We start from the raw sequence: 56,563 nt of genomic DNA, 5'->3' as shown, positions 1-56,563 counted from the left end.
CGGGGCGAAGCCGACCGAGTGGACGATGCAGTCCAGGCCGTCCCACTTCTTGCTCAGTGCTTCGAACACCGCGGCGATTTCCTCGTCGCTGGCTACATCGCAAGGGAAGCACAGGTCGGCGCTGGAGCCCCAGCCGGCAGCGAAGTCTTCCACGCGGCCCTTGAGCTTCTCGTTCTGGTAGGTGAAGGCCAGCTCGGCACCTTCGCGGTGCATGGCGGCGGCGATACCCGAGGCGATGGACAGTTTGCTGGCAACGCCAACGATGAGTACGCGCTTACCGGTTAGAAAACCCATTGTGCTATTCCTCTTCCTGTTTCAAGGATCAGTGAGCCGTTGCCGGGGCCAGAAAAGCGGCTTCCAGCAACTGCTGCGTATAAGGGTGTTGCGGTGCACTGAAGATCGACTCGGCAGACCCCTGTTCGACCACCTGGCCCTGCTTGACCACCATCAACTGGTGGCTCAGCGCTCTGACTACCGCCAGGTCATGGCTGATAAACAGATAGGTCAGGTTGTACTTGGCCTGCAAGCCGCGCAACAACTCCACCACCTGACGCTGCACCGTACGGTCGAGCGCCGAAGTGGGCTCGTCCAGCAGGATCAGCGCCGGTTTCAACACCAGTGCCCGGGCAATGGCAATCCGCTGCCGTTGCCCGCCAGAAAACTCGTGGGGGTAGCGATGCCGCGTCTGCGGGTCCAGCCCTACCTCCAAAAGCGCGTCGATGATCGCCTGTTCCTGCTCCGCCTCGTTCCCCATGCCATGAATGCGCAGACCTTCACCGACGATCTGGCTCACCGACATGCGCGGGCTCAGGCTGCCGAAGGGGTCCTGAAACACCACCTGCATCTGCCTGCGCAGCGGGCGTACTTCCTGCTGGCTCAGGCCCTGCAACTGCTGGCCCTGAAAACGGATATCACCGCGACTGGCGAGCAGCCGCAGAATGGCCATGCCCAGTGTGGACTTGCCGGAACCACTCTCGCCGACGATGCCCAGGGTATGGCCCTGGGGCAGGCTGAAGTTGATGCCGTCCACCGCTTTGACATGATCCACCGTCCGGCGCAGCAGCCCCTTTTTGATCGGGAACCACACACGCAGGTCGTCCACTTCCAGCAACGGCTGGCCCGCAGGATTGGCCGCAGGGTCGCCGCTGGGCTCGGCGCCGAGCAGTTCCTGGGTATAGGGATGCTGCGGAGCCTGGAACAATTCTTCACACGACGCCTGTTCGACGATGCGACCGCGCTGCATGACACATACGCGGTGGGCAATTCTACGAACCAGGTTGAGGTCGTGGCTGATCAACAGCAGCGACATGCCCAGGCGTGCCTGCAGATCCTTGAGCAATTCGAGGATTTTCAGCTGTACGGTGACGTCCAGAGCGGTGGTCGGCTCGTCGGCGATCAGCAGCTGTGGTTCATTGGCCAGGGCCATGGCGATCATCACACGCTGCCGTTGGCCGCCGGAGAGTTCGTGCGGGTAGGCCTTGAGGCGTTTCTTCGGTTCGGGAATACCGACCAGTTCCAGCAGCTCCAGGGTGCGCGCGCTGGCGGCCTTGCCGCGCAGGCCCTTATGCAGAGCGAGCACTTCGTTGATCTGCTTCTCGATACTGTGCAGCGGGTTGAGCGAGGTCATGGGCTCCTGGAAGACCATGGCGATGCGGTTGCCGCGGATGCCGCGCAGGCGGCCTTCGCTGAGCTTGAGCAGGTCTTCGCCGGCGTACTCGATGCTGCCGTGCGGGTGGCGCGCGAGCGGGTAGGGCAAGAGGCGCAGGATCGAGTGCGCCGTGACCGACTTGCCCGAGCCGCTCTCGCCAACCAGGGCCAGGGTCTCGCCCTGGCGGATGTCGAAGCTGACGCCTTCGACCACGCGCTGGCACTGCTCGCCCGTGACGAACTCGACGGCCAGGTCGCGCACTTGCAACAGGGTTTCGTTCTGGCTCATGTCATTTCCTCGGGTCGAAGGCATCGCGGGCGGCTTCGCCGATGAATACCAGCAGGCTCAGCATGATCGCCAATACGGCGAAGGCGCTGATGCCCAGCCAGGGCGCCTGCAGGTTGCTCTTGCCCTGGGCGACCAGTTCACCGAGCGAGGGTGCGCCGGGTGGCAGGCCGAAGCCGAGGAAGTCCAGCGCAGTGAGGGTGCCAATGGCGCCGGTGAGGATGAAGGGCATGAAGGTCATGGTCGAGACCATGGCGTTGGGCAGGATGTGGCGGAACATGATGGCGCCATTGCTCATTCCTAGGGCACGGGCGGCGCGTACGTACTCGAGGTTGCGCCCGCGCAGGAACTCGGCGCGTACCACGTCCACCAGGCTCATCCAGGAGAACAGCAGCATGATGCCCAGCAGCCACCAGAAGTTCGGCTGCACGAAGCTGGCGAGGATGATCAGCAGGTAGAGCACCGGCAGGCCCGACCAGATTTCCAGGAAGCGCTGGCCAAGCAGGTCGACCCAGCCGCCGTAGAAGCCCTGTAGCGCGCCGGCGATCACGCCGATTACCGAGCTGGCCAGGGTCAGGATCAGGGCGAACAGCACCGAGATGCGAAAGCCGTAGATCACCCGTGCCAGCACGTCACGGCCCTGATCGTCGGTGCCCAGCCAGTTCTGCGCCGAGGGCGGGGCGGGGGCGGGCACCTCCAGGTCGTAGTTGATGCTCGAATAGCTGAAGGGGATCGGCGGCCAGAGCATCCAGCCGTCCTTTGCCGCGATCAGTTCCTGGATGTAGGGGCTCTTGTAGTTGGCCTGCAGCGGGAATTCGCCGCCGAACACGGTCTCCGGGTAGCGCTTGAGCACCGGGAAGTACCACTGGCCGTCGTAGCGCACCGCCAGCGGCTTGTCGTTGGCGATCAGCTCGGCGCCCAGGCTCAGGCCGAACAGCACGAGGAACAGCCACAGCGACCACCAGCCGCGCTTGTGCGCCTTGAAACGGTCGAAGCGGCGTCGATTGAGAGGGGAGAGTTTCATACTCAACCCTCCCGGCTTTCGAAGTCGATACGCGGATCGACCAGGGTGTAGGTGATGTCACCGATCAATTTCACGATCAGCCCCAGCAAGGTGAAGATGAACAGGGTGCCGAACACCACCGGATAGTCGCGGTTGATCGCCGCCTCGAAGCTCATCAGGCCGAGGCCGTCGAGCGAGAAGATCACCTCGATCAGCAGGGAGCCGGTGAAGAAGATGCCGATGAAGGCGGCGGGGAAGCCCGCGATGATCAGCAGCATGGCGTTACGGAATACGTGGCCGTAGAGCACGCGATGGTTGGTCAGGCCCTTGGCGCGGGCGGTCACCACGTACTGTTTGTTGATCTCGTCGAGAAAACTGTTCTTGGTCAGCAGGGTCAGGGTGGCGAAGTTACCGATGACCAGGGCGGTAACTGGCAGCACCAGGTGCCAGAGGTAGTCGAGGATCTTGCCGCCGAGGCTGAGCTGCTCGAAGTTGTTCGAGGTCAGCCCGCGTAGCGGGAACCAGTCCCAGTAGCTGCCACCAGCGAACAGCACGATCAGCAGGATGGCGAAGAGGAAGGCCGGGATGGCGTAGCCGACGATGATCGCCGAGCTGGTCCAGACGTCGAAGGCGCTGCCGTGGCGCGTGGCCTTGGCGATGCCCAGCGGGATGGAGACCAGATACATGATCAGCGTGCTCCACAGGCCAAGCGAGATCGATACAGGCATCTTCTCGATGATCAGGTCGATGACCTGGGCGTCGCGGAAGAAGCTGGAGCCGAAGTCCAGCTGAGCGTAGTTCTTGAGCATGATCCAGAAACGCTCGGGCGCCGACTTGTCGAAGCCGTACATCTTCTCGATCTCAGCGATCAGTTGTGGGTCGAGGCCCTGGGCGCCGCGATAGTTGGAGCCGGCCACCGACACTTCGGCGCCGCCGCCACCGATGCGCCCCGTGGCGCCGCCGGCAGCCGCATCGAAACCCTCCAGCTTGGCGATCATCTGCTCGACCGGGCCGCCGGGCGCGGCCTGGATGATGATGAAGTTGATGACCAGAATGCCGAACAGGGTCGGGATGATCAGCAGCAGGCGACGAAAGATATAGGCCAGCATGTTATTGCTTCGCCTCTTCGGTCGCTTGTTCGGCGGCTTGCTGCTGAGCTTCGCTCGGCTGCTCCAGGCCTGGGCGCATCCACCAGGTGTGCAGGCCGATATCGTAGAGTGGCGTCACCTTTGGGTGCTCGAAACGGTTCCAGTAGGCGACACGCCAGGTCTTGATGTGCCAATTGGGGATCACGTAATAGCCCCACAGCAGCACGCGATCGAGGGCACGGGTATGGGCGATCAGGTTCTGCCGCGAGTCGGCGTTGATCAGACCTTCGACGATCTGATCGATGGCCGGGTCCTTGAGGCCGATGAAATTGCGGCTACCGGGATTGTCGGCGCTGGAGGAGTGCCAGTATTCGCGTTGCTCGTTGCCCGGCGAGTTGGACTGGCCGAAGCCGCCGACGATCATGTCGAAGTCACGCGAGCGCAGGCGGTTGATGTACTGCGAAACGTCGACGCGGCGAATCACCAGATCCATGCCAAGGTCAGCCAGATTGCGCTTGAATGGCAGCAGCACACGCTCGAATTCGGTTTGTGCGAGAAGGAACTCGAAGCTGACCGGCTGACCGTTGGCATCGAGCATGCGATCACCTTCGATGCGCCAGCCGGCCTGTTGCAGCAGTTGGTAGGCGCGGCGCTGTTGCTCGCGAATGATGCCGCTGCCGTCGGTGACCGGTACACGGAATTCCTCGCTGAACACCTCGGCCGGAATCTTGCCGCGCAGCGGTTCTAGAATCGCCAGTTCGTCTTCACCGGGTAGCCCCTGCGAGCCCAGTTCGGAATTGTCGAAATAGCTGCGAGTGCGGGAATAGGCGCCGTAGAACAGGCGTTTGTTGGCCCATTCGAAGTCGTACAGCAGGCCCAGCGCCTCACGTACGCGGCGATCCTGGAACTGCGGACGGCGGGTGTTGAAGATGAAACCCTGCATGCCGGTGGGGTTGCGGTTCTGGATTTCTTCCTTGATCAGCTGGCCGTTGGCTACCGCCGGGGTGTTGTAGGCCGTGGCCCAGTTCTTCGCGCTGGTTTCCAGCCAGTAGTCGAACTGGCCGGCCTTCAGCGCCTCCAGGGCCACGGTATTGTCGCGGTAGTAGTCGATCTGGATAGTGTCGAAATTATAGAAACCGCGGCTCACGGGCAGATCCTTGGCCCACCAGTCGTCGACACGCTCATAGCGGATGCTGCGGCCGGCCTGGACGCGGCCGACCTTGTACGGGCCGCTGCCCAGCGGTACCTCGAGATTGCCCTTGGCGAAGTCGCGCTCGGCCCACCAGTGCTTGGGTAGCACCGGCAACTGGCCGACGATCAGCGGCAGTTCGCGGTTGCCGGCGTGCTTGAACACGAAGCGCACGCTGTGCGGTGATTCCACTTCCACCTGCTCGACGTCGGCGTAGTAGCCGCGGTACATCGGCGCGCCTTTTTCCATCAGCGTATCGAAGGTGAACTTGACGTCTTCGGCGGTGATCGGCGTGCCGTCATGAAAGCGGGCTTCCTTGCGTAACAGGAAACGCACCCAGGCATTGTCGGGGGCTTTCTCGATCGTTTCCGCGACCAGGCCATAGGCGCTGAACGGCTCGTCCAGGCTCTGCACAGTGAGGGTGGCGTAGATCAGGCCGATGTTGTCGGCGGCGACCCCCTTGCTGATAAAGGGGTTGAGGCTATCGAAGCTACCGAAACCGGCTTCACGAAAGGTACCGCCTTTGGGGGCGTCGGGGTTGGTGTATTCGAAGTGGGTGAAGTCGGCGGGGTACTTGGGCGCCTCGTCATACAGGGTGACGGCATGCTTGGGGGTGGCGAAGGCGAGGCCGGCCAGACCGAGCAGGATGAGGCTGCTACCGTGGAGCAGGAAACTGCGCAGCGGGTGGGTCATCGAGCGTTCTCCGTAGGCTTCAGCCACCAGGTGCGCAGGCCCAGTGTGTAGGGCGGCGTGGTGACGAAGGCGAACCGATTGCGGTACGCCAGGCGGTGATAATTGATGTACCAGTTGGGAATGCTGTAGTGCTGCCAGAGCAGGACTCGGTCCAAGGCCCGCGTGGCGGCTACCTGTTCGTCTCGAGTCTGCGCCGAGAGCAGCTTGTCGATCATCTCGTCGACCACCGGATCGTTGACGCCGGCATAGTTCTTGCCGCCCTTGATGTTCACCTGGCTGGAATGGAAGTACAGCGATTGTTCCAGCCCCGGGCTGAGGGTTTGCGGCAGGGTCAGCAGGATCATGTCGTAGTCGAACTGGTCAAGGCGCTGCTTGTACTGGGCGCGATCGACAGTGCGCAGGTTGGCGCGTATGCCGATACTGGCGAGGTTGGCAGTATAGGGCTGGAGAATGCGTTCGAGGCTGGGGTTGACCAGCATGATCTCGAACTCGAGGCGTTGACCGCGAGCATTACGCAGCTCCTGGCCGGAGGGTTTCCAGCCGGCATCGGTCAATAGACCGAGGGCGCGGCGCAAGGTTTCCCGAGGGATGCCGCGACCGTCAGTTACCGGTTGTGTCGGTGGCTCGGTGAGCAGGCGTGCGGGTAGCTTGTCGCGATGCGGCGAGAGCAACAGCCACTCCGCGCCTTCGGGCTTGCCAGTGGCCGAGAATTCGCTGTTGGGGTAGTAGCTGGCGGCGCGCACGTAGGCGTTGTTGAACAGCGTGCGATTGGTCCACTCGAAATCGAACATCAGCCCCAGCGCCTCACGCACCCGGCGGTCGCTGAACAGATCGCGGCGCGTGTTCATGAACAGCGCCTGGGTCTGGGTCGGAATCTGGTGCGGTATCTCGGCACGAATCACCTCGCCGCGGGTAACGGCCGGAAAGCGGTAGCCGTTGCTCCAGTTCTTTGCCTGGTTCTCTATATAGAAGTCGAATTCGCCGGCCTTGAAGGCTTCGAAGGCGACATGGTTGTCGCGGTAGAACTCCACCTCGACGCGGTCGAAGTTGTATTTGCCGCGATTGACCGGCAGATCCTTGCCCCACCAGTCCTTCACCCGCTCGAATACCAGGCGCCGGCCAGGTACCACCTGGACGATGCGGTAGGGACCGCTGCCCAGCGGCGCCTCGAAGGTGGTGCTCTTGAAGTCGCGATCTTTCCAGTAGTGCTGCGGCAGGACCGGCAGTTCACCCAGGCGCAGGATCAACAGTGGGTTACCGGTGCGCTTGAAGACGAAACGGATGCGGTGGCGGCCGAGAATATCGACGCGTTTCACTTCCTGCAGGTTGGTGCGGTACTGCGGGTGGCCGTCATTGCGCAGCAGGCGATAGGAGAAGGCCACGTCGTAGGCCGTGATCGGCTTGCCATCGTGAAAACGCGCTTCCGGACGCAGGTTGAAGACCACCCAACTGCGGTCCTCGCTGTACTCGACGCTTCTGGCGATCAGGCCATAGCTGGAGGCAGGCTCATCCCCCGAGGGGTCGTAAGCGCCAGTGCCGACCATCAAGGGTTCGTTCAGCTCATTGGCGCCGTACTGCAGGAAATGTGCGGTCGAGATCGGGCTGCTGCCCTTGAACGTGTAGGGGTTGAGCGTATCGAAAGTACCCGACGCCATGATGCGCAACGTGCCGCCTTTGGGCGCATCGGGGTTGACCCAGTCAAAATGACTGAAGCTGGCAGGATACTTGAGTGTCCCGAACTGGGCGTAGCCGTGGCTCTCGCTGATAGTCGCAGAGGCGGGAAAGCTCAAGGCCAGGCTTAGGAACAGCAGTAGGAGGGGACGCATCGGGGGTGAGATCCGATCCATGGCGGCGTTTGGGCTTCTGGGTCGGTACAGTAACAGCTTGTATGGGCAGGAAAAAGAGTGCAGCGGTGGGCGCTCGCTTACGACGCTATGGCATACACTTCAGGGACACACCATGAGGGTACGAATTTGTCGGAACGAAGCCATGGTTTGCAGTCATGGATCGATCGCCTGAACCAAGCCGAACTGCCCGCGCTGGCTGCAGTGGTGCAGGATCTGCAGCGCCTTGCGCAGCAGGATTCTGCTTCAGTACAGCAGTTGGCCGATGTGTTGCTGCGTGATGCGGCGCTGACCAGCAAGGTGCTGCGGGTCGGCAACAGCGTCTACTACAACCCGTCCCAGGAAACCATAAAGACCATTTCGCGGGCCATCGTACTGATCGGCTTCGACAATGTACGCCTGATCAGTCTTTCGGTGAGCCTGATAGACGGGCTGCTTACCCGCGCGCCGCGTGAGCAGTTGCAGATGTTACTCGCGCGTTCTTTCCATGCCGCGGTGCAGGCGCGCAACCTGGCTGGCTATGTCATTTCCAGGCACAGCGAAGAAGTGTTCATCGCTGCGCTGCTCCATCATCTGGGCGAGCTGGCGTTCTGGGGCTGTGGTGGGGCGCAGGCTGACGAACTGGCCGATGCCCTTGAGCGCCCCGGTGTCGATGTCGATGAGGCAGTGCGTGAGATGCTCGGTGCCAGCTTTCGTCAACTTACCCAGGCGTTGCTGAAAAGCTGGAACCTCGGCGAAACCGCCATCCTCGCCCAGGCGGGCGCCAGCCAGCATGATCCGGCCGCCTACGCCGTACAGTTGGGCGTGCGCATCAGCGAGGCGGCGCTGGATGGTTGGGATTGTGCAGAAATGGAGGGCGTGCTGGGCAAGGTGGCAGCGTTTATCGAGCTGACACCGGAGGAAACCCTGCAGCAGGTGCTGGCCAGTGCTGATGAGGCGGTCAAGGTTGCCTCGACCTTCGGTGCCAGCAAGTTGTGCCGGCTGATTCCCAATACCGATCTCGAGCAGATTCGCCAGCAGCAGGAGGCGCGTCGTGCGTGTTTGCTGCAGCCGGATCTGTTGGTGATGCAGCAGGCATTGCAGGATCTTGGCCTGATGGTCAATGCCAGGGCCGATGTCGGGCTGGTGCTCGACACCTTGCTCAAAGGCCTGCATCGGGGCGTTGGCCTGGAGCGGGTGATGCTCGCGGTGCTGGCCGATGGGCAAAGCCGCTTCCGCGCCAAACGGGTGATCGGTGAAAAGTCTCAGCAATGGCTGGAGGACTTCGTGCTGCCTGCCGAGCAGGTGGAGCAGCCGCATATCTTCAGTTATGCGCTGCGCCATCGCGAGGCGATCTGGATGGGCGTGCCCGCCAGCTACAACCTGGCCGAGCTGGTGACCCAGCCGATTCGGCGCAGTCTTGGCGCCGGCATGTTCTTCATTGCACCGATCATCGCGGGTACCCGGGAAATCGGCGTGCTGTATGCCGACAGCAGGCTGTCCGGGCGGGCGCTGCGACACGAGCAATTCGTGGCGTTTCAGCGTTTCACGCAACTGGCGAGGCGTTGCCTGGAGGCGATCAGCAAGCGCTGATCACGGCAGATAGAGGGTCAGCTTTTCCCCTGGTTGCAGCTTGCTGCTGCGTGGATTCCAGGCCTGCAGGCGCTTGAGGTCTATATTGAAGCGCTTGGCGATCACATACAGTGAGTCGCCATGCTTTACGCGGTAGTAGGTAGCCTTGTCTCGTGAGGTGGCGGTGCTGCGATTGGCGCTGGCGGCGCGCGCGCCGCTGTCGGCGGCTGCCAGTGTGAGCACCTGGCCGACTTTCAACGCATTGCCTTGCAGCTTGTTCCAGCGCTTCAGGTCGTGCACCGCGACCTGGTTGGCGCGAGCGATCTGCCACAGGTTGTCGCCGTTCTTTACCTGATAGATCCGCGTGCTCGCGCTCTGCGCGACGCTGCGCTGCTGATACAGCGGTTCGCTCGGTTGAGCACCGGGCTTGGCGGGAATGGTCAGCACATGGCCAATGCTCAGGTTGTTGCCACTCAGACGATTGACGTCCTTGAGCATGTTGACCGACAGGTGGTGACGGTTGGCGATGGCGTGCAGGCTGTCGCCGGAGCGTACGGTATAGCTTTGCCAGTCGACCATTTCCTGCGGTTTCATCAGGGCCAGGTTGGCGCTGAGCATTTCTGCCTTATCGGTCGGCACCAGCAGGTGTTGCGGGCCGTCGAGGGTAATCCCGCGCTTGTAGGCGGGGTTGAGCTGCAGCAGCTCCTGTTCATCCAGGTCGGCCAGTTTGGCGACGCGCGACAGATCCATGTGCTGCTTGATTGCGATCTGTTCGAAGTAGGGTTCGTTGGCGATTGGCGAAAGGCTCACGCTGTAGGCTTCGGGCGTCAGGATCACCTGTGACAGCGCCAGTAGCTTGGGCACGTAGTCCTCGGTTTCCTTGGGCAGCGACAGGTTCCAGTAGTCGCTGGGCAGGCCGAGCTTTTCGTTGCGCTCGATGGCGCGGCTGATGCGACCTTCGCCAGCATTGTAGGCGGCCAGGGCGAGCAGCCAGTCGCCGTTGAACATTTCATGCAGGCGGCTGAGATAATTGAGCGCTGCCTCGGTCGATGCAGTGACGTCGCGGCGGCCGTCGTACCAGTTGGTCTGGCGCAGGTTGTAATGGCGGCCGGTCGAGGGAATGAACTGCCAGAGGCCGACCGCATGTGCCGAGGAGTAGGCCAGTGGATCGTAAGCACTTTCGATCACCGGCAGCAGCGCCAGCTCCATCGGCATGTCGCGCTCGGCAAGGCGCTCGACAATGTAGTGGATATAAGGCGCGCTGCGTTCGCTGACGGTATTGACGTGTTTTGGATTGCTGGCGTACCACAGGCGCACGCGTTCGATGCGCGGGTTGATGCCGATTTCATCCTGCAGCTTGAAGCCGTCGCGTACGCGTTCCCAGATATCGGCGTATTCACGCGGCTTGACCTGATTGTTGAGCCACTCCGGCTCGCGCTCCAGGCCCACGGCTCGAGAGGTATCAGCCGAACGGTCCGGAGTATCGCTGGGCAGGCTCTGACAGCCGGCCAGGATCATGCTGCACATCACCGCGAGCGCTCGGGAGTTTCGCGCTAACGCCTTTATATTCAATGGTTTGCGTGATGATAAAGGCATTGGGTGAGGTGTATGTCCCGGCGAAAAGGTCGGGCGATTCTAGGAATCGGGCCGGGGGTGGTCAAGTTTTCACCAGTCTTAATCTGGTCTTTTGCGGGCCTGTCGACCTTTTTCTCAGCGACTAAAACCTGTCTTTCCAGGCACGCAGACTAGCGAATACGGCGCTTGGCTCGCTTGACTGCCGGTCGTCGCGTCCGTTGGTCGCAGCGACGACCGCAGGCTCGCCAACACGCAGGAAAGGATTGGTAGCCAGTTCCAATTCGATGTTCGACGGCAGGCTGATGCGGCCCTCATCGCGCCAGCGGGCCACTTCGGCCAGGCGCGCACTGACGTCCGGATTGTGCGGCTCGACGGCGTGGGCGAAGCGCAGGTTGCTCAGGGTGTATTCGTGGGTGCAGTAGACCCGTGTTGCACCGGGGAGCGCTGCCAGGCGGCTCAGCGACTGGTGCATCTGTTGCGGCGTACCTTCGAAGAGGCGGCCACAGCCACCTGCGAACAGGGTGTCGCCACAGAACAACAGGTTCTGTTCGGCGTGGTAGTAGGCGATATGACCGAGGGTATGTCCAGGTACGGCCATGACCTCGAAGCGCAGGTCGAGTACGTCGATTGCGTCGTTATCCTTGAGGTCGATGTCACGGGCTGGAATCTTTTCCGCCGCCGGGCCGGCGACACGGGCGCCGGTAGCCGTCTTCAGTTGCTCGACACCGCCAACGTGATCGAAGTGATGGTGAGTGATCAGGATATCGCTGAGTGTCCAGTCAGGATGGGCCTCGAGCCAGGCCATGACCGGCGCCGCGTCACCGGGGTCGACCACGGCGCAGCGCTTGCTGCGGGCCTCCTGCAGCAGCCAGATATAGTTGTCATTGAAGGCGGGCAACGCGTCGATCTGAATCATTGCGGGTCGCTAAGCTGGTGATAAAGGTGCATCTTAGACAAGACATGCAGAACCTGTCATGCGGAGGCAGCGATGACTGATCAGGCATTCGCTCAGGCCGACCCTGAGTGGCTCAAACTCATCGGCGAGGCGCGCGACTGGCTTGCCGGCCCGCTCGGGCAACTGTTGCTGGAGCAGGAGCGGCGCTTGCTGGAAGAGGAGCTGGCGCGCTTTTTCGGGGGCTATCTGGTGAGCTACGGCCCCGGCGCCGAAGGCCCGCCCAAAGCGGGGCAGATCCAGTACAACGTGCGCCTTGGTGCGCCGATGCCTGGCGTGCAGATCGTCTGTGAGGAGCAATCCTGGCCCTTGGGGGAGCACGCCACCGATGTGGTGGTGCTGCAGCATGGTCTGGATTTCAGCCTGTCGCCTCATGGCCTGTTGCGCGAGGCGGCGCGCAGCGTCAGGCCCGGCGGGCATCTGTTGATTCTGGGTATTCACCCCTGGAGTACCTGGGGCGTGCGGCGCCTGTTTGCCCAGGATGGTTTGGCCAAGGCGCGTTGCATCGCCCCGAGCCGCGTCGGTGACTGGCTGAGCCTGCTGGGTTTTGCGTTGGAGAAACGCCGCTTCGGGTGCTATCGTCCGCCGCTCGCTTCGCTGGCCTGGCAAATGCGCCTGCGACGAATGGAGAGTTGGGGCGATGCCTGGCAGTTGCCGGGTGCCGGCTTCTACCTGTTGGTGGCGCGCAAACTGGTGGTCGGCTTGCGCCCCTTGCGGCAGTCGCGCCGTGAGTCAATGGGCAAGTTGCTGCCGATGCCGGTGGCCAAGATCAGTCGGCGAGACGTCGACAACTAAAGGCCATGCCCGGGCCCGTCAAATCTGTACAGAGCTTATGAATGTCCGAAACCGATGAAGTGGTGATTTACACCGATGGCGCCTGCAAGGGCAATCCTGGTCCCGGAGGTTGGGGTGCGCTGCTGGTCTATAAAGGCGCAGAAAAGGAATTGTGGGGCGGTGACCCGAATACCACCAACAATCGCATGGAGCTGATGGCGGCGATCGCCGGCCTGATCGCATTGACCCGGCCCTGTTCGGTCAAGCTGGTGACCGACTCGCAGTACGTGATGAAGGGTATTCAGGAATGGCTGCCGAACTGGAAGAAGCGCGGCTGGAAGACGGCTTCGAAAGAGCCGGTGAAAAATGCCGACCTCTGGCAGAAGCTGGACGAGGAGGTGAATCGTCATCAGGTGAGCTGGCAGTGGGTGCGTGGCCATACCGGCCACCCCGGCAACGAACGAGCGGACCAGTTGGCCAATCGTGGGGTCGACGAGGTGCGTTCGGCGCGTTAGCAGGCTGTTGAGTTGCCATTGCTGCGTTAAAAACAGGCTCAAAATGCTCATTTACAGCTCGTAAACTCCGCTTTTTCGCCTGTTTTCGCCTTGCACTGGCTGCCTCGCCAACGTTTTTCAACGGCCTGCTAGGCCACTTGAGTTAATATGCCGCGCTTGAATGTGCGACAACCCGAATAGATTGGAGAAGCAAGGCGTGACAACCGAGAATACCGTCAAGCGCTATGTAGTGCTGGATACCGAAACCACGGGTATGCCGGTCACTGACGGGCACCGCATCATCGAGATCGGTTGTGTCGAGTTGTTGGGGCGTCGCCTGACCGGGCGTCATTTCCATGTCTATCTCAACCCTGATCGCGAGATCGACGAAGGCGCCATCGCGGTTCACGGCATCACCAACGAATACGTGGCCGACAAGCCGCGCTTCCGGGAAGTCGCCGATGAATTCTACGAGTTCATCAAGGGCGCCCAACTGATCATTCACAACGCGGCGTTCGACGTTGGCTTCATCAACAACGAGTTCGCCCTGTTGGGGCAGAGCGAACGCGCCGACGTGAGCGATTACTGCTCGGTGCTCGATACCCTGATGATGGCGCGCGAGCGTCATCCGGGCCAGCGCAACAGCCTCGATGCGTTGTGCAAACGTTACGGCGTCGACAACTCCAACCGCGAACTGCACGGCGCCTTGCTCGACTCGGAGATCCTCGCCGACGTCTACCTGGCGATGACTGGCGGGCAGACCAATCTGTCCCTGGCCGGTGAAGGTTCCGACGGCGACGGCAGCGGGCGCCAGCAGCCCACACCGATCCGCCGTCTGGACGCCTCGCGTCCGCGCACGCGCGTCATCCGTGCCAGCGAAGAGGAGCTGGCAGCCCATCTCGCGCGCCTGGCCGTGATCGAGAAATCTGCGGGTGGCCCGTCGCTGTGGGCGCAGTTGGAAAAAGCGCCGGAATAACCGAACAGCGCAATTGCGACCTTTTCTTATAGCGTGATGCACAGGGGGTTCCGCCGATCAGAGCGAGCCTCTAACCTGAGGCGATGGGCAGGCCCAGCCTGCCAGCCTTCAGGACGTCACAATGTATAAAGATCTAAAATTCCCCGTCCTTATCGTGCATCGCGACATCAAGGCCGACACCGTGGCCGGTGATCGCGTGCGCGCCATCGCTCAGGAACTCACCCAGGACGGTTTCAGCATCCTGCCCACGGCCAGCGCTGCCGAGGGGCGCATCGTCGCCTCCACCCATCACGGTCTGGCCTGCATCCTGGTGGCGGCCGAGGGCGCTGGCGAGAACAGCCGCCTGCTGCAGGACATGGTCGAGCTGATTCGTGTGGCGCGGGTGCGGGCGCCGCAATTGCCGATCTTCGCCCTGGGCGAGCAGGTCACTATCGAGAATGCGCCGGCCGAAGCCATGGCCGATCTCAATCACCTGCGGGGCATCCTCTATCTCTACGAAGACACCGTGTCCTTCCTGGCCCGTCAGGTGGCGCGGGCGGCGCACAATTACCTCGACGGTCTGCTGCCGCCGTTCTTCAAGGCGCTGGTGCAGCACACCGCGCAATCCAACTATTCCTGGCACACGCCAGGTCACGGCGGGGGCGTGGCCTATCGCAAGAGCCCGGTGGGCCAGGCCTTCCACCAGTTCTTCGGTGAGAACACCCTGCGTTCCGACCTGTCCGTGTCGGTGCCGGAGCTTGGGTCGCTGCTCGATCACACCGGACCGTTGGCCGAGGCCGAGGCGCGTGCGGCACGCAACTTTGGCGCCGATCACACTTTTTTCGTGATCAACGGCACCTCGACGGCGAACAAGATCGTCTGGCATTCGATGGTCGGCCGCGATGACCTGGTGCTGGTGGATCGCAACTGCCACAAATCGATCCTGCACTCGATCATCATGACCGGTGCAATTCCGCTGTACCTGTGCCCGGAGCGCAACGAGCTGGGCATCATCGGGCCGATTCCGCTCTCCGAGTTCAGCAAAGAGTCGATCCAGGCCAAGATCGACGCCAGCCCGCTGGCACGCGGCAGGGCGCCCAAGGTCAAGCTGGCGGTGGTGACCAACTCCACCTACGACGGGCTCTGCTACAACGCCGAGATGGTCAAGCAGGCGCTTGGAGACTCGGTGGAAGTGCTGCACTTCGACGAGGCCTGGTACGCCTACGCCGCTTTTCACGAGTTCTACGCTGGCCGCTATGGCATGGGCACCCAGTACGACGAGCATTCACCGCTGGTGTTCAGCACCCATTCCACGCACAAGCTGCTGGCAGCCTTCAGCCAGGCCTCGATGATTCACGTGCAGGATGGCGGGCAGCGCCAGCTGGATCGCGACCGCTTCAACGAAGCCTTCATGATGCACATCTCCACCTCGCCGCAGTACGGCATCATCGCCTCGCTGGATGTGGCCTCAGCGATGATGGAGGGCCCGGCCGGGCGTTCGCTGATTCAGGAAACCTTCGACGAGGCGCTGAGCTTCCGCCGTGCCCTGGCCAATGTGCGGCGTAACCTGAGCGCCGAGGACTGGTGGTTCAGCATCTGGCAGCCGGGTGCAGCCGATGGCGCCGACAGCCTTGCCACGGCCGACTGGGTGCTGCAGCCGGACGCCGACTGGCATGGCTTTGGCGAAGTGGCCGATGACTATGTGCTGCTCGATCCGATCAAGGTCACCCTGGTGATGCCGGGGCTCAGCGCCGCCGGCAAGCTGGAGCCGCAGGGGATTCCTGCTGCGGTGGTCAGCAAGTTCCTCTGGGAGCGCGGCCTGGTGGTGGAGAAAACCGGCTTGTATTCCTTTCTGGTGCTGTTCTCCATGGGCATCACCAAGGGCAAGTGGAGCACGCTGCTGACCGAGTTGCTGGAGTTCAAACGCAGCTACGATGCCAACTTGCCGCTGATCGACGTGCTGCCTTCCATCGCCCACGCTGGCGCGGGCCGCTACCAGGGCATGGGGCTGCGCGATCTGTGCGATGCGCTGCATGGGTGCTACCGCGACAACGCCACGGCCAAGGCGCTGCGAAGCATGTACACGGCACTGCCAGAGATTGCGATCAAACCGGCTGATGCCTATGACCGCCTGGTGCGGGGCGAGGTCGAAGCGGTACCGATCGACCAGCTCCAGGGGCGTATCGCGGCGGTGATGCTGGTGCCTTACCCGCCCGGCATTCCGCTGATCATGCCGGGTGAGCGCTTTACCACGCAAAGTCGTTCGATTCTCGACTACCTGGCGTTCGCGCGCACCTTCGACAAGGCTTTCCCCGGCTTTGACGTCGATGTACATGGCCTGCAAACCGACGCCGGACACTACACGGTGGATTGCTTGGTGGAATAAACCACCCCGGATCTGCCGAAGCGCAAGTTCTTCGGCAGATCAAACGCTTATCTCTGATATTCAAAGCAGTTGATAACGCCCGGGCTGTGGCCTGCGTCACGCTGGCAAGCATCGACTTTTATGGCGTGCTTGTTATAGTTGCTCGGTTATTAATCACAAAATTGTTACTGTGCTGCCGAGCCGCGGCTGAGGATGCCTGCCATGTCCGACTACAAAGCCTTCCGCATCGAGCAGGTGGGCAAGATCGCTCACGTGCAGATCAACCGACCGGACAAGGTCAACGCCATGAATGCCGACTTCTGGCGCGAGATCATCGAGATCTTCCAGTGGGTCGATGACAACGATGCGGTCCGCGTGGTGGTGCTTTCCGGTGCCGGCAAGCACTTTTCCTCGGGCATCGATCTGATGTTGCTGGCCTCGGTCGGTGCGCAACTGGGCAAGGATGTCGGCCGTAACGCCACCACGCTGCGCCGCAAGATTCTCGAGCTGCAAGCCTCCTTCAACGCCGTCGACAATTGCCGCAAGCCAGTGCTGGCTGCCATTCAGGGCTATTGCATCGGCGGCGCCATCGACCTGATCAGCGCTTGCGACATGCGTTATTCCACGCTCGATGCGCAGTTCTCGATCAAGGAGATCGACATGGGCATGGCTGCCGATGTCGGCACCCTGCAGCGTCTGCCGCGCATCATCGGCGACGGCATGATGCGTGAGCTGGCCTTCACCGGGCGCAACATCGATGGCACGGAAGCTGCCCGTATCGGCCTGGTCAATCGCACCTACGAGAATCAGGAGGCGCTGCTGGCCGGGGTGATGGAGATCGCCGCACAAATCGCCGCCAAGTCGCCGATTGCCGTGCGTGGCACCAAGGAAATGATTCGCTATATGCGCGATCACCGGGTCGACGATGGCCTTGAATACATCGCCACCTGGAACGCCGCCATGCTGCAATCGGAAGACCTGCGCCTGGCCATGGCGGCGCACATGACCAAGCAGAAGCCGGAGTTCGCCGACTGATGCCGTATCCGCTGATGTTCGCTGCGAGGCCCAGAGCATGGTAAGTGGAGCCACATCCCTGAATCTGGTGCGCGACGAGCTGTTCGTCACCATGGAAGAGGCCGAGCAGAGCCTGGAGCATTTCATCGCCGAGCGGCATAACGGCAGTCTGTTGCAGCAAGCGGTGGAAAGCCTGCACCAGGTGCGCGGCACGCTCAACCTGATCGAGCTGGCCGGTGCCGAGTTGCTGGCCCAGGAAGTGCTCGATCAGGCCACCGATATCCCGGCCGGTGCCGGTGAGGAGCGCGACGCACAACTCTCGGCACTGAGCAATGCCCTGCATGTGCTGCGCCGTTATCTGGAAAACGTCGACACTCATCGGCAGGAAATGCCTGAACTGCTGCTGCCGGCGATCAACGATTTGCGTCAGGCTGGCGCGCAGCAGCCGCTGCCGGAAAGTTTCTTCTTCAGCGTGCGCCTCGATCATGCGCGGCCACATACGGCTACCCAGCCACTCGATGGCGCGGCCAAACTGAGCGAAGGCAAGCGCCTGCGTCACATGTATCAGGTAGGGCTGCTGGGCTTCATTCGTGAGCAGAATCCGCAGGCCAGCCTCAAGCTGATGATGCGTGCGATGGCGCGCCTGGACAGCCTGTTCGCCAATGAGCCGCGTGGGCGCATGTGCTGGATTGGCGCTGCCGCCATCGAAGCGCAGTGCGATGGTCAACTGCTGCCACGTAAATCGCGCAAGCAGCTGTTCTCGCGGGTCGATCGCGAACTCAAGCTGATGCTCGGCAACCCCCAGTACGAAGCACCGCGCAGCTTGCTGAAAGAGCTGCTGTATCTGGTCGCGCTGGCTGACAGCCACGGCCCGCACGCCAGCGCCATGCGCGGAGTGTTCGGTCTCACGCCGTTGCCGTTCACTGACCACCTGCTGGAAGAGGAATACCGGCGCCTGGCCGGGCCGGGCCAGGCGGTGATGCGTTCGTTGTCCACGGCGATTCGCGAAGAGCTGGCCAGCGTCAAGGACATGCTCGACCTGCTCGAGCGCGGCACCTTGCAAGGCGAAACCTTGGGCACCCTGCATGCAATGCTGGGTAAGCTGGCCAAGACCTTGGGCATGGTCGGTCTGACCTCTGCCGGCAACTCACTCGGTGCGCAGTTGCCGCTGGTCGCCGCCTGGAGCGAAGACGCGCCGCCACAGGCTGAGCAGTTGCACAAGCTGGCCGATGCCGTGCTCTATGTCGAAGGCATGGTGGCCAGCCTGGAACGTGGCGAAGGTCGCGATATCAGGCCGGCTGCCGTCGAGCCGGGCAATGAGGCCGATTCTTTCGCTACTCATCAGCTCAACGAAGCCCGTATCGTCGTGGTCGACGAGGCACAGGCCGGTCTGGCTCTGGCCAAGCGCGCGATCACCGCGTATCTGGAGTCGGCTGGCGACAAGATGCACCTGTCCAACGTGCCGTTCAGCCTGCAGGCCGTGCGTGGCGGCTTGTGGTTTCTCGAGCAGCGTCGTGCCGCGATGCTGGTCGGGGCGTGCGCCGACTACATCCAGACGCGCATGCTCGACAGCGGTCAGATGCCTTCGGAGCAGATGCTGGAAACCCTGGCTGATGCGCTGAGCAGCCTGGAGTACTACCTGGAAGCTGGCGCCGTCATGCGTCCTGAAACCCGCCCGAGCGTGCTCGACCTCGCCGAAGAGAGCGTCAAGGCGCTGGGCATGCCGGTGGCTGCCTGATGGTCTGGCGTAATACGTTCCTCGATCCGGCCCAGCCGGGTGGCTGGGCGCTGCTCTACAGCCAGCAGAACTTTCTTGCCGACAGCAATGGCGTGCTGTTTCCGCGTGACTGGATCAAGCGCCAGGATCTGCCGATCATCGGCGAGCAGGGCATTGGCCATTTCGGTGAGGACGCCGTCTATCTCCTACAGGTCAAACCGTCGGCCGCGCTGGATGGCTGCAACTGGCAGAGCCTGCGCCAGTTTATGTTGCAGGGCGAGGCGGAAACCTTCCGCATGCTCGCCTACGCCGCGCAGATCGGCACCTGGTACGCCGAGCATCGTTTCTGCGGCAGTTGCGGTACGCCGACCCGACAGCTTCCTGGCGAGCGGGCCATGCGTTGTGACAGCTGCGAATCGCAGCATTATCCGCGCCTGGCGCCGAGCATGATCGTGCTGGTGACGCGTGGCGATGAAGTCCTGCTCGCGCGCTCGCCGCGTTTCGTGACAGGGGTATACAGCGCCCTGGCAGGCTTTGTCGAACCAGGCGAGTCGGTGGAGCATTGCGTGGCACGCGAGGTGCGCGAGGAAGTCGGGCTCGAGGTGAAGAATCTGCAGTACATCGGCAGCCAGGGCTGGCCGTTTCCGCATTCGCTGATGCTTGGCTTCCATGCCGAATATGCCGGTGGCGATATCGTCATGCAGGAAGACGAAATCGAGGATGCGCGCTGGTTTCGCGTTGATGACTTGCCGCCGTTGCCGGCGTCGCGCTCCATCGCTCGCCATCTGATCGACCTCTACGTCGCGCGCCGCCTCGGTCTGCCCGAGCCGAGTCTGTCGTAGGGCGGGTGCAACCCGCCAAATCGATACTCTGGCGGGTTGCGCCCGCCCTACGCGACCCAGTGCTGCCAGACCAGGCGCGCGGCCAGCGCCAATACCACCGTAATGAACACCGGGCGAATGAACTTCGAACCGCCTTTGATCGCGGTGCGCGCACCGAGAAAGGCGCCGACCATCAAGGCGGCGCCCATGCTCAGACCGAGCCCCCAGGCTACCTGACCAAAGGCGATGAACACCGCCAGCGCCGCCGCATTGCTGACGAAGTTCATGGTACGCGCCACGCCGCTGGCACGCACCAGGTCGAGTGGATACATCAGCAGGCTGCTGACCGTCCAGAATGCGCCGGTGCCGGGGCCCGCCACCCCATCGTAGAGTCCCAGGCCAAGCCCTTGAGGCCATTGCCGACCGCGCGCTATCGGCAGGTCGTGTTCGGCTGGTGCCTCCGGCATACGTCCGAACAGCAGGTAAACACCGCAGGCGAAGACGATCACCGGCAGCATCTGGTTGAGCCAGGCGGCCGGCATCCAGTGCGCGATGACGGCGCCGAGCAGGGCGCCGATCAGGGTTGCCAGCAACGCGTTGCGCCATTGTTTCGGATCGAACAGCTTGCGGCGATAAAACGTGAGAGCCGCGGTGCCCGAGCCGAAGGTGGCGCACAGCTTGTTGGTGCCCAGCACCAGGTGCGGCGGTAAACCTGCGGTAAGCAGAGCAGGGATGGTCAGCAGGCCGCCACCACCGGCAATGGCGTCGATGAAGCCGGCGATGAAGGCGACCAGAGCGAGAATGGCCAGTGTGCTGGGATCGATGGCGAGCTCGAGAGCGAAGGGCATATTAAAGTGTCGACTTGTGGGCGAGTGCGCAGCCTGCTGGCTGTTCGTCGTGGGGAGAGCTGCGCATAATGCCGGGATTTCGTCAGAGAAGGAACGCAATCGATGCAATACGACGGGTTGGCCTGGGCCGTGGCGCTGTTGGCCGTATTGGCGCTGCTGGTGGCATTGCGCATTCTGCTCAATACGGGCTGGTTCCTCGGCTGGTTGCGTGGCACCTGTGGTCTGGCATTTCTCGCCCTGGCCGGCCTGGTCGGTCTGTTAGCTTACGATCTGTATACCTACGAGCCGCTGCAGCCGGGCAAGCCGCTGGTGACGCTGAGCTTCAAGGCTGATGGTCCGCAGCGTTATCAGGTGACGCTGCTCGAAGGGGGGCGCGAGCGCACTGTCACGCTCGAGGGCGACATGTGGCAACTCGATGGTCGCCTGATCCGCTGGAAGGGGCTGGCTGAGCTGATCGGTCTTGAGCCGGGTTACCGTCTGGAACGTCTGTCCGGGCGTTTTCTGGCCATCGAGCAGCAGGCGTTGGCGCAACATGGCCGTGTGCAACTGGCTGAAAGCCCGTACGGCGTCGATCTATGGCGCTGGCTGCGGCTCAATCAGCGTGATCTGTTGTTGTTCGATCCACAGGCGCTGCGCGTCACCTATCTGCCGATCGCGGCCGATGCGGTGTACAGCGTCAGCCTGACGCCGACCGGCCTGCTGGCCGAGCCGATGAACCCGGCGGCGGAAGCGGCGTTGAAGGATTGGTAGCGGCCAGCAGGCAGGTAGATGTAGGGTGGGCTTTAGCCCACACCGAGAGTGATTGGTGGGCTGAAGCCCACCCTACAAAAATTGATGAACCTCTCCCGCTTGATGGGGAGGGTGCGTGAAGGGCGGGAGAGGGGAGCGAAGTTGGCGTTCGCGTTGGTGACGTAGGGTGGGCTTCAGCCCACCGCGACCTACATTGGTGGGCTAAAGTGGAGCACCGCCCGGTCCACCCTACAAATCGACGCAGCGAATTTGTAGGAGCGGCGCCCCGCCGCGAAGCAGGCCGCGCGCAATTGAGAAACTTCGCCCCGGGGCGGGGCTCCTACGAAAGGCCACTTTGGTACCCTTAACTGACTGGCATTAATTTTCGGGTGCCTTTTTGCTGCGTGCTATCTGGCCTCAGGAGAGGAAGCCGCCGTCCACGTTCAGCGCCACGCCGGTGGTGTAGCTGGATGCTTCACTGGCCAGGTACAGCACTGCGCCGGCCATCTCGCTCGGGTCGGCCACGCGTTTGAGCGGGATGCGCTGCAGGGCATGCTTGAGGATGGCGTCGTTCTTGGTCAGTGCCGAGGCGAACTTGGTGTCGGTCAGGCCTGGCAGCAGGGCGTTGCAGCGAATGCCGAACTGCGCGCACTCCTTGGCGAACACCTTGGTCATGCTGATCACCGCGGCCTTGGTCACCGAGTAGATGCCCTGGAATTCGCCGGGGGATACGCCGTTGATCGAGGCGACGTTGATGATCGAGCCACCACCGCCTGCCTTCATCAATTTGCCGCCTTCGATGGACATGAAATAGTAGCCGCGGATATTGACGTCGACCGTCTTCTGGAAGGCGCCCAGGTCGGTATCCAGCACGTTGCAGAACTGCGGGTTGGTCGCGGCGTTGTTGACCAGGATGTCGAGGCGCCCGAACTGTTCCTTGATCTGCGCGAAGACATTGGTGATCTGCTCCATCTCGCCGATATGGCAGGCGATGGCGGTGGCCTTGCCGCCCTCGGCGGTGATGGCATCGGCCACGGCCTGGCAGCCTTCGATCTTGCGGCTGGAGACGATCACGTGCGCGCCTTGCTGGGCCAGCAACTTGGCGATGGCCTCGCCGATGCCGCGGCTGGCGCCGGAAACGAAGGCGATCTTGCCGTCGAGGTCGAACAGTTGGGTCTTGGACATGGTGATTACCCCAGGGTTAGAGAGTGGATTTGCCGATGACCTGCAGGCACATCTGCTCCAGCAGCTTGTTCATGTGAATGAACTGGGCGAAGCGCTTGTCCTGGGTCTGGCCGTGATAGAAGCGGTAGTAGATCTGCTGCACGATACCGGCCAGGCGGAACAGGCCGTAGGTGTAGTAGAAGTCGAAACTGTCGATCGCGATGCCGGCTTTTTCAGCGTAGTAGTCGACGAACTGCTGACGCGTGAGCATGCCCGGCGCGTTGCTCGGCTGGCGACGCATCAGTTGCACCGGCGCAGGGTCGCTGGCTTCGATCCAGTAGGCCAGGGTGTTGCCCAGGTCCATCAGCGGGTCGCCGATGGTGGTCATCTCCCAGTCGAGCACGCCGATGATCTGCATCGGGTTGTTCGGGTCGAGGATCACGTTGTCGAAGCGGTAGTCGTTGTGCACGATGCCCGGCTTGTGGTGATCGGCCGGCATCTTGTCGCGCAGCCAGGCCTTGACCGGCTCCCAGGTCGGCGCGTCCGGTGTCAGGGCCTTCTCGTAGCGCTCGCTCCAACCCTTGATCTGGCGTTCGACATAACCTTCGGGCTTGCCCAGGTCGCCCAAGCCGCAGGCGTTGTAGTCGACGTTGTGCAGTTCCACCAGCTTGTCGATGAAGCTCTTGCACAGCGCTGTGGTCTGCTCGGCGCTGAAATTCAGCTCGGCCGGCATTTCCGAGCGCAGGATGATGCCCTTGACCCGCTCCATCACATAGAACTCGGCGCCGATCACCGACTCGTCGGTGCAATGCACGTAGGCTTTGGGGCAGTAGGGGAAACCGGCATTGAGCTGGTTGAGAATGCGGTATTCGCGGCCCATGTCATGCGCTGACTTGGCCTTGTGGCCGAACGGCGGACGGCGCAGGACGAACTCCTGCTGCGGGTATTCGATCAGGTAGGTCAGGTTGGATGCACCACCGGGAAACTGGCTGATCTTCGCTTCACCGCTCAGGCCTGGGATATGGGCCTTGAGGTAGGCATCGATGACGCCAGCGTCGAGCTCTTCGCCCGCGCGGATACGGGTGGATTGGTCAGTGAGCGCCATATTTATCCCTTCTACTTATGATGGGGGCCCTAGATAATTGGCTAATCTAATGCTGCACCTGGGCTGTCACAAGCAATACGCGCCGTTATAGGCAGGCGTGTTGCACCTCGATCAAACTGCCTGATCATTCATTTTCAACCTGAGCTTTCGCTTGTGCGCAGGCAATAAAAAACCGGAGTGCCAGGACTCCGGTTTTCGTGTTTTGCGCTCAGCTCGCCGATCAGACCGGGAACAGTTCGCCCAGCTTCATCGCCAGCATCATGTCGCCTTCGGCGCGCAGCTTGCCAGCCATGAAAGCCTGCATGCCGTCGGTTTCGCCGCTGACGATGCCCTTGAGGGTTTCGCTGTCCATGATCAGGGTCACGTTGGCGTTCGGGTTGTCGCCTTGCTCGAGGGCGCAGGTGCCGTCTTTGACGATCAGCGCGTAGTTCTCGCCATCTTCGATGTTGAATTGGAATACCAGATCCAGGCCTGCAGCGGCGCTGGCGTTGAACTTGGACTGCATGGTTTGGGCGATGTCAGCAACACTCATGGTCTTATCCTTTTTCGGTTTTTTCGCGCAGCCTCACGGCCGCAGTGGGCTGGAGCTCATCGGTAGGTGATAAGCTCCGGCGCCTTCAGCAGCTGTAAATGCACATGGCTGTTGAAGGAAGCCAGACTCACCTCGCTGCCGCGGAATTTCAGCTGGCTGAGCGAGGTATTGACGATTTGCCAATTCAGTTCGAAGGCCTTTGTCGAAGGCACGCCGGTGATCAGGCGGAGCAAGGCGGTGATGGTGCCGCCGGAGGTGAACACGGCAATGTTCTGTTTGCTGCCGGCCTGTTCGAGGATGCGCTGCAAACCGCCTTCGACCTGCTCGACATAAGCCTGCCAACTCTGCAGGCCGGGTTTGTCATGCTCACCGGAAATCCAGCGCTGGATCAGTTTGGCGAACAGGCGCTGGAACTCGGCGCGGTTCTGCGCGCCATTGCGCAGGATGTGCAGCGCTTCGGGCTCTTCCGGTAGCAGTTCTGGCAACAGGGTGCGAATCACCGCGTCGGCATCGAATTCGTTGAAGGCGTCGTCGATATCCAGCGTTGGCGCCTGGCTCATGCGCTGCAGGGCGGCGTTGGCGGTATGCTGCTGGCGGCGCAGACTGCCACTGACGCAACGATCGAAGGCGATACCGAGCTGTTCGAGATGTTCGCCCAGTACTTCGGCCTGGCGCACGCCGACGGGAGACAGGACATCGTAGTCGTCTGCACCGAATGAGGCCTGGCCATGTCGAATCAGATAGATGCTGCCCACGTCCGTATTGGTCCCGGCACGTTGAATGTTTGGCGAGGGTATGAGGAAGCTCGGGGGCTGTCAACGAAAAAACATACGCTTGTTTGAATTGCTTGTATGTCCATTGTGCAGTGCTGCCGCGCTTGGCCGGCGAGGCGCTGCGCCGGTATGCTTGGGGCTTTGTGCGCCCAGGCGCCGCTGCATTGTCCAAGGGGGATCCGTGGAGTTTCTTAGCGAGTACGCCAGCTTTCTGGCGAAAACCCTGACCCTGGTGGTCGCCATCGTCGTGGTGCTGGTGGCGATCGCCGCCACGCGCGGCAGAGGGCGGCGCGGCAGTGGTCAGTTGCAGGTGCAGAAGCTCAATGATTTCTACAAGGATCTGCGTGAGCGCCTGGAGCACAGCGTGTTGTCCAAGGATCAGCTCAAGGCCACGCGCAAGGCGCAGGCCAAGGCGGCCAAGCAGGAAAAGAAAGCGCCGCCGAGCAAACCGCGGGTGTTCGTGCTGGATTTCGACGGTGATATCAAGGCCTCAGCCACCGACAACCTGCGCCATGAGGTGACGGCGCTGCTGTCCATGGCCAAGGCCGATGACGAAGTGGTGCTGCGCCTGGAAAGTGGTGGCGGCATGGTGCATAGCTACGGCCTGGCTTCGTCGCAACTGGTGCGTATCCGCGATGCGGGCATCCCGCTGACGGTGTGCGTGGACAAGGTAGCGGCCAGCGGCGGCTACATGATGGCCTGCATCGGCCAGAAGATTCTCAGTGCGCCTTTTGCCATCCTCGGCTCCATTGGCGTGGTGGCGCAGTTGCCTAACGTGCATCGTCTGCTGAAGAAGCACGAAATCGATTTCGAGGTGCTGACGGCCGGCGAATACAAGCGCACGCTGACCGTATTCGGTGAGAACACCGAAAAGGGCCGGGAGAAATTCCAGGAAGACCTGGAGACCACCCACGAACTGTTCAAAGGCTTCGTTGCCCGTTACCGCCCTCAGCTGGACATCGATGCCATCGCCACCGGTGAGGTCTGGCTGGGCATTGCGGCGCAAGAGCGCCTGCTGGTGGATGAACTAAAGACCAGCGACCAGTACCTGGCCGAGCGCGCCGCCGAGGCTGAGCTGTTCTATCTGCATTTCGTTCATAAAAAGAGTTTGCAGGAGCGTGTCGGGCTGGCGGCCAGCATGGCGGCAGATCGCTTCGTCCTGACCTGGCTGAGCAGACTCAATCAGCAACGTTTCTGGTAAGAGCACGCCACCGAACAACGACAAGAGGAGAAGGTGATGACTGAATTCAAGGCTTTGCTGGTCAGCGAGGGTGCCGATGGCAGTTTTCGGCGCCAGGTAGTAGCCCGGCAGATCGAGGATCTGCCCGCAGGCGATCTGCTGATCCGCGTGCGCTATTCCTCGCTCAACTACAAGGATGCGCTGTCGGCCAGCGGCAATCGCGGGGTTACCAAGCAGTATCCGCATACGCCGGGCATCGACGCCGCTGGCGTGGTGGAGGCGTCCGCCGTGGCCGAGTTCGCCGTGGGCGACGAGGTGATCGTCACTGGCTACGACCTGGGCATGAACACTGCCGGTGGTTTCGGCCAGTACATCCGCGTACCGGCGGCCTGGGCGATCAAGCGCCCACAAGGCTTGCCGCTGCGCGAGGCGATGATTCTCGGCACCGCCGGCCTGACCGCCGCGCTATGCGTGGACAAGCTGGAGCAGGCCGGCGTTACTCCGGAGTCCGGCACCATGCTGGTCACCGGTGCCACGGGCGGCGTTGGCAGCATCGCCGTGGTGCTCCTCAAGCAGCTCGGCTATCGCGTAGCCGCCGCGACCGGCAAGGCCGAACAGGGCGATTTCCTGCGTGGTCTCGGTGCTGACGAGATCGTCAGCCGCGAAGAGCTGCAGCAAGGTAGTGAGCGGCCGATGCTCAAGGAATGCTGGGCGGGAGCGGTAGACACAGTGGGTGGCGACATCCTGTTCAATGTGGTCAAGTCGCTGCGCCACAGCGGCAGCGTGGCCTGTTGCGGGCTGACTGCTGGCGTCGGCTTCCAGGGCAGCGTACTGCCGTTCATCCTGCGCGGGGTCAACCTGCTTGGCGTGGATTCGGTGGAGCTGCCTCTGGTGGTCAAGGCGTCGATGTGGGACAAGCTGTCGTTGCAGTGGAAGCTCGATCTCTCGGCGCTGTGCCAGGAAGTCGGTCTGGAAGAGCTGCCGGCGGCCATCGAACGGATACTGGCTGGCGGCATGGTCGGTCGCGTGCTGGTGCGACTCGACTGAGTGGATCAGAGGCCCGTCGATGACGGGCCTCTGCATTTCAGGCCTGGCTGACGTACATGGTGATTTCGGCGCGGAACACCGGCTTGTCACCGACGTAGGCCATCACCGGCACCTTGATGTCGCCGGTCTGATCCCAATCCACCGCGCTGCCATCGGCCACCGTGCGGATGTCGCCGTCTGCCTTGGCCAGGTATTCCACCGTCATCCCTTTGGGAATCCAGCGGCAACCGTCAGGAATGGAGGCGTCGGTCATGCTGCCGGCGGCAAGCTCGGCAGCATTGCACAGGGCGATGGCGTGCACCGTACCGATATGATTCAGCACTTCACGGCGTTTGGCGAAGCGGACCTCGGCATAGCCGGGGCGCAGCTCGACCATCTGCGGGGCGATGCTGGCGAAGTAGGGGGCGACCTGGCCGATCATCGCGCTGAATTGGGCAGCGCCGGCCTGCTGGAACATCTGCAACATCTGACTCATGACTCTCTCCTGCGTGTTTGCGATTGAAGATGAGCGCGCGCCGGAGCAGTATACGAGCACTAGAAAGTTATTCTAGAAAAATATTCTAGTCATAAGGAGCGGCATGGCCCGTCCATCACGCAAAGACGAGATCCTGCAGGCTGCGCTGGCCTGCTTCACCGAGCACGGTGTCGATGTCACCACCATCGAGATGATCCGTGACCGTTCTGGCGCGAGCATCGGCAGTCTGTATCACCACTTCGGCAACAAGGAGCGGATCATCGCCGCGCTCTATCTGGCCGGCACCGCACAATACGCCGACCTGCTGCAGCGCGGATTTGCCAGCGCGGCCAGCGCCGAGGCCTGCGTCAAGTTGCTGGTGACCAGCTACATCGATTGGGTGGTGGCCAATCCTGATTGGGCGCGTTTCATCCTGCACAGTCGTAGTCGGGTCGAAGCGGGGGAAATGGGCGATGCGCTGCGCGAAGCCAATCGTCAGCATTTTGCGCAGATTCTCACGGCGCTCGCCGAGTACCGTCGGCAGGGACTGTTCAAGGCGCTGCCGGATGACTGTTTCGCCTCGGTGGTGATCGGTCCGACGCATGATCTGGCGCGCAACTGGCTGGCTGGCCGCACCCAGAGCGAGCTTGGCGATTGCCGCGAGCTACTGGCGCAGATCGCCTGGGATAGTGTGAAAAACAGCGGCTAGCCGAAGCGATAGATATCCATCCCCAGGGCGCCGTAGGTGAAACCGCTGTGCTCAATCGTGAAGGTACCGCCAGCACCTCGGGCGAAGAACAGCGGTAGCAGGTGTTCTTCGGTGGGGTGATTGCGTACGGCATTCGGCGCCAGCAGTCGGTAATGGTGCAAGGCCTCTTCGTCGTTCGCTTCGAGCTTTTCCACCACCCAGTCGCGAAACGCCTTGGCCCAGGGTGTGATGACGTCCGGGCCGGCACGCCAGTTCAGCTCGCCCAGGTTATGGGTGATGCTGCCGGAGCCAATTAGCAGGATGCCTTGTGCACGCAGGCTGGCCAGAGCACGGCCCACGCGGGTCTGCAACTCGGGGCCGAGGCGGCTGGGTAGCGATAGCTGCAGAACAGGGATGTCGGCTTGCGGATACATCAGCGACAGTGGCACCCAAGCACCATGGTCGAAGGGGCGTTGCGCATCGAGCTGTGCGGACAGACCCACGTCGTTCAGTTGCTGGGCGATCTGCTCGGCCAGCTTCGGTGCGCCGGGGGCCGGATACTGCACCGCATACAGCTCGGCTGGAAAGCCGCCGAAGTCGTGCCAGGTCTGCGGGTGTTCGCCCGCCGTCAGCAGCAGGCGCTGGCTTTCCCAGTGCGCCGACACCACCACTATGGCGTTGGGTCTGGGTATATCGGCGGCCAGTTTGGCCAGCGCCGGGCCGCTGGCACCGGGCTCCAGGGCCAACATGGGGGAACCATGGGAAATGAACAGGCTGGGCAGCATGACGACCTCCAGAAATGTGCTCACATTTTCTCCGAGGTCTTCATCGATTAATAATGATGTTTTTCCGCGGTATCAATCGACTGGTTAGATGTTTAGCGCAGGTTGGCGCCAAACGCGGTCTCGATATTGATGCCCAGGCTGAGCACGCCGAGAAACTGCCCATCCCGTGGGTCGTGAATAGGCGCAGAAACCTTGCTCTGAAAGCTCTGGGTCGAACCATCGTACTCGATATCGCCGATATGGATCTGGCCAGGCGCCAGGCGCATGGCTTGTCGAAAGTCATCTTCGTCAGCTTGCCAATAATCGCTGGTGACTTCGCTGATGGCGACTAATTGGCCGGAGTGGTCGCTGAGGAAGATCTCATTGAACAGGAGGTGATGTTGACGCGCTATGTTGGCCAGCAGGCGTGACGGCGGCGTCTGCAGCAGGCGACGGATCAGTGGCTTTTCCTCAAGCAGGAGTTCACGCAGCCATTGCCTGTTCAGCTCGTTAATGCGCTCCATGCTCGTATTGCGCGCGGCTACCTGGCGAAGGGCGTTCAACAGTTCGTCATGGTAGGCCCAGCGCTTCAGATGCTGGGCGGTCAACTGGCGCAGATAATGGGCTTCGGCGTCAGTCAGCGCGCTACCTTTGGGGGCGCAGTGTTCGACCTGACGGTTGAAGGCGCTGAGGAAATCAGGGTGGTGCTGCAGGAAATCGTGAGAGAAATAGACGCCCAGTGGTGAGTAGCGTACGAAGCGTCGCTGCAGAGCCTGTTGGGGTGGCTGCTCAGAGAGGGCGCTCCGCATGGCATTGTCATCGGCCAGGAAAAGATCGATGCGCCCACGTTGCAGCAATTCGATCAATTGCTCCAGGCGCGGTACCTTCTGCGCTACGGCGATGCCGCGAGCCTCCAGCCAGGTCATGCTGTTGCTTCCCAGCACGCTGCCGATGCGCAGCTCGCGGTCCCAAATCGGCTTGTTGAGGATCAGCGAATCCTGGGCATACCAGTACCATTTCTCCATCAGAAGCGGGGCGGACAGCTGCGCGTAGCCATCGACCTGGCTGTCTGGTGCCGAGCTGAAGAAACCATCGGCGATGCGCCTACTGACATTCTGCCGGGCTCGACTCAGCGATGTGAGCTGGATCTGATAAGGCCGCTGCAATCGATTGAAGATGCATTCGAGTACAGTTACCGAGCTACCGCTGAGTTCGCCGTCTACCACCAGTTGGTAAGGATCCTCGAGGCTGGTGTCGAGGCGCACGGTTGCGTTGTCTTGGTCATTGGCCTGCGCCAAGGTCGAGACAGCCAGTAACAGGCAGGGCAGCAGATGGCGTGCTGGCATCGAGTCATTTAGCGTATGGGTTGTTATTTCCAGTTTAGGTGAGGGGAGTGGATATGCACGCGACATTCTGGCAGGAGCGCTGGGCGCGCGATCAGATCGGTTTTCATCAGCAAAAGGTTAACGGCTACCTGCGTCGTCACTGGTCCGCGCTCGGGCTGGCGAAAGGTGCGGCGGTGCTGGTGCCGCTGTGTGGCAAGAGTCTCGACCTGGTCTGGTTGGCGGAGCAGGGGCATGCCGTGATCGGTGTGGAGCTGGCCGAGCGCGCGGTGCAGGATTTCTTCGTTGAGCGTGATATGCAGCCACAGGTGTCGCAGCACGGGGTGTTCAAGGTCTACCAGGCGGGCACGCTGCGGATTTTGTGCGGCGACTTTTTCGCCTTGAGTCGTGACGACGTTGCCGGGTGCCGGGCTTTCTATGACCGCGCTGCGCTGATCGCCCTGCCGCCGGAAATGCGCGAGCGCTACGCCGCCCACCTGCAGGCGATATTGCCGGATAACTGCCAGGGCCTGCTGGTGACCCTGGTGTACGACCAGCAGCGGATGGATGGCCCGCCATTCTCGGTCGAAGACGCTGAGGTGATGCAGCATTTCGCGGCCAGTTGGGCGCTGCGCATGGTCGAGGAAAAGGACGTGCTGGCCGGTAATCCGCGTTTCAGCGATAGCGGTCTCGCTGCAGTGGATGAGAGAGTCTTTCATCTGACGCGCCGCTAGCGGCAGCCCCAATGAAAAGGCGACCCGAAGGTCGCCTTTTTTGTCCATGACGGATGGATCAGCCGCGGCGGCGCAGCGCCTCGATACGATCTTCCAGCGGCGGGTGGCTCATCAGCAGACCGGCCAGGCCGTTCTTCAGGCCGCCATTAATGCCGAAGGCAGTGAGGCTGTCGGGCATCTGCACCGGCACGCCTTGTTCGGCGCGCAGACGCTGCAGCGCGGCGATCATGGAGCCGGTACCGGCCAGGCGAGCACCGGCTTCGTCGGCCTTGTACTCGCGCTTGCGCGAGAACCACATGACGATGATGCTGGCCAGGATGCCCAGTACCAGCTCGGCGAAGATGGTCGCGACGAAGTAGCCGATGCCATGGCCGTCTTCGTTCTTGAGGATCACCTTGTCGACGAAGTTGCCGAAAATGCGCGCGAAGAACATGACGAAGGTGTTCACCACACCCTGGATCAGTGCCAGGGTGACCATGTCGCCATTGGCAACGTGGCCGATCTCGTGAGCCAGTACCGCACGCACTTCATCAGGGGAGAAACGCTCGAGCAGACCCTGGCTGACCGCGACCAGTGCGTCGTTCTTGTTCCAGCCGGTGGCGAAGGCATTGGCCTCGTAGGCCGGGAAGATGCCGACTTCAGGCATCTTGACCCCGGCTTGGCGCGACAGCTCCTCGACGGTCTGCAGCAGCCACTGTTCGTGACGGGTGCGTGGCTGGGTGATGATCTGTGTGCCGGTGCTCATCTTCGCCATCCACTTGGAGATGAACAGCGACACCAGCGAGCCGGCAAAACCGAACACGGCGCAGAAAATCAGTAGGCTGCCATAGTTCTGGCCGGTGAAACGGTCGACCCCCAGCAGTTTGAGGGTGATGCTGGCGATAACCAGAACCGCCAGGTTGGTGGCCAGGAACAACATAATGCGCATCATGGTGTGAACGGACTCCTCACGGGGAAAGACGTACGAGTAATGCCGGCTATATAAGGGCGCCCCCCCGGGGCTTTCAACCAGCGACTATTTCAAACTATGTCTCTTGACCTTGTAGCGTACTCTCGAACAGCAGGCGAGTCAGGCGGGCGGTGCGCTCGCCGTGCTGCTGGGCCAGGGCCTCGCGCAGCTGAAATGCCAATGTGGCATGTACGCGGCGCACGCTTGGCGGCAGCACTTCACCCTCGCGCAAAGCGTGGGGAATGGCGCGTGACAGGCGCAGAAAACCTTTCTCGCTCAGCACCGCCTGATCCAGCGCGTCGTAAGCGATGGTCGACTCGAAACGCAGATAGCCTTCCTCGGCCAGCCACAGTAGCGCGCCGAGGCAGGCCTGGTGACGCTTGCTGGGCAGGCCGAATTCGTCCGGCTCCTCGCGCCCGATCAGGTCTTCCACGTACAGCGCCATCTTGCGCGGGAAGGCCTGATAGAGCATGAGCAGGCCGCTGGCGGCGTCCTTGTAGAAATCGTCGATCTGCAGGTCCATGTCGGCTTACTGGCTGTAACCTTTGAGGAAGTTGCCGATACGACCGATGGCCTGCTCCAGGTCGTCGACGCGGGGCAGGGTGACCACACGGAAATGATCCGGCCACGGCCAGTTGAAGGCGGTGCCCTGGACGATCAGCAGTTTTTCCGACAGCAGCAGATCGAGGACGAACTTTTCGTCGTTGTGGATCGGGCAGACCTTGGGGTCGATCCTGGGGAAGGCATACAGCGCGCCCATGGGTTTGACGCAGCTGACCCCTGGAATGTCGTTGAGCAGTTCCCAGGCGCGGTTGCGCTGCTCCAGCAGGCGGCCGTTGGGCAATACCAGGTCGTTGATGCTCTGGTAGCCGCCGAGCGCGGTCTGGATTGCATGCTGGCTCGGCACGTTGGCGCACAGGCGCATGTTGGCCAGGATATCCAGGCCTTCGATATAGCTCTGCGCCCGGTGCTTGGGCCCGGAGATGGCCACCCAGCCGGAGCGGAAACCCGCCACACGGTAGCTCTTGGACAGGCCGTTGAAGGTCAGGCAGAGCACGTCCGGTGCCAGCGAGGCGGTGCTGATGTGCACGGCCTCGTCGTAGAGGATCTTGTCGTAGATCTCGTCGGAGAAGATCACCAGGTTGTGCTGGCGCGCCAGTTCGACGATATCCAGCAGCACTTCCCTGGAGTACACCGCGCCGGTGGGGTTGTTCGGGTTGATCAGCACCAGTGCCTTGGTATTGGGCGTGATCTTGGCGCGCATGTCGGCGATGTCCGGGAACCAGCCGGCCTGCTCGTCGCACAGGTAGTGCACCGGCTTGCCACCGGACAGCGCCACGGCGGCAGTCCACAGCGGATAGTCGGGCGCCGGGATGAGCACCTCGTCACCGTTGTTGAGCAGCGCCTGCATGGCCATCACGATCAGCTCGGAGACACCGTTGCCGAGGTAGATGTCCTCGATGGTGACGCCTTCGACCTGCTTCTGCTGGTAGTACTGCATCACCGCCTTGCGCGCGCTGAACAGTCCCTTGGAGTCACTGTAGCCCTGGGCGGTGGGCAGGTTGCGGATGACGTCCTGAAGAATTTCTTCCGGGGCCTCGAAACCGAACGGCGCCGGGTTGCCGATGTTCAGCTTGAGGATGCGATGGCCTTCCTCTTCCAGACGCTTGGCGTGCTTGAGCACCGGCCCGCGAATGTCGTAGCAGACGTTGGCGAGCTTGTTCGATTTGCTGACCTGCATGTGAGAAATCCCATTCGGTGGAGGACCCGCTGAATCACGCTGCAAAAGTATCCTCTGGCGGAACCTTGGCAGCCCGCAGGGCGGGTGACAGACTGGGCACGAATCATACGTTGCAGCCTGACCCTGGCAAAGCTGTCGGTCGGGCTTTTTTACGAGGAGGGAAGCAGTCCGTGGATAAAGTCGAGAAATCCCTGGATGCCTGGCGTGAAGCGTTGTCGCCGGAACAGTTCCACGTCTGCCGCCTGGGCGGCACCGAACGGCCTTTTACCGGGCAATATCACGACAGCAAGGTGGCGGGCGTCTATCACTGCGTCTGTTGTGGCGAGGCGCTGTTCGACTCCGCCGCCAAGTACGATTCCGGTTGCGGCTGGCCCAGCTATTTTCAGCCGCTCAGTGCGACGGTGATCCGTGAGCTGGATGACTTCAGCCATGGCATGCAGCGTATCGAGGTCAGATGCGCCAAATGCGATGCGCACCTGGGCCACGTCTTTCCTGATGGGCCGCGTCCGACCGGTTTGCGTTACTGCATCAACTCGGTGTCGCTGAAGTTCGCGCCGCGCGAGCCATGATGGATGAACGATGGACTGCCACGAGCGGGCAGCCCGGCTGAGTTTTTTCAGCGTTTCTGTGGACGGTTCTGCTGGCTTTGTTCCAGAAGCTGGCAGGCCTGCTGGATCATCGCTTCGGTGATCGGCACTTCGCGCCCCTGAGCGTCGATGATGAAGCCACCGATCGGCGTTGGGCGGGCGTGGTTGTTCAGGTGTTGCGGCTGATTGGCAGTGTTGTGCAAGCTCATGGCCTGTCTCCTCATCGATTCTGCGCGCAGTCTAGTGGTGCCGGATGAAGGTGCGGTGACAGTGAAGGTGTACGGAAAACCGTCACGCCGGCAACGCAGAGCAGGTACAAGCAGGCTGCATGCCAGTCTGCCGGTAATTGAGGAAGGCATGTCGCGTTTTCATATAGGTCTGATCATCAACCCTCTGGCCGGGCTGGGTGGCCCGGCTGCACTCAAGGGCAGCGACGGCGTGGCCGAGCAGGCCCTGGCACTCGGCGTTGAACCGAAGGCTGCGCAGCGTACGCGCACGGCGCTGGAGCAACTGTTGGCGCTGCGTGAGCGCATTGAGTTCGTCACCTATCCCGGTGCCATGGGCGGCGATTTGTTGGCGCAGATGGGCTTTGAGCATCGTCTGCTGGGACAGTTGGGCGACGAGCCCAGCACGGCCGACGACACCCGTCGTGCTGTGCAACACCTGCAGGACGCCGGTGCGGCACTGATTCTATTTGCCGGTGGCGATGGCACTGCGCGTGATGTATGTGCCGTGATCAGGGACGGGCAGCCGGTGCTGGGCATTCCGGCGGGGGTGAAGATCCAGTCCGGGGTGTACGCCATTAGCCCGCGAGCGGCCGGTGAGCTGACGGCGCGCCTGGTCGAAGGCGGTTTGGTTCGTCTGGCCAGCGGCGAGGTGCGTGACATCGACGAGAATGCCCTGCGTGAGGGGCGCGTTACCGCGCGCTGGTACGGCGAGTTGTGCGTGCCGCAGGAGGGCGGTTACGTGCAGGCGGTCAAGCAGGGCGGCGTGGAGTCCGAAGAGCTGGTGCTGGCTGATCTGGCTGCCTGGCTGGAGGCTGAATGGGAGCCCGGTGTGCGTTATGTATTTGGCCCCGGTTCGACCTTGCATGGCCTGGCGCAGAATCTCGGGCTGGACACCACCTTGCTGGGCGTCGATGTGATCGAGGACGGCCAGGTGATCGCCCGTGACGTCAACGAGGCCGAGCTGTTCGCCCTGGTCGAGGCGCATCCGACCTACTTGCTGGTCACCGCCATCGGGGGGCAGGGTCATGTCATCGGGCGTGGCAACCAGCAGATCAGCCCCCGTGTGCTGCGTGCGGTCGGCCTGGAGCGCCTGCGTGTGGTGGCGACCAAGCGCAAGCTGGCGACACTGAATGGCCGGCCGCTGCTGGTCGACAGCGGCGACGTGACGCTGGACGACGCCTTTCCCGATGCCATACGGGTCTGGGCCGGTTACAGGGAAGAGTTGCTGTACCCTCTGGCGCGATAGGAGAGCGAGATGCGCGGGCTGATTCTGCTGTTGCTCTGGTCACTGGCGCTGGCCGCACAGGCCATCGAAGCTGAAAAGCTGGTGCGCGATGCACGCCAGCAGATCGGTGTGACGCTGAGCTATGACCCGGCCTACCGCCAGTTGAGCTATCCCGGTGGTGATGTGCCGATGGCCACAGGGGTCTGCACCGACGTGGTGATCCGCGCACTGCGCCAGCAGGGGCTGGACTTGCAGGAAGCGGTGCACCGCGACATGCGCGGCAGCTTCTCCGTCTATCCGAAGAACTGGGGGCTGAATCGCCCGGACAGCAATATTGACCACCGCCGTGTGCCCAACCTGATGACCTGGTTCAAGCGTCAGGGCTGGTCGCTGCCGCTTAGCCAGGCGGCTTCGGCGTATCGGCCGGGCGATATCGTCACCTGGGATCTGGGCCGTGGTCTCACGCATATCGGTATCGTCAGCGATCATCGGGCGGCAACGGGTGTGCCGCTGATTCTGCACAACATCGGCCGTGGTGCGCAGGAGGAGGACATCCTCTTCAGCTATCGCATTACCGGCCATTATCGTCCGCCAGCAGAGCTGGCGAAGACGGGCTCATAAGCCGTCGCGGTCGCCTGCCTCGGCAATGGACGCAGCCGCTTGAGGTTGCGCGCCGCCGCCCCCAACTGCTGACTCAGACATTCAACTTCCTGCCGCCAGCGGCTGCGACACCTTCGGCCGCTGACCTGAGACCTGCCATGATTTCGATGCTCTCTTCCCGTCAGCGCGGTGCCATACGCCTGGCCTGGCGCTTTATCGCCCCGTATCGCGGCCGGGTACTGGGCGCGCTGCTGGCGCTGATGTTCACGGCAGCCATCACCCTGTCCATGGGCCAGGGCATCAAGCTGCTGGTGGATCAGGGGCTGGCCACGCAGTCGCCGGCCGCGCTGCGGCAGTCCCTGCTGCTGTTCTTCGTGCTGGTATTGGCGCTGGCCTTCGGCACCTACACGCGCTTCTACCTGGTGTCATGGATCGGCGAGCGGGTGGTCGCGGATATCCGCCGGCGGGTGTTCGATCACCTGATTGAGTTGCATCCTGGCTTCTACGAGAGCAATCGCAGCTCGGAAATCCAGTCGCGGCTGACCGCCGATACCGCGCTACTGCAATCGGTGATTGGCTCGTCGCTGTCGATGGCGCTGCGCAACCTGATCATGTTGATCGGTGGCAGCGTGCTACTGGTGGTCACCAACCCCAAGCTCAGCGGTATCGTTCTGTTGGCTCTACCCTTGGTGGTAGCGCCTATCCTGCTGTTCGGCCGCCGTGTGCGTGCGCTGTCGCGGCAGAGCCAGGACCGCGTGGCCGATGTCGGCAGTTATGTCGGCGAAGTGCTGGGGCAGATCAAGACGGTACAGGCTTACAACCATCAGGATGAGGACAAGCGCCGCTTTGGCGAGTCTGCCGAAGCGGCTTTCGATGTGGCGCGCAAGCGCATCGCCCAGCGTTCCTGGCTGATCACCGTAGTGATCGTGCTGGTGCTCGGCGCTGTCGGGGTGATGCTCTGGGTCGGCGGCATGGATGTGATCGCCGGGCGCATCTCCGGCGGTGAGCTGGCGGCTTTCGTGTTCTACAGCCTGATCGTTGGCTCGTCCTTCGGCACGCTGAGCGAGGTGATCGGTGAATTGCAGCGTGCCGCAGGCGCCGCCGAGCGCATCGGCGAGCTGTTACGTGCCAGCAACGCCATCGTGGCGCCGGAGCAGCCGCAGCATCTGTCGCAGCCGGTACAGGGGCGCATCGAGCTGCAGCGTGTGCGATTCGCCTATCCGTCGCGTTTGGACAGCTACGCCATCGATGGCATCGATCTGCAGGTAGCGGCAGGCGAGACGCTGGCACTGGTAGGACCGTCCGGGGCTGGCAAATCGACGCTGTTCGATCTGCTGCTGCGCTTCTTCGATCCGCAGGGCGGGCGCATCCTCATCGATGGCGTGCCGATCGATCAGCTCGATCCGCGCGAGTTGCGTGCCAGTTTCGCCCTGGTGTCGCAGAATCCTGCGCTGTTCTTCGGCTCGGTGGAGGACAACATTCGCTATGGTCGCCTGGATGCCAGCCAGGCCGAGGTGGAGGCGGCCGCGCGGGCGGCGCATGCCCATGAGTTCATTCAGCGCCTACCGCAGGGTTACCAGACTCATTTGGGGGAGGCCGGGCTCGGGCTTTCCGGTGGCCAGCGTCAGCGCCTGGCGATTGCCCGTGCCTTGCTCGCCGATGCGCCGATCCTGCTGCTCGATGAGGCCACCAGCGCCCTGGATGCCGAGAGCGAGCACCTGATCCAGCAGGCGCTGCCGTCACTAATGGCCGGGCGCACCACCTTGGTGATCGCTCATCGCCTGGCCACGGTGAAGCAGGCGGATCGCATTGCGGTGATCGAACAGGGCCGTTTGGCTGCGATCGGCAGTCATGCCGAGCTGATCGAGAGTAGTCCGCTCTATGCGCGTTTGGCCGAGTTGCAGTTCGGCAACTAGCTCTTGGGTTTGATGGTGGCGGCTGCCCCGGCAGAGGCGATAATGATCGCACCGACGGCCAGCCACTGGCCCCAGAGCAGCTTCTCGCCGAGAAAGGCCAGACCGCACATTGCCGCGACTGCCGGCTCCAGGCTCATCAGCACGCTGAAGGTGCGTGCGGGCAGGCGCGTCAAGGCGACCATCTCCAGGCTGTAGGGCAGGGCCGAAGACAGTACCGCGACACCCAGGGCGATGGGTAGCAGGTCCGCGCTCAGCAGGTCCGTGCCGGCATGCCAGATGCCAATGGGCAGGACCAGCAAGGCGGCGACCCAGGTGCCCAGGGCGACGGTGTGGCGGCCATGCTGGGCGCCGGCTTTCTGGCCGAAGATGATGTACAGCGACCAGCACACCCCCGCGCCGAGGGCCAGAGCTGCGCCGAGTGGGTCTATGGCGCTTTGCGTGGCGCCGGTTGGCAGCAGCATCCACAGGCCGGCGATGGCCAGAATCACCCAGACGAAGTCCAGCAGGCGGCGCGAGGAAAACAGCGCCAGAGCCAGCGGCCCGGTGAATTCCAGCGCCACGGCGATGCCCAGCGGGATGCTCTGCAGGGACATGTAGAACATCAGATTCATGCCGCCCAGCGCCAGGCCGTAGGCGAGCAGGGCATGGCACTTGCGCAAATCCAGTTTGGCCCGCCAGGGCTGCATCACCAGCGACAGAATGATCGCGCCGAGCACCAGGCGCAGGGCTGTGGTGCCTTCGGCGCCGACCAGCGGGAACAGGTTCTTGGCCAGCGACGCGCCGCTCTGGATCGAGACCATGGCCACCAGCAACAAGGCAATGGGGGCGAGAAGTGCACTGCGTGACATGGGCTATGTCCTGGTGGTGATCATCAAAGAAAAAACCGGCCGCTGGGGCCGGTTCTTCGTGGCGCGTAGTGGCTGCCAGACCGTTGAGAAAAACGTAGGCGAGGCAGGCAAGACAATACCGATGGCGGCCCCGCAAAAACGACCGAAAAACGGTCGGAGTCGCGCTCGACTTTACGAGCTGTAAATGAGCATTTTGACTGGGCTCGCACGCGAGGTCGCTTTTAAACGCAGGTAGTTTCTCAACGGGCTGTTAGGGTCTGTTGCCGTTTCGCGCACGGCCGCGACGGAGCCAGTTTTTGCGTGGGGCTAGGCGTGAGACGCGAAGTTTGGTCGCCCAAATGAACCGTCGAGTAACGACGTACCACGCAAAAACTGGCCCGTCCCTTCGGGTTGCGCGGCAAATTGCGCCATGCGTCGTTGCGGGATTTGGCAAGGGAACGACCATTACCTGCATCCCGCGCCTCGCGTGGCGCAATTTGGCGCAGCAACGCGGCTCGTGTCGAAACGGCAACAGACCCTAGCGATATTCGCAGAGATAGGCGGTGTCTACGGCCACCTTGAGCTGGAACTTGCTGTTGGCCTCGACGGTGAACTTGCTGCCGGCTTCGAAGGTGTTCCAGCTGTCGCTGCCCGGCAGTTTGACGGTCAGGGCGCCGGCGACGACATGCATGACTTCCAGTTGGCTGGTGCCGAATTCGTATTCGCCCGGGGCCATTACGCCGATGGTGGCAGGGCCTTCAGCCATTGTGAAACCGATGGATTTGACGGTGCCGTCGAAGTATTCGTTGACCTTGAACATCTGCGATTCCTCGGAAGGGGTTGAAAAAATTGCTGGAAGCCATGTTTAACGTCGTGTGACGACGGCCAGAAGGGTGACCGCCATGCATGGCAGGCCATAAAAGGGCCGCCAGTATGCCCAAGCGCCTTTTCTTCGTCATCAGTCTTTGAGGGGCAATACCAGTGGCAGCAGGCGGGCGGTGTTACGCGCATCTTCGAGGGCGCGGTGCTGTTGCCCTTGAAACTGCATGCCAGCCAGTTGCAATGCACTGTGCAGGCCAACCGGCCGCTGCAGTTGGCGCGCCTTGGCGAAAGCCTGTTTGAGGTTAAGGTGCGGCACCTGGGCCAGCAGGCTGTGCAACTGATGTTGACGCCATTCCTGCTCCAGCTGGCGGCGATCGTAATCACCCCAACTGCTCCAGCCGACCAGGCGTGGTGCATGCTGCGTCAGCCAGCGCTCGAACTGAGCCCAGACCTGGGACAGGGTAGCGGCGCTGTCGATCTCGGCCTGGGTGATATGGGTGAGTTCGCGGCAGAAGTCGGTCAAGCACGGGCGGCGCTGTGGTTTGACGATGCGCTGAAAGTGATCCCGTTCATGGCCGTCCACACCAACCAGGCTGGCACCGATCTCGATGATTTCCATTTCCTCCATCGCCCAGCCGCCCTCATCAGTGGTGGCCTCCAGGTCGATGACTAGCCAATGCCCCATGGGCGCTCCTTAGAACCTGTCTGCGATCTGTTGCGCTTCGGCCTCGCTGCATGGAAAAGGCTCCTGGCATCAGGGCCAAGGCTCCAAGCTCAAGCATCCGTTCTGAATCGAATCGCAGGCAGTATGGAAGGCCTTTTCGGCCAGGGCAAACGTCGTTGACGCGTGCGTGGCGCAGCGACGGTTTCTGATGTTCTTCTCCTGTGGCAGAAGGTGGCGCGTAGCGTCGGATGAGGGGCGGCGTGCTGCAAAGGCTTTGATGATTCGCGCCATGCCCGTTAGGCTCTGGCGCCTATATCTGCAGGAGGTTGCTATGGCAAAGGTCACGTTTCTCGGTTTGGGCGTCATGGGGTATCCGATGGCCGGGCATCTGGCACGCAAAGGGCATCAGGTGACGGTCTATAACCGCTCGCCGGGCAAAGCCGAGCAATGGATGGGTGAATATGCCGGCAGCTCTGCGCCGACCCCGCGTGAGGCGGTGGCGGGCGCCGAACTGGTGATGTGTTGCGTCGGTAACGATGACGACCTGTGCAGCGTGATTCTGGGCGAGCAGGGCGCGTTCGCCGGTATGGCTCCGGGCGCCATTCTGGTCGATCACACCACCGCCTCGGCCGATGTGGCGCGTGAGCTGGCGGCTGTTGCGGCCGAGCATGGCCTGGGTTTTCTCGATGCGCCGGTATCCGGTGGTCAGGCCGGTGCGATCAATGGTGTGCTGACCGTGATGGTCGGTGGCGAGGCCGAAACCTATGCGCTTGCCGAGCCGGTCATCCAGAGTTACGCGCGGATGATGCGCCTGATGGGGCCGGCCGGCAGCGGCCAGTTGAGCAAGATGGTCAATCAGATCTGCATCGCCGGTCTGGTTCAGGGTTTGGCAGAGGCGCTCAACTTCGCTCAGTGCGCGGGGCTGGATGGCCATGCGGTGGTCGATGTGATCAGCAAGGGCGCAGCGCAGTCCTGGCAGATGGAAAATCGCTACAAGACCATGCTGGCCGGCGAGTTCGACTTCGGTTTCGCGGTCGACTGGATGCGCAAGGATCTGTCGATTCTGCTCGACGAGTCGCGTCGCAACGGTGCTCAACTGCCTGTGACGGCGCTGGTCGATCAGTTCTACGCCGACGTTCAGGCCATGGGCGGTGGGCGCTGGGATACCTCCAGCCTGCTGGCTCGCCTGCAGCGTAACCGCTGATCGCCAAAGGCCTCGACGGACGGCGCGCGCCTCATTAGCAGGCCGTTGAAAAAACGTAGGCGAGGCAGCCAGTGCAAGGCAAAAACAGCCGAAAAAGCGCAGTTTACGTTTCGTAAATGAGCATTTTAAGGCTGTTTTTAACGCAGCAATGGCAACGTAGGTAGTTTTTCAGCGGCCTGTTAGGATCGCCGCCGTTCGTTTGTAGTCGAGGTCGTTTCATGGAGTGTCGTGCCGGTTGCGGTGCCTGCTGCATCGCGCCTTCCATCAGCTCACCGATTCCGGGCATGCCTGACGGCAAGCCCGCTGGCGTGCGCTGTATCCATCTCAATGCCGAGTTTCTCTGCGCCATCTTCGGTCGCCCGGAGAGGCCCGCAGTGTGCGGTGGGTTCAAGGCGGAAGAGCAGCTGTGCGCGGATGATCGCGAGAGCGCCATTCGTATGTTGGGTTGGCTGGAGCAGGCGACTGTCTGACGATGTGAACCGCTCACGGCCCGTGCGGGTCGAAACGCAAACAGTTCCACCGGGAGTTGCTCGAAGATGATGCGTTATTCCGTTCTGGCCATGCTGTTGTGCGTGGCCGCTGTCCAGGTTGCCGAGAGGCAGTGGCAGCTGGAGCGCGAAGAAGACGGTGTGAGCGTTTACCAGGCTGATGTACCTGTATCCAAGTACAAGGCCTATCGCGGTGTGGTGGCGATCAACGCTGACCTGGCCGGGATACAGGCGGCGCAGGAGGATGTCGCGGGGTCCTGCTCCTGAATCTTCAGCTGCCAGCAGCAGCGACTGCTCGAGACCTAGGGTAATGTGAGCGAGCTGTACACCCGTTTCGAGACGCCCTGGCCGGTGAAGGCGCGTGATTCGGTGATCCATGTGACCACGCGCACTGATGCTGACGGCGCTGTCAAGCGCCTGCTCAAGGCGGTGCCGCAGTGATTGCCGGAGGATAAGGATTTCGTGCGGGTGTAACGTGTCGACGGCGAGTGGCATCTCAAACCGCGGACCAGGACAGGGTGGAGGTGACCTACGAGGTGCACACTGAACCGGGCGGCAGTGTGCCCTCCTGGCTGGCCAACAGTTTCGTCGTCGATGCGCCGCTGCAGACGCTGCAGGGTTTGCGAGCGAAGGTGGAAGGGCGCTGAGCGAGATACTCGCCAGGCAATAAAAAGGCTGCCAGATGGGCTAATGCCGATCAGATAAGGTTTTTTGCTCTTGCAGGGTGGACTTCAGCCCACCAACGGCGGCCGGCGTGGGCTGAAGCCCACCCTACAAGTCGAACCGACTGGCAACAGTTAAATTCCTTCCTATACGATTGCAGCGCCCGTAAACCAAGTGCCTAGGCGCTTAACTGACTGACATTAGCCAGATGGGCAGCCTTTTTCGTCTCGGGGCGCTATCAATCGCGGTTGGTCGGCAGATCGCGCTGCTTGTAACCGGTGTACAGCTGGCGCGGACGGCCAATCTTGTACGGACCCGAGAGCATTTCCTTCCAGTGCGAGATCCAACCCACGGTACGTGCCAGGGCGAAGATAACGGTGAACATCGAGGTCGGAATGCCGATGGCTTTGAGGATGATGCCCGAGTAGAAGTCGACGTTCGGGTACAGGTTGCGCTCTTTGAAGTAGGGATCGGTCAGGGCGATCTCTTCTAGGCGCATGGCCAGTTCAAGCTGCGGGTCATTGGTGATGCCCAGCTCGCCGAGAACTTCGTCGCAGGTCTGCTTCATCACGGTGGCGCGCGGGTCGCGGTTCTTGTACACGCGGTGGCCGAAGCCCATCAGCTTGAACGGGTCGTTCTTGTCCTTGGCCTTGGCGATGAACTTGTCGATGTTCGAAACGTCACCGATCTCGTCGAGCATGGCCAGTACGGCTTCGTTGGCGCCGCCGTGTGCCGGGCCCCACAGCGCGGCGATACCGGCTGCGATACAGGCGAACGGGTTGGCACCCGAGGAGCCAGCCAGACGTACGGTGGAGGTGGAGGCGTTCTGCTCATGGTCGGCATGAAGGATGAAAATCTTGTCCATCGCCTTGGCCAGAACCGGGCTGATCGGTTTGATCTCGCACGGGGTGTTGAACATCATGTGCAGGAAGTTTTCCGCGTAATTCAGGTCATTGCGCGGGTACATCATGGGCTGACCCATGGAGTACTTGTAGGTCATGGCGGCGATGGTCGGCATCTTGGCCACCAGGCGCATGGCCGACACTTCGCGGTGCTGCGGGTTATTGATGTCCAGCGAGTCGTGATAGAAGGCGGACAGGGCACCAACCACGCCGCACATGATGGCCATCGGGTGGGCATCGCGGCGGAAACCGTTGAAGAAGGTCTTCAGCTGTTCATGAACCATGGTGTGGTTCTTGATGGTGCTGACGAACTTGGCCTTTTCTTCCTTGCTCGGCAGTTCGCCGTTGAGCAGCAGGTAGCAGGTTTCCAGGTAGTCAGACTGCTCGGCGAGCTGCTCGATGGGGTAGCCGCGGTGCAGCAGGATGCCTTGATCGCCGTCGATATAGGTGATTTTCGACTCGCAAGAGGCGGTCGACATGAAGCCAGGATCAAAGGTGAACCGACCCGTGGCGGTCAGGCTCCGCACATCGATTACATCGGGACCAACAGTGCCGGTCAGAACGGGCAGTTCGACGGGGGCATTGCCCTCGATGATCAACTGCGCTTTTTTGTCAGCCATATGTGGCCTCCTAGTTATGCTTGAAATCATCAGACAGCCCCCCACGCAGGGCCCGCACCACTATAGTGGGATAAATCCGAAAGTCAATTTGCGAGAACCCAGGCAGTAGAAGGGTTTGAACGGTATTTCCAACGAAAAAAGGGCGCTATTTACGCCATTTGTTTAAAGGCTGCAATGCGCTTTTTGGGGGAGGGCATTGCATTGTCATTAGTCTGCTAACTGTCTATACTCTGCGGCCGACCGCCACAGGCTTTAGGGCCGTGTCATGGCGGTTGTCACTCATTGGGTGATGGGTACCTTGCCAGTGCACTTCCCAACAACTTTGCCCTGATCGTTAGGGGCTCTCAGTGTGATAAAAAAGCCGTGAATAGCCAACGACCTGTAAACCTAGACCTTCGGACTATCAAGCTTCCGATCACCGCTTACACGTCCATTCTTCACCGTATCTCCGGTGTCATCCTCTTTGTCGGTATCGCCATTCTGCTGTTTGGCCTCGACAAGTCGTTGACCTCCGAGGAGGGCTTCGCCCAGGTGAAAGAATGTCTGACCAGTCCGCTGGCCAAGTTCGTGATCTGGGGTCTGTTGTCCGCTCTGCTGTACCACCTGGTGGCCGGTGTACGCCACTTGATCATGGACATGGGCATCGGTGATACGCTGGAAGGCGGCAAGCTGGGCTCGCAAATCGTCATCGCCGTCTCGGCGGTCGTGATCGTGCTGCTGGGGGTGTGGATATGGTAACTAATGTCACGAATTTCTCGCGTTCGGGCCTCTATGACTGGATGGCTCAGCGCGTTTCTGCGGTCGTTCTCGCGGCTTACACGCTGTTTCTGCTGGGCTATGTGATCTGTAATCCAGGTATGGGCTACGCCGAATGGCATGGTCTGTTCTCGCATGCCGCAATGCGTATCTTCAGTCTGCTGGCTCTTGTAGCGCTGAGCGTGCACGCCTGGGTTGGCATGTGGACCATCTCCACCGACTACCTGACGCCGATGGCGCTGGGCAAGTGGGCGACTGGTGTGCGTTTCCTGTTCCAGGCTGTGTGTGGCATCGCGATGTTCACGATGTTCGTCTGGGGCGTGCAGATTCTGTGGGGTTTCTGATTCATGGCTAGCATCCGTACTCTTTCCTATGACGCCATCATTGTGGGTGGCGGCGGCGCCGGCATGCGTGCTGCGCTGCAACTGGCCCAGGGCGGTCACAAGACTGCCGTGGTCACCAAGGTGTTCCCGACTCGTTCGCACACCGTTTCCGCTCAGGGTGGCATTACCTGCGCCATCGCTTCGGCCGATCCGAACGATGATTGGCGCTGGCACATGTACGATACCGTCAAGGGTTCCGACTACATCGGTGACCAGGACGCTATCGAATACATGTGCTCCGTCGGTCCGGAAGCTGTGTTCGAGCTCGAGCACATGGGTCTGCCGTTCTCCCGTACCGAGCAGGGCCGCATCTACCAGCGTCCGTTCGGTGGTCAGTCCAAGGGGCCGGACAATCCGACCCAGGCTGCTCGTACCTGTGCTGCTGCCGACCGTACCGGTCACGCACTGCTGCACACCCTGTATCAGGCCAACCTGAAAGCCGGCACCTCGTTCCTCAACGAGTGGTACGCGGTTGACCTGGTGAAGAATCAGGACGGCGCCATCGTCGGCGTCATCGCCATCTGCATCGAGACTGGCGAAACCGTCTACATCCGCTCCAAGGCCGTGGTTCTGGCCACCGGCGGTGCTGGTCGTATCTACGCCTCCACCACCAACGCCCTGATCAACACCGGTGACGGCGTGGGCATGGCCCTGCGTGCCGGCGTGCCGGTGCAGGACATCGAAATGTGGCAGTTCCACCCGACCGGTATCGCCGGCGCTGGCGTACTGGTCACCGAAGGTTGCCGTGGCGAGGGTGGTTACCTGATCAACGCCCATGGCGAGCGTTTCATGGAGCGTTATGCGCCGAACGCCAAAGACCTGGCTGGTCGCGACGTGGTTGCCCGTTCCATGGTCAAGGAAGTCATCGCCGGCAACGGCTGTGGCCCGGACAAGGACCACGTACTGCTCAAGCTCGACCACCTCGGCGAAGAAGTGCTGCACAGCCGTCTGCCGGGTATCTGCGAACTGTCCAAGACCTTCGCTCACGTCGACCCGGTCGTCGCTCCGGTTCCGGTGATCCCGACCTGCCACTACATGATGGGCGGCGTGCCGACCAACATTCACGGCCAGGCCATCACTCAGGATGCCAACGGCAACGACAAGATCATCGAAGGTCTGTTCGCCGTAGGTGAAGTGGCGTGCGTATCGGTACACGGTGCCAACCGTCTGGGCGGCAACTCGCTGCTCGATCTGGTGGTATTCGGCCGCGCCGCTGGCCTGCACCTGGAAAAAGCGCTGAAAGAAGGCGTGGAAGTCCGTGGTGCCAGCGAAACCGACATCGAACAGTCGCTGTCGCGTCTGGCTGGTGTCAACGAGCGCAGCACCGGTGAAGACGTCGCCCCGCTGCGTAAAGAGCTGCAACAGTGCATGCAGAACTACTTCGGTGTATTCCGTACTGGCGAATACATGCAGAAGGGCATCCAACAACTGGCCGACCTGCGTGAGCGCATCGCGAAAGTCAAAATCGCGGACAAGAGCCAGGCATTCAACACTGCGCGTATCGAAGCGCTGGAACTGCAAAACCTGCTCGAAGTGGCTGAAGCGACTGCGGTTGCCGCCGAGGCTCGTAAAGAGTCCCGTGGTGCCCATGCTCGTGAAGACTTCGAGGAGCGCGATGACCAGAATTGGCTGTGCCACTCCCTGTACTTCCCAGGCGAGAAGCGCGTTGCCAAGCGTGATGTCAACTTCGCGCCGAAGACCGTTCCGGCATTTGAACCCAAGGTTCGGACTTATTAAGGGTGACTGATATGTTGCAAGTCAGTGTTTATCGCTACAACCCGGAGAAGGACGCTGCTCCGTTCATGCAGGACTTCCAGGTCGACACCGGCGGCAAGGACATCATGGTCCTCGACGTGCTGGCGCTGATCAAGGAACAGGATGAAGGTTTCTCCTACCGTCGTTCCTGCCGTGAAGGCGTGTGTGGTTCAGACGGCATGAACATCAACGGCAAGAACGGCCTGGCCTGTATCACACCGATCTCCGCTGCCGGCCTCAAGGGTGGCAAACTGGTGATTCGTCCGTTGCCGGGCCTGCCGGTCATTCGTGACCTGGTCGTCGACATGAGCATCTTCTACAAGCAGTACGAGAAGGTGCAGCCATTCCTGCAGAACGATACGCCGGCTCCGGCCATCGAACGTCTGCAGACTCCGGAAGAGCGCGAAAAGCTCGACGGTCTGTACGAGTGCATTCTGTGCGCATGCTGCTCGACCAGCTGCCCGTCGTTCTGGTGGAACCCGGACAAGTTTCTCGGTCCCGCTGCACTGCTGCAGGCCTATCGCTTCCTGGCCGACAGCCGTGACACCAAGACCGCCGAGCGTCTGGCCTCGCTGGACGATCCGTTCAGTGTGTTCCGTTGCCGCAGCATCATGAACTGCGTGAACGTCTGCCCCAAGGGTCTGAACCCGACCAAGGCGATCGGCCACGTGCGTAACATGCTGCTGCAGAGCGGTACCTGATTCGCAAGTTGCTATACCTGTAATACCTGCGAGTCCGGCCCAGGTCGGCCTCGCAGTAAAGCCAGAGCTGCAGCCCACAAAGCTGCGGCTCATACTCGAAAAATATGACGACCAGCAGGGGCATCCGGGCTGGTGCCCGGACTATCTGCGGGAACCCAAGTGGCTTTATCCGAGTCGCAGCATCATGACTTTGATCAGGACCATGCGGTATTCGCGCCGGTGGTGTCCCTTTACCGAGGGTGACCAAGCATGCAAGAAAGCGTGATGCAGCGCATGTGGGACAGTGCCCACCTATCCGGTGGCAACGCTGCCTACGTGGAAGAGCTCTACGAGCTCTACCTGCACGATCCCAACGCTGTGCCAGAAGAGTGGCGCACTTACTTCCAGAAGCTGCCGACCGACGGTAGCGCTGCAGCGGATGTGCCGCACTCGACCATTCGCGATTATTTCGTCCTGCTCGCCAAGAATTCGCGTCGTGCCCAGCCGGTTTCTGCCGGGGCCGTCAGCAGCGAGCACGAGAAGAAGCAGGTAGAAGTGCTGCGTCTGATCCAGGCCTACCGCGTGCGTGGCCACCAAGCCGCCCAGCTCGATCCGCTGGGGCTGTGGGTGCGTACCGCGCCGTCCGATCTGTCGATCAACCACTACGGCCTGACTGACGCTGACCTGGATACCACTTTCCGTACCGGCGAGCTGTACATCGGTAAGGAAGAGGCGACCCTACGTGAAATTCTCGGCGCATTGCAGCAGACATATTGTCGCACCATCGGTGCCGAGTTCATGCACATCGTCGATTCCGGCCAGCGCCACTGGTTCGCCCAGCGCCTGGAAAGCGTGCGTGGTCGTCCGCAATTTTCCGCTGAAGTGCAGGCGCACGTGCTCGAGCGCATCACCGCCGCCGAAGGCCTGGAGAAGTACCTGGGCACCAAATACCCGGGGACCAAGCGTTTCGGCCTGGAGGGTGGCGAGAGCCTGATCCCGCTGCTGGACGAAATCATCCAGCGCTCCGGCTCCTACGGCACCAAGGAAGTGGTCATCGGCATGGCTCACCGCGGCCGTCTGAACGTTCTGGTCAACACCTTCGGCAAGAACCCGCGCGACCTGTTCGACGAGTTCGAAGGCAAGAAGATCGAAGGTCTGTCGTCCGGTGACGTGAAGTACCACCAGGGCTTTTCCTCCAACGTCATGACTGCCGGTGGCGAAGTACACTTGGCGTTGGCGTTCAACCCCTCGCACCTGGAGATCGTTTCTCCGGTGGTCGAAGGTTCGGTACGTGCCCGCCAGGATCGTCGCAACGACGCCAGTGGCGACAAGGTACTGCCGATTTCCATCCACGGTGATGCGGCATTCGCCGGTCAGGGCGTGGTCATGGAAACCTTCCAGATGTCGCAGACCCGTGGCTACAAGACGGGCGGCACCATCCACATCGTGATCAACAACCAGGTTGGTTTCACCACCAGCCATCCGGAAGACTCGCGCTCGACCGAATATGCCACCGACGTGGCGAAGATGATCCAGGCGCCGATCTTCCACGTGAACGGCGACGATCCGGAAGCCGTGTTGTTCGTGACCCAATTGGCTGTCGATTACCGCATGCAGTACAAGCGTGACGTGGTCATCGACCTGGTCTGCTACCGTCGTCGCGGTCACAACGAGGCCGACGAGCCGAACGGCACCCAGCCGCTGATGTACCAGCAGATCGCCAAGCAGCGCACTACTCGTGAGCTTTATGCCGATGCACTGGTCGCTGCCGGTGTGCTGAGCAGCGAAGACGTGCAGGCCAAGATCGACGAATACCGTACCGCGCTGGATAACGGTCAACACGTGGTCAAGAGCCTGGTCAAGGAGCCCAACAAGGAACTGTTCGTCGATTGGCGTCCGTACCTGGGCCACACCTGGACTGCGCGTCATGACACTCGCTTCGACCTGAAGACCCTGCAGGATCTGTCTGCCAAGCTGTTGGAAATTCCTGAGGGCTTCCTGGTTCAGCGTCAGGTGGCGAAGATCCTCGAAGACCGTCAGAAGATGGGCGCGGGCGGCTTGCCGATCAACTGGGGCTTCGCCGAGACCATGGCTTACGCCACTCTGCTGGTCGAAGGTCATCCGATCCGCATGACCGGTCAGGACATCGGCCGTGGCACCTTCTCGCACCGTCACGCGGTGCTGCACAACCAGAAGGATGGCTCGACCTACGTTCCGCTGAAGAACCTGTACGACGGTCAGCCGAAGTTCGAGCTGTACGACTCCTTCCTCTCCGAGGAAGCGGTACTGGCGTTCGAGTACGGTTATGCCACCACTACGCCGAACGCGCTGGTGATCTGGGAAGCCCAGTTCGGCGACTTCGCCAACGGTGCCCAGGTGGTATTCGACCAGTTCATTTCCAGCGGCGAGACCAAGTGGGGTCGTCTCTGCGGTCTCACCGTTCTGCTGCCGCACGGCTATGAAGGGCAGGGGCCTGAGCACAGCTCGGCGCGTCTGGAGCGTTATCTGCAACTCTGTGCCGAGCACAACATGCAGGTCTGCGTACCGACCACCCCGGCGCAGGTCTATCACATGCTGCGTCGCCAGGTGATCCGTCCTCTGCGCAAGCCGCTGGTGGTGCTGACGCCCAAGTCGCTGCTGCGTCACAAGCTGGCCATCTCGACCCTGGAAGATCTGGCCGAAGGCTCCTTCCACACCGTAATCGGCGAGATCGATTCGCTGGATCCGAAAAAGGTCGAGCGTCTGATCCTGTGCAGCGGCAAGGTCTACTACGACCTGCTGGAAAAACGTCGTGCCGAGGGACGCGAAGACATCGCCATCATTCGTATCGAGCAGCTATATCCGTTCCCGGAAGACGATCTGGCCGAGGCGCTGGCGCCGTACAAGAACCTCAAGCACATCGTCTGGTGTCAGGAAGAGCCGATGAACCAAGGCGCTTGGTACTGCAGCCAGCACCACATGCGTCGCGTCGCTACCGCACACAAGAAGTCACTGCTTCTGGAGTACGCCGGTCGTGATGCGTCGGCAGCGCCAGCCTGCGGTTATGCGTCGATGCACGCCGAGCAGCAGGAAAAACTGCTGCAGGACGCCTTTACTGTTTAACGCCTTCATCCGCCAGGTGGCAGATGCCACCTGGCGGTAAAACCGAATTTAAGGAAACGCATACAATGGCTATCGAGATCAAAGCCCCAACCTTCCCGGAATCGGTTGCCGACGGTACCGTGGCCACCTGGCACAAGAAGCCTGGCGAAGCGGTCAAGCGCGATGAGCTGATCGTCGACATCGAAACCGACAAGGTCGTGATCGAAGTACTGGCCGAGGCCGATGGTGTCCTGGCTGAAATCATCAAGAACGAAGGCGACACCGTTCTCTCCAACGAGCTGCTGGGCAAACTCACCGAAGGTGGTGCTGCCGCCGCCGCTCCGGCTGCTGCACCGGCCGCTGCCGCTGCGCCGGCCCAGGCTGCTGCTCCGGCTGCTGCTGGTGACGACGCCATCCTCTCGCCGGCCGCGCGCAAGCTGGCCGAAGAGAACGGCATCGACCCGAACAGCATTGCCGGCACCGGTAAAGGTGGCCGTGTGACCAAGGAAGACGTGGTCGCTGCCGTCGAAGCCAAGAAGAACGCTCCGGCTGCCGCTGCCAAGCCTGCCGCTGCCCTGGCTGCTGCCGCTGCTGTAGTCGCCACTGGCGACCGCCCCGAGAAACGTGTGCCGATGACCCGCCTGCGCGCCAAGATCGCCGAGCGTCTGGTCGAAGCTCAGTCCTCCATGGCTATGCTGACCACCTTCAACGAAGTCGACATGACCGAAGTCATGGCCCTGCGTTCGAAGTACAAGGACCTGTTTGAGAAGTCCCACAATGGCGTGCGCCTGGGCTTCATGTCGTTCTTCGTCAAGGCAGCTACCGAAGCCCTGAAACGCTTCCCGGCAGTCAACGCCTCGATCGACGGCAACGACATCGTTTACCACGGCTATGCCGACATCGGTGTTGCCGTGTCCAGCGACCGTGGCCTGGTGGTTCCGGTGCTGCGTAACGCCGAGCAGATGAGCCTGGCTGAAATCGAGAGCGGCATCGCCACCTTCGGCAAGAAAGCCAAAGACGGCAAGCTGTCCATCGAAGAAATGACCGGCGGCACCTTCACCATCACCAACGGTGGTACCTTCGGTTCGATGATGTCGACCCCGATCGTCAACCCGCCGCAGGCTGCGATTCTGGGGATGCACAACATCGTTCAGCGCCCGATGGCGATCAACGGCCAGGTGGTGATCCGTCCGATGATGTACCTGGCGCTGTCTTACGACCACCGCCTGATCGATGGTAAGGAAGCCGTGACCTTCCTGGTGACCATCAAGAACTTGCTTGAAGACCCGGCTCGTCTGCTGCTGGAAATCTAAAAGCCAGTCTCCTCCACGGCGGCCCTGTTTACGGGGCCGTCCGGTTTTTTCGAGAAGGAATACGTTATGACCCAGAAATTCGACGTGGTAGTCATCGGTGCCGGCCCTGGTGGCTACGTAGCCGCCATCAAGGCAGCGCAGCTCGGTCTGAAGACCGCCTGCATTGAGAAGTACCAGGGCCAGGACGGCAAGGTCGCCCTCGGCGGTACCTGCCTGAACGTCGGTTGCATTCCGTCCAAGGCGCTGCTGGACAGCTCCTGGAAGTACCACGAAGCCAAAGAAGGCTTCGCCGTACACGGCATCGAAGCCAAGGGTGTGACCATCGACGTGCCGGCCATGGTGGCGCGCAAGAACACCATCATCAAGAACCTCACCGGTGGTGTTGCCGGCCTGTTCAAGGCCAACGGCGTGACCCTGCTGGAAGGCCACGGCAAGCTGCTGGCTGGCAAGCAGGTCGAAGTGACCGGCACTGACGGCAAGAGCCAGGTGGTCGAAGCCGCTCATGTGATCATCGCTTCCGGCTCCAAGCCGGTCGAGATTCCGCCGGCACCGGTCGACCAGGATGTGATCGTCGACTCCACCGGCGCCCTGGAATTCCAGAGCGTACCGAAGAAGCTGGGCGTCATCGGCGCTGGCGTCATCGGTCTGGAACTGGGCTCGGTCTGGGCTCGCCTGGGCGCGGAAGTCACCGTCCTGGAAGCCCTGGACAAGTTCCTCGCGGCCGCCGACGAGCAGATCGCCAAGGAAGCCCAGAAGACCCTGACCAAGCAGGGCCTGGACATCCGTCTGGGGGCTCGCGTTACCGGTACCGAGGTCAAGAAGAAGCAGGTTACCGTCACCTTCACTGACGCCAATGGCGAGCAGAAGATGGTGTTCGACAAGTTGATCGTGGCCGTGGGCCGTCGCCCGGTGACCACCGATCTGCTGGCTGCCGACAGCGGCGTGACCCTGGACGAGCGTGGCTACATCTTCGTCAACGACCAGTGCGAAACCAGCGTTCCGGGCGTATACGCCATTGGTGACGTGGTGCGCGGCATGATGCTGGCGCACAAGGCCTCGGAAGAGGGCGTGATGGTCGCCGAGCGCATCGCTGGCCACAAGGCGCAGATGAACTACGACCTAATTCCGTCCGTGATCTACACCCACCCTGAAATCGCATGGGTCGGCAAGACCGAGCAGCAACTGAAGGCTGAAGGCGTTGCCGTCAATGTCGGTACCTTCCCGTTCGCTGCTAGCGGTCGTGCCATGGCGGCCAACGATACCGGCGGTTTCGTCAAGGTCATCGCCGATGCCAAGACAGACCGCGTGCTGGGCGTTCACGTCATTGGCCCGAGCGCTGCCGAGCTGGTTCAGCAAGGTGCAATCGGCATGGAATTCGGCACCAGCGCCGAAGACCTGGGCATGATGGTCTTCTCCCACCCGACCCTGTCCGAGGCGCTGCACGAAGCGGCCCTGGCGGTCAACGGTGGCGCGATCCATATCGCCAATCGCAAGAAGCGTTGAGTGTGCAAATGGCCGGTAGCGTCCGGCCACTGCAGCAGTTGTTGTAAGCCACCGTGGTAGGTGGGGCGTCGTGTAATCGCCTCATCGCCACGGTGGTATTTGCAAGCAGAACCACGTCGGGTGGCCCGCGTCGAGCTCGACTCGCGGCGGAAGGCCCGGCGGACTGCTTCGGCAGTCACAGGTGGTGCGGTATCACAAGTACAGCGCCGAATGCGCAATACCTAAACGAAGACGGTAGACAAGCATGAATCTTCACGAGTATCAGGGTAAGCAGCTCTTCGCTGAATACGGCCTGCCCGTATCCAAGGGCTTCGCGGTAGACACCCCGGAAGAAGCCGCAGAAGCCTGCGAAAAAATCGGCGGTAGCGAGTGGGTCGTCAAGGCTCAGGTCCACGCTGGTGGCCGCGGTAAAGCCGGTGGCGTAAAGCTGGTCAAGAGCAAAGAAGACGCCAAGGCCTTCGCCGCCAACTGGCTGGGCAAGCGTCTGGTGACTTACCAGACTGACGCCAATGGTCAGCCGGTCAGCAAAATCCTGGTCGAATCCTGCACCGACATCGCCAAGGAACTGTACCTGGGCGCTGTAGTGGACCGCTCCAGCCGTCGCATCGTGTTCATGGCTTCCACCGAAGGTGGCGTGGACATCGAGAAAGTGGCCCACGAAACCCCTGAGAAGATCCTCAAGGCCACCATTGATCCGTTGGTCGGCGCTCAGCCGTACCAGGGTCGCGAGCTGGCTTTCCAGCTGGGCCTGGAAGGCAAGCAGGTCGCTCAGTTCGCCAAGATCTTTGTAGGTCTGGCCAAGCTGTTCAAGGATCACGATCTGGCTCTGCTGGAAGTCAACCCGCTGGTCATCAAGGCCGACGGCGACCTGCACTGCCTGGACGCGAAGATCAACATCGACGCTAACGCCATGTACCGTCAACCGAAGCTGAAGACCTTCCACGACCCGTCGCAAGACGATCCTCGTGAAGCCCACGCTGCCAGCTTCGAGCTGAACTACGTGGCCCTGGAAGGCAACATCGGCTGCATGGTCAACGGTGCCGGTCTGGCCATGGGTACCATGGACATCGTCAACCTGCACGGCGGCAAGCCAGCCAACTTCCTCGACGTAGGTGGCGGCGCAACCAAAGAGCGCGTGACCGAAGCCTTCAAGATTATCCTGTCCGACAGCAACGTCGCTGCCGTTCTGGTGAACATCTTCGGCGGCATCGTTCGTTGCGACATGATCGCCGAAGGCATCATCGGCGCCGTGAAAGAAGTCGGCGTGAAAGTGCCGGTCGTGGTCCGTCTGGAAGGTAACAATGCTGAGCTGGGCGCCAAGGTCCTGGCCGACAGCGGTCTGAACATCATCGCGGCTACCAGCCTCACCGACGCTGCCCAGCAGGTCGTCAAAGCCGCGGAGGGCAAGTAATGAGCGTCCTGATCAATAAAGACACCAAAGTCATCTGCCAGGGCTTCACCGGCTCGCAGGGCACTTTCCACAGCGAACAAGCCATCGCCTACGGCACCAAGATGGTTGGCGGCGTGACTCCGGGCAAGGGCGGCACCACTCATCTGGGCCTGCCGGTGTTCAACACCGTCAAGGAAGCTGTAGAAGCTACCGGCGCTGACGCGTCGGTCATCTACGTACCGGCTCCTTTCTGCAAGGACTCGATCCTGGAAGCCGCCTTCGGTGGCATCAAGCTGATCGTCTGCATCACCGAGGGTATTCCTACCCTCGACATGCTGGATGCCAAGGTCAAGTGCGACGAGCTGGGCGTGACCCTGATCGGCCCGAACTGCCCAGGCGTGATCACTCCGGGCGAGTGCAAGATCGGCATCATGCCGGGTCACATCCACCTGCCAGGCAAGGTCGGTATCGTTTCGCGTTCCGGCACCCTGACCTACGAAGCTGTCAAGCAGACTACCGACGCCGGCTTCGGCCAGTCGACCTGCGTCGGCATCGGCGGTGACCCGATCCCGGGCTCCAACTTCATCGATATCCTGAAGCTGTTCCAGGAAGACCCGCAGACCGAAGCGATCGTTATGATCGGTGAGATCGGCGGTTCCGCTGAAGAAGAAGCTGCGGCCTACATCAAGGCCAACGTCACCAAGCCTGTCGTTTCCTACATCGCCGGTGTTACCGCACCTGCGGGCAAGCGCATGGGCCATGCTGGCGCCATCATCTCCGGTGGCAAGGGCACTGCAGACGAGAAATTCGCTGCACTGCAGGACGCTGGCGTGAAAACCGTGCGTTCCCTGGCTGACATCGGCAAGGCCCTGGCCGAGCTGACCGGTTGGGAAGTCAAGAAGGCCTAAGCCTTCGCTGACTGCTCGCGATAAGGCCACCTTCGGGTGGCCTTTTTCGTT

52 protein-coding genes and 1 pseudogene (1 of these 53 cut by a window edge) are annotated in these 56,563 nt (G+C 61.7%); 29 read left to right on the top strand and 24 right to left on the bottom strand.

The features are described from left to right. The 6 genes in view from fabI to N5J71_RS11070 are tightly spaced (at most 28 nt apart) and all read right to left on the bottom strand, a layout consistent with a single transcriptional unit that may run on beyond the window. Positions 1–294, bottom strand: the 5' portion of a protein-coding gene (gene fabI, locus N5J71_RS11095) for an enoyl-ACP reductase FabI (RefSeq protein ID WP_003461408.1). It extends 501 nt beyond the left edge of the window; the window shows 294 of its 795 coding nt (coding positions 1–294); its start codon is at positions 292–294; its stop codon lies off the left edge, out of view. Between the two features lie 28 nt (positions 295–322). Beyond that, entirely contained in the window at positions 323–1,936 is a 1,614-nt protein-coding gene (locus N5J71_RS11090) for an ABC transporter ATP-binding protein (protein ID WP_084340769.1), read from the bottom strand. A gap of 1 nt (position 1,937) precedes the next feature. After that, a complete protein-coding gene (locus N5J71_RS11085; protein WP_003461412.1) occupies positions 1,938–2,957 on the bottom strand; it encodes an ABC transporter permease in 1,020 nt (339 codons plus the stop codon). 2 nt (positions 2,958–2,959) lie between these two features. Next, a complete protein-coding gene (locus tag N5J71_RS11080) occupies positions 2,960–4,045 on the bottom strand; it encodes a microcin C ABC transporter permease YejB (protein ID WP_003461414.1) in 1,086 nt (361 codons plus the stop codon). A 1-nt stretch (position 4,046) separates the two neighbouring features. Continuing rightward, complete coding sequence (locus N5J71_RS11075; protein ID WP_206408253.1) at positions 4,047–5,906, bottom strand: extracellular solute-binding protein; 1,860 nt, start codon at positions 5,904–5,906, stop codon at positions 4,047–4,049. Continuing rightward, entirely contained in the window at positions 5,903–7,732 is a 1,830-nt protein-coding gene (locus N5J71_RS11070; protein ID WP_039964729.1) for an extracellular solute-binding protein, read from the bottom strand. The genes N5J71_RS11075 and N5J71_RS11070 overlap by 4 nt, the downstream gene beginning before the upstream one ends. 147 nt (positions 7,733–7,879) lie before the next feature. Here N5J71_RS11070 and N5J71_RS11065 point away from each other — a divergent pair, with 147 nt between their 5' ends. Beyond that, entirely contained in the window at positions 7,880–9,322 is a 1,443-nt protein-coding gene (locus tag N5J71_RS11065; protein WP_108232742.1) for an HDOD domain-containing protein, read from the top strand. Here N5J71_RS11065 and N5J71_RS11060 read toward each other — a convergent pair whose 3' ends face one another. Together N5J71_RS11060 and gloB are read right to left on the bottom strand one after the other, a co-directional pair. Then, positions 9,323–10,897: a lytic transglycosylase domain-containing protein gene (locus N5J71_RS11060; RefSeq protein WP_279916852.1), complete on the bottom strand. Its 1,575-nt coding sequence runs from the start codon at positions 10,895–10,897 to the stop codon at positions 9,323–9,325. A 121-nt stretch (positions 10,898–11,018) separates the two neighbouring features. Continuing rightward, positions 11,019–11,792 (bottom strand): hydroxyacylglutathione hydrolase, encoded by a 774-nt coding sequence (gene gloB / locus N5J71_RS11055; protein ID WP_003461422.1) that lies wholly within the window; start codon positions 11,790–11,792, stop codon positions 11,019–11,021. Positions 11,793–11,864: 72 nt separating this feature from the next. Between gloB and N5J71_RS11050 the strand changes: the two genes are divergently transcribed. From N5J71_RS11050 to nudC, 7 genes are all read left to right on the top strand, one after another. Beyond that, positions 11,865–12,623: a class I SAM-dependent methyltransferase gene (locus N5J71_RS11050; protein WP_055984938.1), complete on the top strand. Its 759-nt coding sequence runs from the start codon at positions 11,865–11,867 to the stop codon at positions 12,621–12,623. A 41-nt stretch (positions 12,624–12,664) separates the two neighbouring features. Then, positions 12,665–13,117 (top strand): ribonuclease HI, encoded by a 453-nt coding sequence (gene rnhA / locus N5J71_RS11045; protein WP_003461424.1) that lies wholly within the window; start codon positions 12,665–12,667, stop codon positions 13,115–13,117. Between the two features lie 196 nt (positions 13,118–13,313). Beyond that, positions 13,314–14,072: a DNA polymerase III subunit epsilon gene (gene dnaQ / locus N5J71_RS11040; protein WP_104730206.1), complete on the top strand. Its 759-nt coding sequence runs from the start codon at positions 13,314–13,316 to the stop codon at positions 14,070–14,072. A 121-nt stretch (positions 14,073–14,193) separates the two neighbouring features. Continuing rightward, positions 14,194–16,437: an Orn/Lys/Arg family decarboxylase gene (locus tag N5J71_RS11035; RefSeq protein ID WP_279916851.1), complete on the top strand. Its 2,244-nt coding sequence runs from the start codon at positions 14,194–14,196 to the stop codon at positions 16,435–16,437. 201 nt (positions 16,438–16,638) lie between these two features. After that, entirely contained in the window at positions 16,639–17,451 is an 813-nt protein-coding gene (locus tag N5J71_RS11030) for a crotonase/enoyl-CoA hydratase family protein (protein ID WP_074856032.1), read from the top strand. Between the two features lie 37 nt (positions 17,452–17,488). Next, a complete protein-coding gene (locus N5J71_RS11025) occupies positions 17,489–19,168 on the top strand; it encodes a FimL-related protein (protein WP_074856034.1) in 1,680 nt (559 codons plus the stop codon). Further along, positions 19,168–19,989: an NAD(+) diphosphatase gene (nudC, locus tag N5J71_RS11020; RefSeq protein ID WP_074856036.1), complete on the top strand. Its 822-nt coding sequence runs from the start codon at positions 19,168–19,170 to the stop codon at positions 19,987–19,989. The genes N5J71_RS11025 and nudC overlap by 1 nt, the downstream gene beginning before the upstream one ends. 47 nt (positions 19,990–20,036) lie before the next feature. Here nudC and N5J71_RS11015 read toward each other — a convergent pair whose 3' ends face one another. After that, on the bottom strand, positions 20,037–20,816 hold the full coding sequence (locus tag N5J71_RS11015; RefSeq protein WP_003461436.1) for a TSUP family transporter: 780 nt from the start codon (positions 20,814–20,816) through the stop codon (positions 20,037–20,039). A gap of 102 nt (positions 20,817–20,918) precedes the next feature. On the opposite strand from N5J71_RS11015, the gene N5J71_RS11010 reads away from it, so the two are divergent. Beyond that, complete coding sequence (locus N5J71_RS11010; protein WP_084342342.1) at positions 20,919–21,566, top strand: hypothetical protein; 648 nt, start codon at positions 20,919–20,921, stop codon at positions 21,564–21,566. A 396-nt stretch (positions 21,567–21,962) separates the two neighbouring features. On the opposite strand, the gene N5J71_RS11005 is transcribed toward N5J71_RS11010, so the two are convergent. The 4 genes from N5J71_RS11005 to N5J71_RS10990 form a co-directional block, all read right to left on the bottom strand. Next, on the bottom strand, positions 21,963–22,730 hold the full coding sequence (locus tag N5J71_RS11005) for an SDR family oxidoreductase (RefSeq protein WP_003459926.1): 768 nt from the start codon (positions 22,728–22,730) through the stop codon (positions 21,963–21,965). 16 nt (positions 22,731–22,746) lie between these two features. After that, positions 22,747–23,814, bottom strand: a complete 1,068-nt coding sequence (locus N5J71_RS11000) for a phosphotransferase family protein (RefSeq protein ID WP_278620741.1) — start codon at positions 23,812–23,814, stop codon at positions 22,747–22,749. A 220-nt stretch (positions 23,815–24,034) separates the two neighbouring features. Continuing rightward, complete coding sequence (locus tag N5J71_RS10995) at positions 24,035–24,346, bottom strand: SCP2 sterol-binding domain-containing protein (protein WP_003459932.1); 312 nt, start codon at positions 24,344–24,346, stop codon at positions 24,035–24,037. A 56-nt stretch (positions 24,347–24,402) separates the two neighbouring features. Further along, positions 24,403–25,101 (bottom strand): histidine phosphatase family protein, encoded by a 699-nt coding sequence (locus tag N5J71_RS10990; protein WP_003459933.1) that lies wholly within the window; start codon positions 25,099–25,101, stop codon positions 24,403–24,405. A 199-nt stretch (positions 25,102–25,300) separates the two neighbouring features. Here N5J71_RS10990 and sohB point away from each other — a divergent pair, with 199 nt between their 5' ends. Together sohB and N5J71_RS10980 are read left to right on the top strand one after the other, a co-directional pair. Continuing rightward, complete coding sequence (gene sohB / locus N5J71_RS10985) at positions 25,301–26,320, top strand: protease SohB (protein ID WP_003459934.1); 1,020 nt, start codon at positions 25,301–25,303, stop codon at positions 26,318–26,320. Positions 26,321–26,356: 36 nt separating this feature from the next. Further along, entirely contained in the window at positions 26,357–27,346 is a 990-nt protein-coding gene (locus N5J71_RS10980; protein ID WP_003459935.1) for a YhdH/YhfP family quinone oxidoreductase, read from the top strand. Positions 27,347–27,383: 37 nt separating this feature from the next. Here N5J71_RS10980 and N5J71_RS10975 read toward each other — a convergent pair whose 3' ends face one another. Continuing rightward, the gene (locus N5J71_RS10975; RefSeq protein ID WP_092375654.1) at positions 27,384–27,821 is read right to left on the bottom strand and encodes a hotdog fold domain-containing protein; all 438 of its coding nucleotides are present in this window, start codon (positions 27,819–27,821) and stop codon (positions 27,384–27,386) included. A 103-nt stretch (positions 27,822–27,924) separates the two neighbouring features. Between N5J71_RS10975 and N5J71_RS10970 the strand changes: the two genes are divergently transcribed. Then, positions 27,925–28,509, top strand: coding sequence for a TetR/AcrR family transcriptional regulator (locus N5J71_RS10970; RefSeq protein ID WP_279916850.1), 585 nt, complete (start codon positions 27,925–27,927; stop codon positions 28,507–28,509). Here N5J71_RS10970 and N5J71_RS10965 read toward each other — a convergent pair. Both N5J71_RS10965 and N5J71_RS10960 read right to left on the bottom strand, forming a co-directional pair. Further along, entirely contained in the window at positions 28,506–29,273 is a 768-nt protein-coding gene (locus tag N5J71_RS10965) for a DODA-type extradiol aromatic ring-opening family dioxygenase (RefSeq protein ID WP_003459939.1), read from the bottom strand. The two genes, N5J71_RS10970 and N5J71_RS10965, sit on opposite strands and share 4 nt — an antisense overlap. 92 nt (positions 29,274–29,365) lie before the next feature. After that, positions 29,366–30,598 (bottom strand): transporter substrate-binding domain-containing protein, encoded by a 1,233-nt coding sequence (locus N5J71_RS10960; protein ID WP_279916849.1) that lies wholly within the window; start codon positions 30,596–30,598, stop codon positions 29,366–29,368. A gap of 53 nt (positions 30,599–30,651) precedes the next feature. Here N5J71_RS10960 and N5J71_RS10955 point away from each other — a divergent pair, with 53 nt between their 5' ends. Further along, positions 30,652–31,308 carry a thiopurine S-methyltransferase gene (locus N5J71_RS10955; RefSeq protein WP_279870872.1) on the top strand — a complete coding sequence of 219 codons (657 nt, stop codon included), beginning with the start codon at positions 30,652–30,654 and terminating at the stop codon, positions 31,306–31,308. Positions 31,309–31,366: 58 nt separating this feature from the next. Here N5J71_RS10955 and htpX read toward each other — a convergent pair whose 3' ends face one another. From htpX to N5J71_RS10940, 3 genes are all read right to left on the bottom strand, one after another. Next, positions 31,367–32,239, bottom strand: coding sequence for a protease HtpX (gene htpX / locus N5J71_RS10950; protein WP_278620739.1), 873 nt, complete (start codon positions 32,237–32,239; stop codon positions 31,367–31,369). A gap of 94 nt (positions 32,240–32,333) precedes the next feature. After that, positions 32,334–32,780: a hypothetical protein gene (locus N5J71_RS10945; protein WP_003459949.1), complete on the bottom strand. Its 447-nt coding sequence runs from the start codon at positions 32,778–32,780 to the stop codon at positions 32,334–32,336. A gap of 6 nt (positions 32,781–32,786) precedes the next feature. Beyond that, the gene (locus N5J71_RS10940; RefSeq protein ID WP_079783679.1) at positions 32,787–33,998 is read right to left on the bottom strand and encodes a pyridoxal phosphate-dependent aminotransferase; all 1,212 of its coding nucleotides are present in this window, start codon (positions 33,996–33,998) and stop codon (positions 32,787–32,789) included. Between the two features lie 170 nt (positions 33,999–34,168). Here N5J71_RS10940 and msrB point away from each other — a divergent pair, with 170 nt between their 5' ends. Then, positions 34,169–34,567: a peptide-methionine (R)-S-oxide reductase MsrB gene (gene msrB / locus N5J71_RS10935; protein ID WP_206408457.1), complete on the top strand. Its 399-nt coding sequence runs from the start codon at positions 34,169–34,171 to the stop codon at positions 34,565–34,567. Between the two features lie 47 nt (positions 34,568–34,614). On the opposite strand, the gene N5J71_RS10930 is transcribed toward msrB, so the two are convergent. After that, positions 34,615–34,794, bottom strand: coding sequence for a PA1571 family protein (locus N5J71_RS10930; RefSeq protein WP_003459954.1), 180 nt, complete (start codon positions 34,792–34,794; stop codon positions 34,615–34,617). Between the two features lie 148 nt (positions 34,795–34,942). On the opposite strand from N5J71_RS10930, the gene N5J71_RS10925 reads away from it, so the two are divergent. From N5J71_RS10925 to N5J71_RS10915, 3 genes are all read left to right on the top strand, one after another. After that, positions 34,943–36,058 (top strand): ATP-NAD kinase family protein, encoded by a 1,116-nt coding sequence (locus tag N5J71_RS10925; RefSeq protein WP_003459956.1) that lies wholly within the window; start codon positions 34,943–34,945, stop codon positions 36,056–36,058. A 9-nt stretch (positions 36,059–36,067) separates the two neighbouring features. After that, complete coding sequence (locus N5J71_RS10920; RefSeq protein WP_003459958.1) at positions 36,068–36,658, top strand: DUF1287 domain-containing protein; 591 nt, start codon at positions 36,068–36,070, stop codon at positions 36,656–36,658. Positions 36,659–36,795: 137 nt separating this feature from the next. After that, on the top strand, positions 36,796–38,553 hold the full coding sequence (locus tag N5J71_RS10915) for an ABC transporter transmembrane domain-containing protein (RefSeq protein ID WP_003459959.1): 1,758 nt from the start codon (positions 36,796–36,798) through the stop codon (positions 38,551–38,553). Here the strand turns inward: N5J71_RS10915 and rhtA are convergent. The 3 genes from rhtA to N5J71_RS10900 all read right to left on the bottom strand — a co-directional run bounded on the left by rhtA (position 38,550) and on the right by N5J71_RS10900 (position 40,887). Continuing rightward, positions 38,550–39,401 (bottom strand): threonine/homoserine exporter RhtA, encoded by an 852-nt coding sequence (gene rhtA / locus N5J71_RS10910; protein ID WP_003459960.1) that lies wholly within the window; start codon positions 39,399–39,401, stop codon positions 38,550–38,552. The two genes, N5J71_RS10915 and rhtA, sit on opposite strands and share 4 nt — an antisense overlap. Positions 39,402–39,918: 517 nt before the next feature. Then, the gene (ppnP, locus tag N5J71_RS10905) at positions 39,919–40,200 is read right to left on the bottom strand and encodes a pyrimidine/purine nucleoside phosphorylase (protein ID WP_003459961.1); all 282 of its coding nucleotides are present in this window, start codon (positions 40,198–40,200) and stop codon (positions 39,919–39,921) included. A 138-nt stretch (positions 40,201–40,338) separates the two neighbouring features. Next, positions 40,339–40,887, bottom strand: coding sequence for a 3'-5' exonuclease (locus N5J71_RS10900; RefSeq protein ID WP_003459962.1), 549 nt, complete (start codon positions 40,885–40,887; stop codon positions 40,339–40,341). A gap of 268 nt (positions 40,888–41,155) precedes the next feature. Here N5J71_RS10900 and N5J71_RS10895 point away from each other — a divergent pair, with 268 nt between their 5' ends. From N5J71_RS10895 to N5J71_RS10885, 3 genes and pseudogenes are all read left to right on the top strand, one after another. Further along, the gene (locus N5J71_RS10895) at positions 41,156–42,070 is read left to right on the top strand and encodes an NAD(P)-dependent oxidoreductase (protein ID WP_256672069.1); all 915 of its coding nucleotides are present in this window, start codon (positions 41,156–41,158) and stop codon (positions 42,068–42,070) included. A gap of 218 nt (positions 42,071–42,288) precedes the next feature. Further along, positions 42,289–42,540: a YkgJ family cysteine cluster protein gene (locus N5J71_RS10890; protein ID WP_003459965.1), complete on the top strand. Its 252-nt coding sequence runs from the start codon at positions 42,289–42,291 to the stop codon at positions 42,538–42,540. A 66-nt stretch (positions 42,541–42,606) separates the two neighbouring features. Further along, positions 42,607–43,205: pseudogene (locus N5J71_RS10885) on the top strand (START domain-containing protein). 254 nt (positions 43,206–43,459) lie between these two features. Here N5J71_RS10885 and gltA read toward each other — a convergent pair. After that, entirely contained in the window at positions 43,460–44,743 is a 1,284-nt protein-coding gene (gene gltA, locus N5J71_RS10880) for a citrate synthase (RefSeq protein WP_039964559.1), read from the bottom strand. 363 nt (positions 44,744–45,106) lie between these two features. Between gltA and sdhC the strand changes: the two genes are divergently transcribed. The 9 genes from sdhC to sucD all read left to right on the top strand — a co-directional run bounded on the left by sdhC (position 45,107) and on the right by sucD (position 56,512). Then, positions 45,107–45,481, top strand: coding sequence for a succinate dehydrogenase, cytochrome b556 subunit (gene sdhC, locus N5J71_RS10875; RefSeq protein ID WP_257598581.1), 375 nt, complete (start codon positions 45,107–45,109; stop codon positions 45,479–45,481). Beyond that, positions 45,475–45,843, top strand: coding sequence for a succinate dehydrogenase, hydrophobic membrane anchor protein (gene sdhD / locus N5J71_RS10870; RefSeq protein WP_003459983.1), 369 nt, complete (start codon positions 45,475–45,477; stop codon positions 45,841–45,843). Before sdhC ends, sdhD begins: the two co-directional genes overlap by 7 nt. Positions 45,844–45,846: 3 nt before the next feature. Next, a complete protein-coding gene (sdhA, locus tag N5J71_RS10865) occupies positions 45,847–47,619 on the top strand; it encodes a succinate dehydrogenase flavoprotein subunit (protein ID WP_003459985.1) in 1,773 nt (590 codons plus the stop codon). A gap of 11 nt (positions 47,620–47,630) precedes the next feature. Further along, on the top strand, positions 47,631–48,338 hold the full coding sequence (locus tag N5J71_RS10860; protein WP_092375596.1) for a succinate dehydrogenase iron-sulfur subunit: 708 nt from the start codon (positions 47,631–47,633) through the stop codon (positions 48,336–48,338). 249 nt (positions 48,339–48,587) lie between these two features. Continuing rightward, complete coding sequence (locus N5J71_RS10855; protein ID WP_003459987.1) at positions 48,588–51,419, top strand: 2-oxoglutarate dehydrogenase E1 component; 2,832 nt, start codon at positions 48,588–48,590, stop codon at positions 51,417–51,419. Between the two features lie 65 nt (positions 51,420–51,484). Beyond that, the gene (gene odhB / locus N5J71_RS10850; RefSeq protein WP_279916848.1) at positions 51,485–52,711 is read left to right on the top strand and encodes a 2-oxoglutarate dehydrogenase complex dihydrolipoyllysine-residue succinyltransferase; all 1,227 of its coding nucleotides are present in this window, start codon (positions 51,485–51,487) and stop codon (positions 52,709–52,711) included. Positions 52,712–52,777: 66 nt separating this feature from the next. After that, positions 52,778–54,214, top strand: coding sequence for a dihydrolipoyl dehydrogenase (gene lpdA / locus N5J71_RS10845; protein WP_279534874.1), 1,437 nt, complete (start codon positions 52,778–52,780; stop codon positions 54,212–54,214). Between the two features lie 244 nt (positions 54,215–54,458). After that, the gene (gene sucC / locus N5J71_RS10840) at positions 54,459–55,625 is read left to right on the top strand and encodes an ADP-forming succinate--CoA ligase subunit beta (RefSeq protein WP_074856066.1); all 1,167 of its coding nucleotides are present in this window, start codon (positions 54,459–54,461) and stop codon (positions 55,623–55,625) included. Further along, entirely contained in the window at positions 55,625–56,512 is an 888-nt protein-coding gene (gene sucD / locus N5J71_RS10835) for a succinate--CoA ligase subunit alpha (protein WP_003459991.1), read from the top strand. The genes sucC and sucD overlap by 1 nt, the downstream gene beginning before the upstream one ends. Positions 56,513–56,563 lie beyond the last annotated feature (51 nt).

It is taken from the genome of Ectopseudomonas oleovorans (assembly GCF_029845265.1).
GTDB lineage: Bacteria > Pseudomonadota > Gammaproteobacteria > Pseudomonadales > Pseudomonadaceae > Aquipseudomonas > Aquipseudomonas oleovorans.
Note: the sequence above shows the minus strand (reverse complement) of the source record. Positions and strands in the feature narration are given on the sequence as shown.

What these genes read in the sequence shown, in the direction of transcription:
- N5J71_RS11030 (WP_074856032.1), top strand. Translation starts at nt 16,639, where the DNA reads ATGTCCGACTACAAAGCCTTCCGCATCGAGCAGGTGGGCAAGATCGCT.
- N5J71_RS11010 (WP_084342342.1), top strand. Translation starts at nt 20,919, where the DNA reads ATGCAATACGACGGGTTGGCCTGGGCCGTGGCGCTGTTGGCCGTATTG.
- sdhD (WP_003459983.1), top strand. Translation starts at nt 45,475, where the DNA reads ATGGTAACTAATGTCACGAATTTCTCGCGTTCGGGCCTCTATGACTGG.
- N5J71_RS11075 (WP_206408253.1), bottom strand. Translation starts at nt 5,906, where the DNA reads ATGACCCACCCGCTGCGCAGTTTCCTGCTCCACGGTAGCAGCCTCATC.
- nudC (WP_074856036.1), top strand. Translation starts at nt 19,168, where the DNA reads ATGGTCTGGCGTAATACGTTCCTCGATCCGGCCCAGCCGGGTGGCTGG.
- N5J71_RS11035 (WP_279916851.1), top strand. Translation starts at nt 14,194, where the DNA reads ATGTATAAAGATCTAAAATTCCCCGTCCTTATCGTGCATCGCGACATC.
- sucC (WP_074856066.1), top strand. Translation starts at nt 54,459, where the DNA reads ATGAATCTTCACGAGTATCAGGGTAAGCAGCTCTTCGCTGAATACGGC.
- N5J71_RS11060 (WP_279916852.1), bottom strand. Translation starts at nt 10,897, where the DNA reads ATGCCTTTATCATCACGCAAACCATTGAATATAAAGGCGTTAGCGCGA.
- gloB (WP_003461422.1), bottom strand. Translation starts at nt 11,792, where the DNA reads ATGATTCAGATCGACGCGTTGCCCGCCTTCAATGACAACTATATCTGG.
- rhtA (WP_003459960.1), bottom strand. Translation starts at nt 39,401, where the DNA reads ATGTCACGCAGTGCACTTCTCGCCCCCATTGCCTTGTTGCTGGTGGCC.
- ppnP (WP_003459961.1), bottom strand. Translation starts at nt 40,200, where the DNA reads ATGTTCAAGGTCAACGAATACTTCGACGGCACCGTCAAATCCATCGGT.
- gltA (WP_039964559.1), bottom strand. Translation starts at nt 44,743, where the DNA reads ATGGCTGACAAAAAAGCGCAGTTGATCATCGAGGGCAATGCCCCCGTC.
- N5J71_RS11070 (WP_039964729.1), bottom strand. Translation starts at nt 7,732, where the DNA reads ATGCGTCCCCTCCTACTGCTGTTCCTAAGCCTGGCCTTGAGCTTTCCC.
- N5J71_RS10915 (WP_003459959.1), top strand. Translation starts at nt 36,796, where the DNA reads ATGATTTCGATGCTCTCTTCCCGTCAGCGCGGTGCCATACGCCTGGCC.
- N5J71_RS11090 (WP_084340769.1), bottom strand. Translation starts at nt 1,936, where the DNA reads ATGAGCCAGAACGAAACCCTGTTGCAAGTGCGCGACCTGGCCGTCGAG.
- N5J71_RS10975 (WP_092375654.1), bottom strand. Translation starts at nt 27,821, where the DNA reads ATGAGTCAGATGTTGCAGATGTTCCAGCAGGCCGGCGCTGCCCAATTC.
- htpX (WP_278620739.1), bottom strand. Translation starts at nt 32,239, where the DNA reads ATGATGCGCATTATGTTGTTCCTGGCCACCAACCTGGCGGTTCTGGTT.
- N5J71_RS11015 (WP_003461436.1), bottom strand. Translation starts at nt 20,816, where the DNA reads ATGCCCTTCGCTCTCGAGCTCGCCATCGATCCCAGCACACTGGCCATT.
- N5J71_RS11000 (WP_278620741.1), bottom strand. Translation starts at nt 23,814, where the DNA reads ATGGCGCTCACTGACCAATCCACCCGTATCCGCGCGGGCGAAGAGCTC.
- odhB (WP_279916848.1), top strand. Translation starts at nt 51,485, where the DNA reads ATGGCTATCGAGATCAAAGCCCCAACCTTCCCGGAATCGGTTGCCGAC.
- N5J71_RS10965 (WP_003459939.1), bottom strand. Translation starts at nt 29,273, where the DNA reads ATGCTGCCCAGCCTGTTCATTTCCCATGGTTCCCCCATGTTGGCCCTG.
- N5J71_RS10945 (WP_003459949.1), bottom strand. Translation starts at nt 32,780, where the DNA reads ATGGACCTGCAGATCGACGATTTCTACAAGGACGCCGCCAGCGGCCTG.
- N5J71_RS10925 (WP_003459956.1), top strand. Translation starts at nt 34,943, where the DNA reads ATGTCGCGTTTTCATATAGGTCTGATCATCAACCCTCTGGCCGGGCTG.
- N5J71_RS10955 (WP_279870872.1), top strand. Translation starts at nt 30,652, where the DNA reads ATGCACGCGACATTCTGGCAGGAGCGCTGGGCGCGCGATCAGATCGGT.
- N5J71_RS11080 (WP_003461414.1), bottom strand. Translation starts at nt 4,045, where the DNA reads ATGCTGGCCTATATCTTTCGTCGCCTGCTGCTGATCATCCCGACCCTG.
- N5J71_RS10960 (WP_279916849.1), bottom strand. Translation starts at nt 30,598, where the DNA reads ATGCCAGCACGCCATCTGCTGCCCTGCCTGTTACTGGCTGTCTCGACC.
- N5J71_RS10900 (WP_003459962.1), bottom strand. Translation starts at nt 40,887, where the DNA reads ATGGGGCATTGGCTAGTCATCGACCTGGAGGCCACCACTGATGAGGGC.
- N5J71_RS10920 (WP_003459958.1), top strand. Translation starts at nt 36,068, where the DNA reads ATGCGCGGGCTGATTCTGCTGTTGCTCTGGTCACTGGCGCTGGCCGCA.
- N5J71_RS11025 (WP_074856034.1), top strand. Translation starts at nt 17,489, where the DNA reads ATGGTAAGTGGAGCCACATCCCTGAATCTGGTGCGCGACGAGCTGTTC.
- N5J71_RS11085 (WP_003461412.1), bottom strand. Translation starts at nt 2,957, where the DNA reads ATGAAACTCTCCCCTCTCAATCGACGCCGCTTCGACCGTTTCAAGGCG.
- N5J71_RS10855 (WP_003459987.1), top strand. Translation starts at nt 48,588, where the DNA reads ATGCAAGAAAGCGTGATGCAGCGCATGTGGGACAGTGCCCACCTATCC.
- N5J71_RS10890 (WP_003459965.1), top strand. Translation starts at nt 42,289, where the DNA reads ATGGAGTGTCGTGCCGGTTGCGGTGCCTGCTGCATCGCGCCTTCCATC.
- N5J71_RS10980 (WP_003459935.1), top strand. Translation starts at nt 26,357, where the DNA reads ATGACTGAATTCAAGGCTTTGCTGGTCAGCGAGGGTGCCGATGGCAGT.
- N5J71_RS10895 (WP_256672069.1), top strand. Translation starts at nt 41,156, where the DNA reads ATGCCCGTTAGGCTCTGGCGCCTATATCTGCAGGAGGTTGCTATGGCA.
- N5J71_RS11050 (WP_055984938.1), top strand. Translation starts at nt 11,865, where the DNA reads ATGACTGATCAGGCATTCGCTCAGGCCGACCCTGAGTGGCTCAAACTC.
- N5J71_RS11005 (WP_003459926.1), bottom strand. Translation starts at nt 22,730, where the DNA reads ATGTCCAAGACCCAACTGTTCGACCTCGACGGCAAGATCGCCTTCGTT.
- N5J71_RS10970 (WP_279916850.1), top strand. Translation starts at nt 27,925, where the DNA reads ATGGCCCGTCCATCACGCAAAGACGAGATCCTGCAGGCTGCGCTGGCC.
- N5J71_RS10860 (WP_092375596.1), top strand. Translation starts at nt 47,631, where the DNA reads ATGTTGCAAGTCAGTGTTTATCGCTACAACCCGGAGAAGGACGCTGCT.
- sdhA (WP_003459985.1), top strand. Translation starts at nt 45,847, where the DNA reads ATGGCTAGCATCCGTACTCTTTCCTATGACGCCATCATTGTGGGTGGC.
- sucD (WP_003459991.1), top strand. Translation starts at nt 55,625, where the DNA reads ATGAGCGTCCTGATCAATAAAGACACCAAAGTCATCTGCCAGGGCTTC.
- lpdA (WP_279534874.1), top strand. Translation starts at nt 52,778, where the DNA reads ATGACCCAGAAATTCGACGTGGTAGTCATCGGTGCCGGCCCTGGTGGC.
- N5J71_RS10930 (WP_003459954.1), bottom strand. Translation starts at nt 34,794, where the DNA reads ATGAGCTTGCACAACACTGCCAATCAGCCGCAACACCTGAACAACCAC.
- N5J71_RS10940 (WP_079783679.1), bottom strand. Translation starts at nt 33,998, where the DNA reads ATGCAGGTCAGCAAATCGAACAAGCTCGCCAACGTCTGCTACGACATT.
- rnhA (WP_003461424.1), top strand. Translation starts at nt 12,665, where the DNA reads ATGTCCGAAACCGATGAAGTGGTGATTTACACCGATGGCGCCTGCAAG.
- N5J71_RS10995 (WP_003459932.1), bottom strand. Translation starts at nt 24,346, where the DNA reads ATGAGTGTTGCTGACATCGCCCAAACCATGCAGTCCAAGTTCAACGCC.